Source organism: Micromonospora sp. AMSO1212t (assembly GCF_008868145.1).
Classification (GTDB): Bacteria; Actinomycetota; Actinomycetes; order Mycobacteriales; family Micromonosporaceae; genus Micromonospora; species Micromonospora tulbaghiae.
The window spans coordinates 1-56,651 of record NZ_WBKS01000007.1; the positions used below are offsets into that span (position 1 = coordinate 1).

Sequence of the window (56,651 nt, forward strand, 5' to 3'; positions counted from 1 at the left end):
GGGGTGAGAGTGGCGACGTGGGCGTTGCGGGTGGTCGGAGATCCTCGGGGTACGTGCGAGACTAGACAACCATGAGCGACCCACGGATCACCTCGTCGATCTTCACCCGCGGCGCGGTCGACCTCAGCGCGCTGCGCACCCCCGCACCGGCCGACACCTCCTCCGCCACACCGTCCCAGGGCGCCCCGCCCGCCGGGCTGCCGGGCAGCCCCGCCGGCTCCGCCGCCGTGATCGACGTGACCGAGGCGAACATCCAGTCCGAGGTGCTCGAACGCTCGCTCACCACACCGGTAGTGGTCTTCTTCGGCGCCGCCGGCTACCCGGAGAGCGACCAGTTCGCCCCGGTGCTCGAGCGGCTGGCCGCCGAGGGCGGCGGAGCGTGGCTGCTGGCCCGCGTCGACGTGCAGCAGCAGCCGCGGCTCGCGCAGATGTTCCAGCTCCAGACGCTGCCCACCACGTACGCCATCGTCGGCGGCCGCCCGGTCGACGCCTTCCCCGGCCCGGTGCCGGAGTCGCAGTTGCGACAGTGGCTCCAGGCGGTCCTCAAGGCCGGCGGCGTCACAGTCGCCGAGCCGGAGGACCCGCGCCTCGACGCCGCCGACGACGCGCTGATGAGCGGTGACCTCGACGCCGCCGAGGCGGCGTACCGGAAGATCCTGGCCGAGTCGCCCGCGGACGGGGCGGCGGAGGCGGGCCTGGCGCAGGTCGGGCTGGCCCGCCGGGTGGCCGGCGCGGACCCGCAGGCCGCGCTCGACGCCGCGGCCGCCGACCCCGACGACGTGGACGCCCAGCTGCTGGCCGCCGACATCGAGGTGCTCAGCGGCCTCGCCGACCAGGCGTACAAGCGGCTGGTCGGCCTGGTCCGGCGCACCGCCGGGGACGACCGGGACCGGGTACGCCAGCATCTGCTCGGCCTGTTCACCATCGCCGGTCCGGACGACCCCGCCGTGGCCTCCGCCCGACGCGCCCTGGCCAGCGCGCTGTTCTGAGTCAACCCGTGCGGGCCGGTGCACCGCCGGCCCGCCCGACCACCGAGGACGGGAGCCCATGATGCGCCGGATCGCCGTCCTCGACGCGCCGACGAACCTCGGACTGCGCCCGCCCACGGCCGGCTCCGTCCCCGGCTGCGGCAAGGCGCCGGGCGCGCTGCGCGACCACGGCCTGCTCGCCCGGCTGCGGGCCCGCGACGCCGGCTGCCTCACCCCGGCCCGGTACGACCCGGGAGACTGGCGCCCCGGCGACGGCGTCTGCCACGCCCCGGAGATCTCCGCGTACTCGATGGCGCTCGCCGACCGGATCGGCGCGATCATCGACCGGGGTGAGTTTCCGCTGGTGCTCGGCGGCGACTGCTCGGTGCTGCTCGGCTCGGCGCTGGCCATGCACCGCCTCGGTGAGGCGGTCGGCGGGCGGATCGGGCTGGTCTTCGTCGACGGCCACTCCGACTTCCGGCATCCCGGCAACGCCTCCTACGTCGGCGCGGCCGCCGGGGAGGACCTGGCCCTGGTCACCGGGCGTGGACAGCCCGACCTGGCCGCGATCGAGGGCCGCCGGCCGTACTTCCGGGACGTCGACGTGGTGGTGCTCGGCATCCGCGCGCAGGACGAGTACCGCCTCGACCTCCAGGCCGCCGGCATCACCACCCGGCCGGTGCCGGCGCTGCGCGCCGAGGGCGCGGCCCGTACCGCGCAGTGGGCGCACGAGCAGCTCGTCGACTGCGCCGGCTACTGGGTGCACATCGACGTGGACGTGCTCGACCCGGCGGTGATGCCCGCCGTGGACGCGCCCGACCCGGGCGGCATCGCCTTCGCCGAGCTGGAGATCCTGCTCGCCGGGCTGGTCGACACCCCGCACTGCCTCGGCGTCGAGCTGACGGTCTTCGACCCCGACTACGACCCGGACGGTGCGTACGCGGCCGAGATCGTCAACACCGTGGTGGCCGGGCTCGCCCCGGTGGTCGCGCCGGGCGCCGTGCCGCCCCGGCTGCTGCCGGCCGGGCCGGTCGCACCGGCGCCCCGCGCCGCCGACAGCCGGCCGGAGCCCGAGCCGCTCCCCGCCCCGGCTGCCGTACCGGCGCCGGCGGTCGCGGTGGAGCCGATCGGCCCCGACCAGACCGCCGCCGACGACGACCTCGGCGACGACCCGCTGCCCCCGGGGCTGCTGCGCCGCGCGCCCGCCGGAGACGAGCCGGACCCGGCCCGCTCCGGCATCGACATCGCCTGACCGGTACGCCTCAGCGCGCGGCCAGGCGGTGCGGGAACCGCTCAGCTCGCGGCGAGGCCGCGCAGGAACCGCTCGGCGATCGGTGCCGCGACCTTCGAGCCCGCCCCGCCCTGCTCGACGAAGACGGCGAAGGCCACGTCGCCCTGCCAGCCGACGAACCAGGCGTGCGTGTGCGCCGGGTTGTTGTCGTACTCCGCGGTGCCGGTCTTGCCGTGCACCGGCTCGCCCGGCACGTCCGCCAGCGCGCTGCCGCTGCCCGAGGTGACCACCCCGCGCATCATCGACTTCAGTGCCGCCACCGACTCCGGCTTGAGCGCCTCGCCGGCCGGCGCGGGCTTGGCCGGCGCCGGGTCGAGCAGCAGCTTGGGCTGCTCGAACTTGCCCCGGGCCACCGCCGCCGTGGCGCTCGCCATCGCCACCGGGCTCACCAGCGTGGTGCCCTGGCCGATCGCGGCGGCGGCCTGCTCGGTGGCCGGTCCGTTGGCGGAGATCTTGCCGGTGAACGCGTCGGTGCCGAGATCCCACGCGGCCTCCAGGCCGAGCGTACGGCCGGCCTGGGCCAGCCCGTCCGGGCCGAGCTTCGGCGCCAGCGCGGTGAAGGCGGTGTTGCACGACTTGGCGAAGTCGGTGGCGAACGGCACCGCGCCCAGCTCGAAGTTGTCCGAGTTCTTGAAGACCCGGCCCTCGACCGTCGACGTCTTCGGGCAGTCCACTGTCGTCTGCGGCGTCACCGCGTCCCGGTCGAGCAGGCCGAGTGCGCTGACCATCTTGAACGTCGAGCCGGGCGGCACCTGGGCGGTGAAGGCGAGGTTGTCGCCCGCCGCGCCCGGGCCGTTCGCGGCGGCCAGCACCGCGCCGTCGCTGATCCGCACGGCGACCAGGGCGGAACGGCGGGTCTGACCGCGCAACGCGGTGTCGGCCGCGTTCTGGGTGGCCGCGTCGATGGTGGTCTTCACCGGCTGGCCGGGCTTCGGGTCGCTGCGGTACAGCTCGGTGCCGGTCGGCTCCACCTTGCCGTCCGGGGTGGTCCGCTCGGTGATCACGGTGACGCCGGGGACGCCGCGCAGCCGCTCGTCGTACCGGCCCTGGAGACCGCCGTGGCCGACCAGGTCGCCGCGCGCGTACCGCTCGGGGTGGGCCTGGAGGTCGTCGGCGGTGGCCTGGTCGACCGAGCCGAGCAGCGCCCGGGCGAACTCGCGGGTCGGCGCCAGCATGAGCTGCTCGGAGACGAACCGGGTGCCGGGCAGGTCGTAGATGCGCGGCTTGATCTGCCGGTACGCCTCGTCGCGCAACGTCACCACCTCGACGAGCCCGTCCGGCTTCGCCGCCTTGAGCCGCTTGGGCAGGTCACCCAGGTCGACCGGCGGGGTGAGCGCGGGCCGGATCGCCTTGAACGCGGCGTCCAGCTTCTTGACCAGGCCGGGCACGTCGGTGACCTCGCCGGGGACGACCTGCACCCGGACCACCGGGCGCGGCGCGACGATCGGCTGACCGGCCGCGTCCAGCACACCGGCGCGCTGCGCCGGCTCCCGCCGCAGCGCGATCTTGTCGCCGCTCTCCAGCTTCTCGTGCACCACCGACGGCTCCCAGATCACCTGCCACTTGTCGTCGCCGCCGCGCTTGAGGCGTACCGGATTCTCGTAGGCCCAGTCGCCGCCGCCGGGCAGCGCCCAGCTCACCTTGATCCGGGCGGTGGCGACGTCGCCCTTGGTGGTGATGTCGCCGGTGCGTGCCAGCTCCGGCGGGTTGGCCGCGAGCGCGCCGGCGAGCGCCTGGATCTGCTTGGTCACCTCGGCGGCGGGCACCCGCCCGCCGGCCGGCTCGACGAAGCCGACCGCCTGGAGGTCGCCGGAGCGCCAGCCGCCGAGGAACGCCTCGACGGCCGTATCCGGGCCGTCGTCCCCGGAGCATCCGGTCAGCGCGCCGGCTGTGACCAGCACGGCTGCCAGCGTCGCGAGGACGCGGTGACGGGTGTGGCGAGGGTGGCGGACGGGGTACGACACGGGCATGAAGCGATCCCTCCGGTGCTCAACTGCCCTGCACGCTAGTACGGCCCGGCGCTCCCCACCGCCCCGCCACGGCCTCCGGCAGCGCGAGAAGCGGCGTGTGGCAGTGTGATGAACATCGCCAGCCGGGGTACTCCGCGAGCGGCCGACCACGGACCCGCAACGGGTGAAAGGACAGAGTCCCGATCCGGACGTCCGGCCAGTGGTCCGCCGCGGGAGGTACCGCGCGGTAGGGCCTAGGCTGGGCGGCAGAGTGACCCACAACGCGGTGGGTCGAGGGGAGTGGCACCGATGGACCGGCGTCCGGCGATCAAACCGGGACCCGACCTCCGGCAGGCTGACACCGGCCGGGACGACGACAGCTTCGATTCGGCGACCGACGGAGACGGTTTCAGCCGTCTCGACACAGGAGTGACCGGGATGACCGGTTCCAGCATCGACACCCTCTACGACCTGGGCCTGCCTGCGCAGGCACTGGCCGACGAGTCGGAGGACGCCGAGCTGGACGAGCCCGTTCCCAACGCGGAGCGGCTGGTCGCCCAGGCGGTCGCGCTGGCCGGCGACGACCACGACGCGGCCACACTGGTGGACCGCTTCTGGCGGTTCGCGCCGGACGAGGAGCTGATCGGCTTCACCGCCGAGGAGATGCTGGAGGCGGCCCGGGCCCACCGGGACCTGGCCCAGCAGCGGGTGCCGGGCGAGCTGAAGCTCCGCATCCACGAGCCGGACGCCGAGCAGCACCACACGGTCGTCGAGATCGTCACCGACGACATGCCGTTCCTGGTCGACTCGGTGACCGCCCTGCTGAACTCCCGTCACCTGGACGTGCACCTGCTGGTGCACCCGCTGGTCGTGGTGCGGCGCGAGCCGCTGGGCCGGCTCACCGAGGTCTCGGCGGACGTGGAACCGGACGACGCCATCGCCGGTGACCTGGTCGAGAGCTGGATGCGGATCGAGATCGACCCGGTCCGCGACCCGGCCGAGCGGGAGACGCTGCGCCGTGAGTTGCAGCGGGTGCTCACCGACGTGCGCGAGGCGGTCGAGGACTGGCCGAAGATGCGGCAGCGGGCCCTCGCGCTCGCCGACGAGCTGGCCGCCGCCCGGACGTCGGACAATCGCCCGCCGGTGCCGGAGAAGGACATCACCGACTCGGTGGAGCTGCTTCGCTGGCTGGCGCACGACCACTTCACGTTCCTCGGCTACCGGGAATACCGCCTGGTCCACACCGACGGCGCGCGCGGCGGGCAGGCCCTGGAGGCGGTGCTCGGCACCGGGTTGGGCATCCTGCGTTCCGACTCGCCCGAGGCCCGGTCGCTGAACTCGATGACGCACGAGGCACACGAGAAGGTGCTGGAGAAGCGCCTGCTCATCATCACCAAGGCCAACTCGCGCGCCACTGTGCACCGGTCGGCGTACCTCGACTACATCGGCTTCAAGATCTTCAACGAGGCCGGCGAGGTGGTCGGCGAGCGGCGCTTCCTGGGCCTGTTCTCCACCGCCGCGTACCGGACCAGCGTGCAGGAGCTGCCGGTGGTCCGGCGCAAGGTCGCCGAGGTGCTGGACCGCTCGGGCCTGAGCCTGCGCAGCCACTCCGGCAAGGACCTGTTGCAGATCCTGGAGACCTACCCGCGCGACGAGCTGTTCCAGATCAAGACCGACGACCTCTACCACGCGGTGATCGGCGTGCTGCGGATGGCGGGCCGCCGGCAACTGCGGGTGTTCCTGCGCCGCGACGCGTACGGGCGGTTCATCTCCTGCCTGATCTACCTGCCGCGGGACCGGTTCACCACGCAGAACCGGCTGCGCATGCAGGACATCCTGCTGCGCGAGCTGAACGGCGTCGGTGTCGACTACACCACGCGGGTGACCGAGTCCATGCTGGCCCGGGTGCACTTCATCGTGCGCACCGACCCGAACAACCCGCCCGGTGAGATCGACGCCGACCTGCTCGCCGAGGAACTGGCCGACGCGACCCGGCTCTGGGACGACGACTACCGGCTGGTGCTGGAACGCAAGCTCGGCGACGAGCAGGCCAAGCACCTGTTCGCCCGGTACGCCGACGCGTTCCCGGAGGGCTACAAGGACGGGCACACGCCGTACGAGGCGATGAAGGACCTGGCGAAGCTGGAGCTGCTGGAGGAGCCCGGCCAGCTGGAGATGCACCTGTTCCGCAAGCAGGCGCCGCCGCGTCCGTACGCGGCCCGCGCCGCCGACGCCGACGAGGCGATGGACGTGCGGTTCAAGGTCTACCGGTACGGCGAGCCGATGATGCTCTCCGCCGTGCTGCCGGTGCTGCACTCGCTCGGCGTGAAGGTGGTCGACGAGCACCCGTACGAGGTGGAGCGCGTCGACGGCCGGATCTGGCTCTACGACTTCGGTCTGGAGCTGCCCGAGCGGCACCAGGACCTGGCCGAGGTGCGCCCGCACGTGGAGAACGCCTTCGCCGCCGCCTGGCGGGGCGAGGCCGAGGTGGACGGCTTCAACGAGCTGGTGCTGCGGGCCGGGCTCACCTGGCGGCAGGTCGTCGTGCTGCGCGCGTACGCGAAGTACCTGCGGCAGGCCGGCACCGTGTTCTCCCAGGAGTACATGGAGCAGACGTTCATCGCGTACCCGCAGATCGCCGAACTGCTGGTGAAGCTGTTCGAGACCCGGTTCGCCCCGGGCGCGACCACGCTGGACGAGCGGCGGCAGCGCAGCGGCGAGCTGGTCGACGCGATCGGCGAGGCGCTCGACGAGGTGGCCAGCCTCGACCAGGACCGCATCCTGCGGGCCTACCTGACGTTGATCCAGGCCACGCTGCGGACCAGCTTCTACCAGAAGCCGGTGGGCGGCCGGCCCAAGGCGTACGTGGCGTTCAAGCTCGACCCGCAGGCCATCCCGGACCTGCCGGCGCCACGGCCCAAGTTCGAGATCTTCGTCTACTCGCCCCGGTTCGAGGGCGTGCACCTGCGGTACGGGCCGGTGGCCCGCGGCGGCCTGCGCTGGTCCGACCGGCGCGAGGACTTCCGGACCGAGGTGCTCGGCCTGGTCAAGGCGCAGATGGTGAAGAACGCGGTGATCGTGCCGGTCGGCGCCAAGGGCGGCTTCGTGCTCAAGCAGAAGCCGGGCGACCGGGACGAGGCGGTGATCTGCTACAAGGAGTTCATCTCCGCGCTGCTCGACGTCACCGACAACATCGTCAGCGGCGAGATCGTGCCGCCCGAGGACGTGGTCCGGCACGACGGCGACGACCCGTACATGGTGGTGGCCGCAGACAAGGGCACCGCGACGTTCTCCGACATCGCCAACGAGATCTCCGAGGCGCACAGCTTCTGGCTCGGCGACGCGTTCGCCTCCGGCGGCTCGGCCGGCTACGACCACAAGAAGATGGGCATCACCGCCCGGGGCGCCTGGGAGTCGGTGAAGCGGCACTTCCGGGAGCTGGGGCACGACACCCAGACGCAGGACTTCACAGTGGTCGGCGTCGGCGACATGTCCGGCGACGTGTTCGGCAACGGGATGCTGTTGTCCGAGCACATCCGGCTGGTGGCCGCGTTCGACCACCGGCACATCTTCCTCGACCCGGACCCGGAGTCGGCCCGCTCCTTCCAGGAACGCAAGCGGCTGTTCGACATGCCGCGCTCGTCGTGGGAGGACTACGACCGCGAGCTGATCTCCGAAGGCGGCGGCGTCTATCCGCGTACGGCGAAGTCGGTGCCGGTCTCGCCGCAGGTCCGCGCGGTGCTCGGCCTCGACGAGGACGTCACGCAGCTCAGCCCGCAGGAGCTGATGAAGGCGATCCTCACCGCGCCGGTCGACCTGTTCTGGAACGGCGGCATCGGCACCTACGTCAAGGCGTCCAGCCAGACCAACGCCGAGGTGGGGGACAAGTCCAACGACGCCATCCGGGTGGACGGCAAGGGCCTGCGCTGCCGGGTGGTCGGCGAGGGCGGCAACCTGGGCTTCACCCAGCAGGGGCGGATCGAGTACGCCTCGACCGGCGGCCGCATCTACACCGACTTCATCGACAACGCGGCCGGGGTGGACTGCTCCGACCACGAGGTGAACATCAAGATCCTGCTCAACACGGCTGTGGCCGACGGTGAGCTGGACCGGCCGGAGCGCGACGAGCTGCTGGCCCGGATGACCGACGAGGTCGCCGAGCTGGTGCTGCGGGACAACTACGACCAGGCACGGGCGCTCAACAACGCCCAGGCCCAGGCCGCCTCGTTGCTCCCGGTGCACCGGCGGATGATCAACGAGCTGGAGCGGTCCGGCGCGCTGAACCGTTCGCTGGAGGCGCTGCCGTCGGACGAGGAACTGGCGGTCCGCACCGAGAGCGGGCTGACCCCGCCGGAGTTCGCGGTGGTGCTCGCGTACGTCAAGATCGTGCTGGAGCGCGAGATCGTCGGCGAGGGCCTGGCGGACGAGGAGTGGACGACCGACGTCCTGGTCAACTACTTCCCGACGCCGCTGCGGCAGCGCTTCGCCGACCGGATGGGCCGGCACCGGCTGCGCCGGGACATCGTCACCACGGTCCTGGTCAACGAGGCGATCAACCGGGGCGGCATCTCGTTCGTCTTCCGGGTGGTCGAGGAGACGGCGGCGTCCGCGGCGGACGTGCTCCGCGCGTACGTGGTGGTCCGCGAGGTGTTCGGTCTGCGCGACCTGTGGGACGCGGTCGAGGCGCTGGACAACAAGGTCTCGCCCGAGTTGCAGACCGCCGTCTACCTGGACACCCGGCGGCTGCTCGACCGCGCGGTGCGGTGGCTGGTCACCAACCGGCGGTCGCCGATCGACGTGCCGGCGGAGATCGCCCGGCTGCGCGACGGTGTGGCCCGGCTCCTGCCGGACCTGGAGCACCGGTTCTGGGGCACCGAGCGGGAGGCCATCGCGGCGCACATCGAGTCGCTGGTCGACCGCGGGCTGCCGCGTGACCTGGCCGAGCAGGCGACCCGCCTGATGTACAGCTTCGGCCTGCTCGACATCGTCGAGACGGCGCAGGCGACCGGGCGGGACGTGGGCGAGGTGGCCTCGGTCTACTTCGTGCTCTCCGACCGGTTCCGGGTCGACGCGCTGCTGTCGAAGATCTCCCTGCTGCCACGCGAGGACCGGTGGCAGACCCTGGCCCGGATGGCGCTGCGCTACGACCTGTACGCCGCGCTCGCCGCGCTCACCGCGGAGGTGCTCGGGTCCACGTCGGAGGACGTGCCGCCGGTGGAGCGGGTGCAGGAGTGGGAGCAGGCGAACGCCACCTCGATCCACCGGGCGCACCGGGCGATGGGGGAGTTCGACGAGTCCCGCGCCGACCTGTCCGCGCTGTCGGTGCTGCTGCGCCAGATCCGTACCCTGGTCCGGACCTCGGCGGCGGCCTGACCGCTCTGACGCGCGTGGCCCGGTGGTCGGTTCCCCGACCACCGGGCCACTGCCGTTCCCGCCCTCAGCTCGTCATCGCGGCGTAGACGACGATGTTGTTCAGGTAGCTGCCGGCCGTCCGGTCGAACACCCCGCCGCAGGTCACCACGCGCAGGGCGGGGACGTCCGACGGACCGTAGACCTGCGCGGCGGGGAAGGCGGTCTTCGGGTACGACCCCACCTCCCGCACCGTGAACGTGGCGGCCGAACCGTCCTGCCGAGCGACCACGATCGTGTCTCCGGGCACCAGCGCGCCGAGGTTGAAGAACACCGCCGGGCCGAGCTGGGCGGAGTCGACGTGACCCACGATGACCGCGTTGCCGGCCTCGCCCGGGCTGGCGCCGGGGGAGTACCAGCCGGCCTGCATGGCCTGGTCCAGCGGGGGCACCTGGACCGTGCCGTCGGGATTCGTGCCGAGCGACATGATCGGGGCCTGCACCCCGATGCGGGGGATCGAGATGGTGACCGGCGCCGACCGGGGCAGCGGGGCCGGTGCGGGGCTGGTGGCGCCCGTCGCGCCCGGGGCACCTGGGGTGGCGGGCCCGGCCGGAAGGCCCGGCGTCGTCGGGCCGTTGCCGTCCCCGGCTGTCGGCCGGCCGGTGCTGCCGGGTGCGGGCTTCGCGTCGGCGTCCGGTACCGGCTGTCCCCCGGCGTCCGGATCGGCGTACGTGCCGCCCGGGTCGGCTTGCGGGCCGGTGGTGACCGGGCCCGCCTGCGAGATCGGCTGCGGCGGTGAGGGTTGCGGGACGGTCCGCACGGACGCGCCGATCAGACCGGCCCCGGCCATGGCGAGCAGGACGACGACGGCCGCGCCGGCGGCACGCCACGGACTTCCGTGACGGCCGCCGGCCCGGGTCGTCGTCCGGTCAGACCAGGCCACCGGCCCGCCGCCGACGCAGCAGCACCAGGCCGCCCAGCGCCGCAGCGCCGATCATGCCCGCGCCACCGGTGGCGAGGTCGCGGTCCACGCCGGTGGTCGTCATGCCACCGTCGCCGCCGTCGACCCCACCGCGCGGCAGGACCACCAGCTCGCCGTCACCGCAGGTGCCCCGCAGCTCGTACCGGCCCGGCCGGGCGTCGTGCGAGACGGTGGCCTCGCCGTAGTAGACGAAGTCCTTCCCGTGCTCCCAGCCGTCCTTGCCGTAGTCGCGCTCGGCGTCCTTGCCGTAGTCGCCCTTGTCGTCCTGCCAGGCGCCTCCGCTCGCCTGCCAGTCGTCCTTGCCGCCCTGCCAGTCGTCCTTGCCGTCCTGCCAGGACCCGTGCTCGTCCTTGCTGTCCTTGCCGTCCTTGGCGTCCTTGCCGTCCTGCCAGGACCCGTGCTCGTCCTTGGCGTCCTTGCCCTTGTCGTCCGGCCGGCCGCCGCGGTCGTCCTTGCCGTGCTCGTCCTTGGCGTCCTTGCCGTCCTGCCAGGACCCGTGCTCGTCCTTGGCGTCCTTGCCCTTGTCGTCCGGCCGGCCGCCGCGGTCGTCCTTGCCGTGCTCGTCCTTGGCGTCCTTGCCGTACCGGTCCTTGCCGTCGGGGCCGTGCGCGTCCTTGGTCCAGTCCGCCGCGCCCCGCTGCTCCTTCTCCCAGCCCGGCTCGGCGTCCTGACCGTACTCGTCGTGCCCCTGCCAGTCGCCCGGGTCGACGGCGGTGCCGGCGCCCGCGCCGCCCGGCTGCGGTTGTCCTTCCGGCTGGCCGGCCGGCGGCTGGGGCTGGTTCGCCGGAGGCTGCGGCATGCCGTCCCCGCCCGGCCCGTTCCCGCCCGGCCCGTTCCCGCCGGGTCCGTTGCCGTCCGGGCCGTGTCCGTCCCCGCCCGGCTCGCCGCGGCCGTCCGGCCCCTTGTCGTGCTCGTCCTTGCCGTCGGGGCCCTTGCCGTGGTCGTCCTTGCCCTCAGGGCCCTTGCCGTGCTCGTCCCCGCCGTGGTCGTCCTTGCCGTCCGGGCCCTTGTCGTCCCAGCCCCAGGCCTTGTCGTCACCCCAGTCGCCGCCGCGGTCACCCCAGTCGCCGCCGTGCTCGCCGTCCCGGGCCGGGTGCAGGTCGACCTTGCCGGTCACCTTCGACCAGACGGTGGCGTGCTTCTGCGGCTCGGAGCAGATCGCGAGCAGCTCGACGGTGTCCCCGGCCTTCACCACGTGCGGCTTGGCGATGACCTTGCCCTCGTCGTGCCCGCCCGCGTAGGCCATTCCCGGGGTGAACGCGAGAAGGCCCGCTCCGCCGAGAGCGGCGCCCGCGACCACCTTCCCGAGCATCTTCTTAGCCATGACCAGCGTCTCCATCCCTGTTCGTCCTGAGCCCGACGTCAGTCGCGCTAAGGCCGACGTTAGACCTTTTCGCGAGTTATTCGGGGAAAGATTCGCTTTTAGGGATTTGACGATTTTGAGGGGGTACGCGTCCTCCGCGCGACCGCGCGCCGATCGGGTGCCCTTCGGCATCGGTGGGTGGAACGTGGCGGCTGTCTTCGACCGTCTTGCCGCCAGTGGCGTTCACCCGGGCGGGCGTCGACGGGCGCGGCGGTAGGGTGGGCGGCAGGCGCATCGAGGCATTGCCATGGAAGCGCTCCCATGCAAGAATCGCTGCACGCGGTTCGGGGAGCCACACCGCGAGCTCAGACGTCGAGGGCAGCCGGCACCACCGGCCGACGTCCGGCTCCATCGGCCGGTCCTGCGGACCGGTCGGCACCACCACCCCCAGCGCCCGTCCGGGTCGGGCGTCCCCCGAAGAACCCCCTGGCGCGCACGGCCGTCCCCGTAGGACGACCGCCGCCGCCATTTGCGCCGGGCCGTACGCGGATCCGGTCTCGCCCAAGGAGATCAGTGGCATGAATCTGTGGAGAAGGCTGTCCGGCCGGAACCGGACGCTTGCGCTCACCAGCGCCGGCGTCCTGGTAGCCGGTGGACTGGTGACCCTCCCGGTCACCGCGGCGCAGGCCGCCACCCAGTGCAGCGTGACCTACACGACCAGCGACTGGCCCGGTGGATTCACCGGCAACGTCACCATCAAGAACATCGGTGACGCGCTCAGCTCGTGGACCCTCGGCTTCACCTTCCCGAACAGCTCGCAGCGGGTGGTGAACGGCTGGTCCGCGCGGTGGTCCCAGAGCGGCCAGAACGTCACCGCGCAGAACGAGTCGTACAACGGGTCGCTCGCCAGCGGCGCCAGCACCACCATCGGCTTCAACGGCTCCTGGAGCGGCAGCAACCCGAAGCCGACCCAGTTCACGCTCAACGGCACGGTCTGCAACGGCGGCACGCCGTCCACCAGCACGCCGCCGACGAGCACGCCGCCGACCAGCACGCCGCCCACGAGCACGCCGCCGACGTCGACGCCGCCGACCTCGACGCCGCCGACGACCACTCCGCCGCCCGGGCAGCGGGTCGACAACCCGTACGCGGGCGTGAAGGGGTACGTGAACCCCGAGTGGAAGGCCAAGGCCGAGTCGGTGTCCGGCGGCAGCCGGGTCTCCAACAACCCGACCGCGGTCTGGCTCGACCGGATCGCCGCCATCAACGGCACGCCGGACAGCAGCTCCAACGGCGCGATGGGTGTGCGTGACCACCTGGACGCCGCGCTCGCCCAGGGCGCCGGCTACATCCAGTTCGTCATCTACAACCTGCCCGGCCGGGACTGCTCCGCGCTCGCCTCGAACGGTGAGCTGGGCCCGGACGAGCTGCCCCGCTACAAGTCCGAGTACATCGACCCGATCGCCGCGATCCAGGGCGACTCGAAGTACCGGAACCTGCGCATCGTCAACATCATCGAGATCGACTCGCTGCCCAACCTGGTGACCAACACCTCGGGCAACGCGGGCGGCACCGTCATGTGTGACACGGTGAAGGCCAACGGCGCGTACGTGAACGGTGTCGGCTACGCCCTGGCGAAGCTGGGCGCGATCGGCAACGTCTACAACTACATCGACGCCGCCCACCACGGCTGGATCGGCTGGGACAGCAACTTCGGCCCGGTCGCCGACCAGCTCAAGGCCGCCGCCGTCGCGTCCGGCAGCACCGTCGCCAACGTGCAGGGCTTCATCGTCAACACGGCGAACTACTCCGCCCTGAAGGAGCCGTACGTCAAGGTCACCGACTCGGTGAACGGCCAGACCGTCCGGCAGTCCAAGTGGATCGACTGGAACCAGTACGTCGACGAGCTGTCGTTCGCCCAGGCGTTCCGGCAGAAGCTGGTCTCGGTCGGCTTCGACAGCAACATCGGCATGCTGATCGACACCTCCCGCAACGGTTGGGGCGGCTCCGCCCGGCCGACCGGCCCCGGCCCGTCGACCAGTGTGGACGCGTACGTCGACGGTGGCCGGGTCGACCGGCGCTTCCACACCGGCAACTGGTGCAACCAGGCCGGCGCGGGCCTCGGCGAGCGGCCGCGGGCCAACCCGGAGACCGGGATCGACGCCTACGTCTGGGTGAAGCCCCCGGGTGAGTCGGACGGCTCCAGCAAGGAGATCCCGAACAGCGAGGGCAAGGGCTTCGACCGGATGTGCGACCCGACGTACACCGGCAACGCCCGCAACGGCAACAACCTGTCCGGCGCCCTGCCGGACGCGCCGATCTCCGGCGCGTGGTTCGCCGCCCAGTTCCAGCAGCTCATGCAGAACGCGTACCCGCCGCTCTCCTGAGCCGCGGTGAGGACCACCCGCGGCGGCGGGAGTGAGGCACCGCCGCGCGGGTTCCCCGGGCCCCTGGTCGACGCCCACGTCGGCCAGGGGCCCTCGGCCGTTCCGGTGTCAGGGAACGGTGCGCTCGATCGCCGCCCGGCCCAGCTCGGCCAGATCACGCCGGGCCCGCTCCAGGTTCTCCGGCGTCACGTCCTGGCCCCGGGCCTGCACCAGGTCCTCCGGATCCCAGGGCTGTTCGGCGCCGGTACGGATGTCGTCCGGGGCGGCGCCGGTGCCGGTGCCGGTCGCACCCGTCCCGGCCGCGTACGGGTCACCGATGAGGTTCGGCGACCCGGTGTCGGGCACCGCGCCGTCGGGCTCGGTGAAGGTGGGGTTGTCCGGGTCGGTGCCGCTGTTGCGCAACTGGGGCACCGTGCTGTCGTCGTCCACCGCCGCGGCCACCTCGGGGGTCTCCTCCAGCGGCCGCTCGCCACCGCGGTCACGATCGGTCATGCTGCTGCCCTCCTGTCCCTTCGCGTGATCCCCGTGGCCTACCCGGTGCGGGCCGCGCCATGCGGGCGGAGGGGGTCAGGACTCGTCGCGCTGCGGCTCCGGCGCCTCGGTCGGGCGCAGCCGCTGCCACAGCAGCATCAGCAGGCCGAACACCAGCATCGCCGCCCCGGCCCACAGGTTGATCCGGAGGCCCTGCGCCTTGTCGATCTCGGCGGACGTGTCGAAGAGCCCCATCAGGCCGACGATCAGCCCGTACACCACGAACAGGCCGCCGATGACCCGGCGGATGTCGAACAGCCGGGCCGCGGCGGAGCGTTCCTCCCGGGCGTCCTCGGTCTCGTCGACCAGCGGGTCGTGCGCCTCGCCGCCCTGGTAGTGACGGTCCGCGTTGTCTGCCATGGCGTGCGTCCCCTCCTTAGAAGACCGGGATGTAGAACAGGGCGGCGAGGATCACCGCGACGACGCCGAGCAGCACCGGGGAGCGGTACCAGGCGGTGTCGCCGGCCAGCGAGTCGTCGGCGAGCGTCGTGTCGCTGAGGCCGTACACCAGCCCGGTCAGCTCCCGGTCGGTCTTCGGCCGGGTCAGCGGCGTGACGATCGCGGCCACCACCGCGACGGTGGCGAAGGCCAGGCCCGCGCCCCAGAAGCTCTCCTCCAGGTCCGAGTTGAAGCTGATCACGCCGCCCTTGTAGAGCAGGTACGTGGCGGTGGCCACGACGGTGCCGGACAGCAGCGACCAGAACCCGGCCAGCGGCGTCATCCGCCGCCAGAACATGCCGATGATGAACGTGCCGAACAGCGGCGCGTTGAAGACCGAGAAGAGCGCCTGGATGTAGTTCATGATGTTGCTGAACCCGGCCGCGATGAACGCGGTGCCGATGCCGATCACCACAGCGCCGACGGTGGCGATCCGGCCCACCTTCACGTAGTGCTCGTCCGGCTTGTCCCGCCGGAAGTACGCCTGCCAGATGTCGTACGTGAAGACGGTGTTGAACCCGCTGACGTTCGCCGCCATGCCGGCCATGAACGAGGCCACCAGGCCGGTGACCGCGATACCGAGCACGCCGTTGGGCAGCAGGTCGCGCATGAGCAGCGGGATCGCGTTGTTGTAGACCAGGTCGCCCTCGTCGGCGCCCAGCCCTTTGACGGTGACCAGGGCGATCAGGCCGGGGATCACGGTGACCGCCGGGATGAGCAGCTTCGGGTACGCGGCGATGATCGGCGTACGCCGGGCGGCGCTCATGTTCCGCGCGGACAGCGCGCGCTGCACCTCGGCGAAGTTGGTGGTCCAGTAGCCGAAGGAGAGCACGAAGCCGAGGCCGAACACGATGCCCAGCCAGTGCGCGCCGAGCGGGTTGTCGGTGCTGCCGGTGCCCTCCCAGGCGTGCAGTCCGGCCTCGCCGAGCTTGGAGTCGCGGACCGCGTCCATCAGGCCGCTCACGCCGCCGACCTTGACCAGGCCGATCACCGTGATCGGTACCAGACCGGCGATGATCACGAAGAACTGGAGCACCTCGTTGTAGATCGCGCCGGAGAGCCCGCCGATGGTGATGTACGCCAGCACGATCACCGCGCCGACGATGATCGCGAACCAGAGCGGCCAGCCGAGCAGCGCCTGCATGATCAGGGCCAGCGCGTAGAGGTTCACGCCCGCGATGAGCACCTGCGCGACCGCGAAGCTGATCGCGTTGAGCAGGTGGGTGGGGCGGTTGAAGCGCAGCCGCAGGTATTCGGGGACGCTGCGGACCTTGGAGCCGTAGTAGAACGGCATCATCACGATGCCGAGGAAGACCATCGCCGGTACGGCGCCGATCCAGTAGTAGTGCACGGTCATGATGCCGTACTGGGCGCCGTTGGCGGCCATGCCGATGATCTCCAGTGCGCCCAGGTTCGCCGAGACGAACGCCAGGCCGGTGACCCAGGCGGGCAGCGAGCGGCCGGAGAGGAAGAAGTCCACGCTGGTACGGATCGCGCGCCGGGCGGCGAAACCGACGCCGAGCACCGTGACGAAATAGAGCGCCAGGATCAGATAGTCCAGGGCGTTCATATCCAACCGCAGGCCGCCACCGCCCATGCCCGTGCTCCCCTCGTGTGCACCGCTGCCCGCACGTACCCCGATTGCGAAGTTTCATACCTGCTGTTCGGTCCGGGCACGGGGAAGCCCCGGCCGGTGACCGGCCGGGGCTTCGTCGCGGTCTCAGCGTCCGAGCACGCGGTCCAGGAAGTCGCGGTAGCCGCGCACGGCCACCCGGAGCTGCTCGGTGTCGGTCGAGCCGGACTCCTGCCAGGTGCCGAGCCGGGTGCGCTGCTCGCGCAGGGCGGTGGAGAGCGCCTCGATCGCCTCCTCGACCAGCGACTCCGCCTCGCCGACGGCCGCGCGCGGGTCGTCCACGAAGCGCAGCTGCACGTCGCGCCAGCGGTCCCGGAAGCCCTGGGCGGCCTCCGGCGCGAACAGCGTCGCCGCGTCGGCCGGTACCGCGCCGGGCGTGGGCCGCTCCGCGCCGGCCAGGCCCGTGCCGGCGGCTGCCGCGCCCGCCGCCGCGCCGGCGGTGGCCGTGTCCACCCGGTCGGCGTCGTCGGTGGTGGGGACGGGCTCGGCGTCCGGGTCGACCAGGCCCGGCTCGGCGCTGCCGTACCCGACCGCGCCGTCGGCCGCCACGTCGTCCACCTTGCGGTCGTCCCGGGCTACGTCGTCCACCGTGCGGTCGTCCCGGCCGTCACCGTCGACGTCCTGGCCGGCGGTGCCGGAGTGCTCGGCGTCCCAGCGGTCCCGGTCGTGCAGGCGGTCCCCGGCGGTCGGGTCGGCCCGCTCGTCGTCCAGCGGGTCGGTGCGTCCCGGCGCGCCGTCGCCCGGCACCGCGGTGTCCTCGTCGCGCGCGTCGCGCTCGTCCTGCGGACGGCCGCCCGCCAGGGCCGAGGCGGCGACCGCGTCGCCCACCGTGGCCGCCCCGAACGCCGTCGGCAGCGGCGCCGGCTCGTGGTACGGGGGCTGCCCGTCGTCGTCGGTCCGGTCGGCCGCGTCGCGCAGCTCCCCGTCTTCGTAGGCACGGGTCTCGTCGACCTCGGCGTCGCGCCGCTGGTCGTCGACCGCCGGGTCGTCGAAGGTGCCCCGGTCGTCCAGCGCGTCCTCGGGCACGTCGGCCCGGTCGGCGTCGCGCCGGTCGGCGTCGGTGTGCTCGCCCGGCTGCGGCACCGGTACCGGTGCGGACCGGACGGCCTCGGGGTGGTCCTGCGTGACCTGCTGTTCCTCCTGGCGCATGGCGGCGGCCTCCTCAGCGGCTCGGGACGTCGTGGTCGTGGTCGTGATCGGGGTGGCGCTGCTCCGGCTGCTGCGGGGCGACCGGGTCCTCGCCGAGCAGGTCGGCGAAGAGGGCCCGGTAGTGCACGAGCGCCTGCCGGAGGTCCTCGGTGCCGGCCTCACCGCGCTCGTTGCGCTGCCGGATCTCGTGGGCGTCGCGGTAGTGGGTGAGCGTGCGGGCGTGCTCGACGGAGAGGTGGGCGATCTGGTCCGAGAAGTCCCCGGTGGGGTATCCGCGCTCGGCGATCAGACGGCTGACCAGCTCGTCGGCCTCACCGACGGTCTCCGCGGGGGAGTCGACGAAGCGCACCTGGAGTTCCTCCCAGGCGGCGGCGTAGCGGGCCCGGGACTCCGGGTCCAGCGGGGTCAGCTCCAGTTCGGCGTGCCGGCGTTCGCGTTCCCGCAGCTCACGCTCGGCGGCGCCGCGGCTGTCCTGCTCGGCGACGACCCGGTCGTACTCGGGGCCGAAGCGTTCCCGCAGCGCCCGGCGGCGGCTGGCGACCACGGCGACCGCGACGAGCGCGGCGATGACGGCGACGACGATGACTATGACGACTACCTGGGTGGACGACATGGCTCCTCCTTCGCACGTTGGTATTCCCTCGTGCGGGTGATCGCCAATCCCGTTGTGCGGCACTTTCCGCCCCGGCCGGGAAAAGGCGCGGTGCCGCGACCGCCGTCCGGTGCCGGAGCGGTGTCCGACTGAGCCCGTCGTGCCCGTCTCGGACCGTAGTGAGAGCCGAGACGGCCGGTAGTGCATCCGCCCCGGATTACGTATCCTGCCCAAGGCGTCCGGGCCGGGGCCCGGCGTCGTGGCCGGCGAACGTGACGGCCGCTGCCGGCGCCACCGAGCGACACCTTCCCGGGCGAGGTCTGATTGAACACCCGTGACTGGCCGATCCGCGCCAAGCTGACCGCGCTGGTCATCGGCCCGGTGACCGGGCTGCTGGCGTTGTGGATCTTCGCCACCACGCTCACCTTCGGGCCCGCGCTCGACCTGCTCTCCGCGCGTACCCTCCTCTACGACCTGGGCCGTCCGGGCGAGACCGTGGTGGCGGAGCTGCAACGGGAGCGGCGGCTGTCGGTGGTCCAGCTCGCCGGTGACCGCGCCCTCCCCGAGCTGACCGAGCAGCGGGTACGCACCGACGACGCGATCGTCGAGCTGCGCCGCAAGGTCGACGGCGGTGACCTGCGCGACGTCGCCGACGCCCAGCTCGACAACCGGCTCGACCAGCTGGTCTCGGCGCTCGACGCGCTGCCCGCCGGGCGCGCCTTCATCGACGGCCGGAAGGTGGACCGGGCCGGTGCCGTCGGCCTCTACAGCGGGATGATCGGCTCGGCCTTCCAGGCGTTCGGCGCCATGGCCGCGCTGCCCGACGCGCAGCTCAACCGGGAGGCCACAGCGCTCACCGCGCTGGGCCGCTCCCGGGAGCTGCTCGGTCAGGCCGACGCGCTGCTGGCCGGCGCCGTCACCGCGGGCCGGTACGCCGAGGGCGAGCACGAACAACTGGTACGCACAGTCGAGAACCAGCGGTTCCTGGCCGAGATCGCGGTCGCCGACCTGCCGTCCGAGGAGCGGACCGCGTACCAGCGGATGACCGAGGGCACCGGGTTCCTCCAGCTGCGCGCGCTCCAGGACAGCCTGATCCGCTCGCCCGCGCTGCCCGCCCGGTTCGACATGCGGGCGTGGGAGACCGGTCACGCCGAGGTGTGGCAGAGCCTGCGTGACTTCGAGCTGCGCGGCGCGGACGCCCTCGCCGAGCGGTCGGTGCCGATGGCCACCCGGATCCTCGTCCAGCTCGCCGCCGCCGGTGTGCTGGGCCTGATCGCGATCGTGGTGTGCGTACTGGTGGCGCTGCGGGTCGGCCGGTCGCTGGCGCGGCGGCTGACCGGCGTACGCGCCGCCGCGACCGAGGTGGCCGAACGCCGACTGCCCGACGTGGTCGCTCGGCTGCGCCGGGGCGAGGAGGTCGACGTCGCCCGGGAGGCGCCCGAGCTGGACCACGGCGGCGACGAGATCGGCCAGGTGGCACGCGCCTTCAACGAGGTGCGCCGGACCGCGGTCCGTGCCGCCGTCGACGAGGTGACGCTGCGCCGGGGCTTCAACGAGGTGATCCTCAATCTCGCCCGGCGCAGCCAGGGGCTGGTGCACCGGCAGCTGGCGCTGCTGGACCGGCTGGAACGGCGTACCGAGGACCCGGACGAGCTGGCCGGGCTGTTCCAGGTCGACCACCTGGCGACGCGGCTGCGGCGGCACGCCGAGGACCTGGTCATCCTGGCCGGGGCAGCGCCCGGACGGGGCTGGCGGCGGCCGGTCGCCGCGGTCGACGTGATGCGCGGCGCGATCTCCGAGGTCGAGGCGTACGACCGGGTCGACGTGGGCGAGGTGGCGCCGGCCGGGGTGCTGGGCCGGGCCGTCGGCGACGTGATCCACCTGCTCGCCGAGCTGATCGAGAACGCGACCACGTTCTCCCCGCCCGGCACCCGGGTGGACGTCACCGGCCGGAGCGTCCCGGGCGGCTACACCATCGAGATCACCGACCGAGGGCTCGGCATGTCCGCGCCGGCCCTGGCCGAGGCCAACCGCAAGCTGGCCGAGCCGCCGGAGTTCGACCCGGCCGGCAGCGCCCGGCTGGGGCTGTTCGTGGTGGCGCGCCTGGCCGCCCGGCACGGCGTACGGGTCGAGCTGCGGCCGTCCCGCCCGGCCGGCATCGTCGCCGCGGTGTTCGTACCGTCGGAACTGATCACCGACGAGCCGCCAGTGGGCGCGGACGCCTCCGCCGGGCCGGAACGCAGGCGCCTGGCCAAGGTGACCCGGCTGACCACGGTGCCCCGGCCGGGGCGGCCGACCCGGCCGGGCCGCGACCGGTCGGAGAGCACCGTCGTCCCGTTGCAGTCGGCGCGCGCCTCGACTGTGGAACCACCCGCCGACGGCGACGGCCTGCCCCGCCGGATCCGGCGCCGCGGCGCGACCGCGCGTCCTCGCGCGGCGGTCGCCGACACCCCGGCCCACCGCACCCCGGAGGAGGCCCGCCGGGCCATGTCGGCGTTGCAGGCCGGCACCGCGCGCGGACGCCGCGACGGATCGCGCGCCGCCGGAACCGACCCGGCCACCCCCACCACCGAACCGCGCGACACCGGTACGCCGTCCACCCCCGTGGGGCCGGCCGTGGAGCCCGCCCCGGCGGCGCCGGACCAACGAACCGCGACTGAGAGGGACGCCTAGTGGTGCACACGACGCGGCAGAACGCCGATCTCGACTGGCTGCTCGACGACCTGGTGGAGCGTGTTCCCGCCGCCCGCCAGGCGGTGGTGCTCTCGGCGGACGGGCTCCTGCTCGGCGCCTCCACCGACCAGGACCGCACCGACGCGGAACACCTCTGCGCGCTGGCGTCCGGATTCTCCGGGCTGGCCAAGGGCGCCACCCGGCACCTGGGCGGCGGCGCGGTCCGTCAGACCGTGGTGGAGATGGAGTCGGCCTACCTGTTCGTGACCGCCGCCGGGCAGGGCGCCTGCCTGGCGGTGGCCAGCGACGCCGACGCCGACATCGGCCTGGTGGCGTACGAGATGGCGATGCTCGTCATCCGGGTCGGGGAGAACCTGGCCGCGCCGAGCCGGGTGGCGGGGGAGCGGACCGATGCGCGCTGAGTCGCCGGGGCCGCAGCACGAGTGGCTGGACGCCGACGCCGGGCCGGTGGTGCGTCCGTACACGCTCACCGGCGGCCGGGTGCGCCCACCCGTCGACGGCTTCGACCTGCTGGCGTTCGTGCTCGCCGCCCCCGGCGCGGACCCGGCCGGCACGCCCGGTCTCCAGCCGGAGCACCGCCGCCTGATCGAGCTGGCCCGGCGGCCGAAGGCCGTGGCCGACCTCGCCGCCGACCTGGACCTCGCCGTGGGTGTGGTCCGGGTGCTGCTCGGCGACCTTCTCGCCCATGGGCTCGTCGCGGTGCACCGGCCACCGGCGACCGCGTACCTGCCCGACGACAACATCCTCAAGGCGGTGGTCAGTGGACTCCGTGCGCTATGACCGGGAGCCGGGGGCGCCGCGGGTGCCGCTGGCTTTGAAGATCCTCATCGCCGGTGGCTTCGGCGCCGGAAAGACGACGCTGGTCAGCGCGTTGAGCGAGGTCCGGCCGTTGCAGACCGAAGAGGTGCTGACCGGGGCCGGGCTCGGCACCGACGACGTCTCCGGGGTCGAGCAGAAGTCGACCACGACGGTGGCGATGGACTTCGGCCGGATCACCATCAACGACGACCTCCAGGTCTACCTGTTCGGCACCCCGGGCCAGGACCGGTTCTGGTTCCTCTGGGACGAGCTGGCGTTCGGTGCGCTCGGCGCGGTGGTGCTCGCCGACACCCGGCGGCTGGCCGACTGCTTCCCTTCGATCGACTACTTCGAGCAGCGGGGCATCCCGTTCGTGGTGGGCGTCAACTGCTTCGAGGGTTCCCGCCGGTTCGGCCTGGAGGCGGTCCGCGACGCCCTGGACCTGGACCCGGACGTGCCGCTCGTGCTCTGCGACGCCCGTGACCGGCAGTCCGGCAAGCTGGTGCTGATCTCGCTCGTCGAGCACGTGGCGCGGCAGCGCGGCGAGCCGGTGCCGGTGGGCTGAGCGCCCCGTGCCCGATCCGTCGGGCCCGGTGGGACTGACCGGGCGCGTCACCGGGAAGCCTCTGGTTGGATCGCAGGCAGGACCGACGAGAGGTGGGAGCGGTGACCGGGCAGGACGAGATCGTCCACATCGGCGGCTACACGGCGGAGACGGGCGGGCGGGCCGAGGGTGTCGTGGCGGCCCGGCGGGACCGGGCGACCGGGGAACTGACCCCGCTGGGCGTCGTGGCCGTGACCCCGTCGCCGTCGTTCCTGGTGCGGCATCCGGCGCTGCCGGTGCTGTACGGGTGCAACGAGCTGCCCGACGGGCTGGTGAGCGCGTTCCGGGTGGCCCCGGACGGCGACCTCACGCCGCTGGGGGTCCGGGAGACCGGTGGCGCGGAGCCGTGCCACCTGGCGGTCGCCCCGGACGGGCGGCACCTGTTCGTGGCCAACTACGGCGGCGGCAGCGTGGCGGTGTTCGGCCTGGACGCCGACGGCGTGCCGGGGGAGCGCACCGACCTGGTCCGGCACGAGGGGCACGGTGCGGACCCGCAGCGGCAGGAGCACGCGCACTGCCACATGGTCTCGCCCGGCCCGGCCGGGAGCGGGCTGCTCGCTGTCGACCTGGGCACCGACTCCGTCTACCGGTACGACGTCGACGCGTCCAGCGGCCGGCTGGCCGAGCGGGAGCCGCGGCTGCGGACAGCGCCCGGCACCGGACCCCGGCACCTGGCCCGGCACCCGGACGGGCGGCGCTGCTGGCTGGTCGGTGAGCTGGACGCCACAGTCACCGGGTACGAGCTGACGCCGGACGGGCCGCGGCAGTCGACCCGTGTCGACGCCAGTGGCCGGACCGGGCACGTCCAGCCCTCCGAGGTGGCCGTCGGGCCGGGCGGGCGTTTCCTCTACGTGGGCAACCGCGGCGTGGGCACGATCGCTGTCTTCGCGCTCGACGGCGCCGCGCCGGAGCTGGTGGCGGAGGTCGACACCGGCGGCGAGTGGCCCCGGCACTTCGCGTTCGCCGGGGAGCACCTGTACGTGGCCGACGAACGAGCCGACATGATCAGGATCTTCCGGGTCGATCCGGACGGCGGGGTGCCCGAGCCGGTGGGGGAGCCGGTGCCGGTGGCGAGCCCGACGTGTGTCCTGCCGTGACCGAACGGTCACCAAATGGCAGTCCGAAGTGGATTGACTTCACCATAAATGACTGACTGGTAACTTAGCGTATGGGTTAGGTGATCAACTGTTTCTGCTGCGTAACTTTCGTCCGAACGGTTGTGGTGGTAACCCCACGAGGTACGCAAGATGGTCACCGTGTCTGGCCGCCATCGCATGCGTTCTCACCTCCGCGGAGCAGGTGCCGCCGCCGTGGCGGCCACCCTGGTCGCCGTCGTAGCCGGCTCCTGGTTCGGCTACCAGCAGTTGGCCGGCCCGAACTGTTCGGGCCGGATCGAGCTGTCGGTGGCGACCGCCCCGGAGATCGCCCCCGCGGTGCGCGCCGCCGCCGACCAGTGGGTCTCCGACGGTGCGGCGGCGAGCGGAACCTGTATCGCGGTCAACGTCTCCTCGGCCGAGTCGGTCGAGGTGGCCGCCGCGGTGGCGAGCAAGCACGGCGCCACGCTCGCCGGCGTCGGGCAGGCCAGCGGCACCGCCGTCACCCCCGACGTCTGGGTGCCGGACTCCTCGACCTGGCTGGTCCGGCTCAAGAGCGGCGGGGCCAGCGCGTTCGCGCCGACGAACGGCGCATCGATCGCGCGCAGCCCGGTCGTGGTGGCGCTGCCCGAGCCGGTGGCCTCGCGCATAGGGTGGCCGGACAAGGATCTCCGCTGGTCCGACCTGCTGACCCAGGTCACCGCCAGTAAGCCGCTGCGCGCCGGGATCGTCGAGCCGACCCAGGACGCGGCCGGCCTGTCCGGCCTGCTGTCGCTGACCGCCGCGGCCAGCTCCACCGGCGACTCCGGCTCGCCGAAGGCGCAGGAGGCGATGGTCGGCGCGCTGCGTGCCCTCGCCACCAACCGTTCCTCGCTGCGGCAGGACCTCCTCGCACGGTTCCCGCGCTCGTCGGACCCGACGGCGATCGCCAACGGGCTCGGGGCGGCGGCACTGTCCGAGGAAGACGTGATCGCCTACAACAGCACCAAGCCGCCGATCCGGCTCGCCGCGCTCTACCTGGAGCCGGCGCCGATTCCGCTGGACTACCCGTTCGCGGTGCTGCCCGGCATCGAGCCGACCAAGGCGTCCGCCGCCCGGGTGCTCTTCGAGGTGCTGCGTACGCCGGGCTTCAAGGACCGCCTCGCCGCGCAGGCGCTGCGCGCGCCGGACGGCAACTGGGGGCGGGGTTTCCAGGCCCCGACCGGCGCGCCGAGCCCGGCCAACGGCGGCGCGAGTCAGGTGCCGCCGTCGGGCCAGGGCGGCGCGGCCGACCTCGACCCCGGCGCCATCTCGACCGCTACCACGACCTGGTCGGTGGCCACCCAGTCGGGCCGGATGCTCTGCGTCATCGACGTCTCCGGCTCGATGAAGAAGCCGGTCGCGACCGCCAACGGCGCCAGCCGCGAGCAGGTCACTGTCGCCGCCGCGAGCCAGGGCCTCGGGCTGTTCGACGACTCCTGGTCGATCGGCCTCTGGACCTTCTCCACCAACCTCCAGGGCTCGCAGGACTGGAGCGAGCTGGTCGGAATAAAGCCTCTGTCCAGCAACCGGGGCGCACTCCAGCGCGGCCTGGCCTCGATCAAGCCCTCCAGCGGCAACACCGGCCTGTACGACACGACGCTCGCGGCGTACAAGAAGGTGCAGCAGGACTGGGAGCCGGGCAAGGTCAACTCGATCGTGCTGTTCACCGACGGCAAGAACGAGGACGACGACGGCATCTCGCAGAAGGCGCTGCTGGAGCAGCTGAACAAGCTGAAGGACGACGAGCAGCCGGTCCAGGTCATCATCATCGGCATCGGCACCGAGGTGAACCGGGCCGAGCTGGAGTCGATCACCAAGGTCACCGGCGGCGGCGCCTTCGTCACCACCGACCCCAGCAAGATCGGCGAGATCTTCCTCCGGGCGATCGCGCTGCGTCCGCCCGCCCCCCGCTGACCTGAAGCTCAGCGCTAGTCTTCCGCCGTACCGGGAAATCCGGTACGGCGGAAGGCTTCCCGGCTCAAGGCGTGGGATGGGAACTGACGGTAATGCGTCCGAATCAATCGGTAACCATAATTGTCCAGGCATGATGACGGGGTGCCTCGACCGCGGGCTCCACACCGGAGCCGGGCGGGGACGGGGCGGTCCTGAGCGAAGTGGGGAGGGCCGGTGACCTCGGCGACGCTGTTGACCCCTGCCACGTCGTCGCGACCCGGTGGTGAACGCCCGGGCAAGACGACGCGAGCTGCGGAGCGGGCCTACATCCGGGTCCTGGTGGTGCTCGACACCGCCGTGCTCGCCGTGGCCATCCTGGTCGGTTACCTGGCCCGGTTCGGCGACGAGGAACCGACCGGGTCCGAGATCCCGTACGTGGTGGTCGCCCCGGTGCTCCTGCTGGTCTGGCTCGTCTCGCTCAAGGCGATGCGGTGCTACGACGACCAGGTGCTCGGCTACGGTGCCGACGAGTACCGCCGGGTCAGCGCGGCCAGCATGCGACTCGCCGGCGGCATCGCCATCGCCGGGTACATCGCCGACGTCGGCGTCTCCCGGGGCTTCCTGGCCATCTCCTTCGCGGTCGGCACGATCGGCCTGGAGGTGGCGCGGTTCGCGGCCCGCAAGCGGCTGCACCGGGCCCGCGACCGGGGTGCCGGCTGGTCCCGCAAGGTGCTCGTGGTGGGCGACACCGCGCACGTGCTGGAGCTGGTGCACACGCTGCGCCGGGAACCGTATGCCGGCTACCAGGTGGTCGGCGCGTGCATCCCGGACGCGCTGCTCGCCCCGGTGCCGCAGCGGCTCGGCGACGTGCCGGTGGTGGGCAGCTTCCGGGGCATCCCGGAGGCGGCCACCGCGATCGGCGCCGACACGGTGGCGGTCACCGCCTCCGGCGAGCTGACCGCGACCCGGCTGCGCCGCCTCGGCTGGCAGTTGGAGGGCACCGGCGTCGACCTGGTGGTGGCACCGGCGCTCACCGACGTGGCCGGCCCTCGTATCCACACCCGTCCGGTCGCCGGCCTGCCGCTGATCCACGTCGAGGCGCCCGAGTTCCGCGGTGCCCGCAAGCTGGTCAAGGGTTTCGTCGACCGGTCGATCTCGTCGATCGCCCTGCTCGTGCTGGCGCCGCTGCTGATCGTGATCGCGCTGGCCATCAAGATCGACAGTCGCGGCCCGGTGCTGTTCCGGCAGACCCGGGTCGGCCAGGGCGGCGAGGAGTTCGGCGTCTTCAAGTTCCGCACCATGGTGGTCAACGCCGACGCCCTGCTCGCCGAGCTGGCCGCGCGCAACGAGACCGACGGCCTGATGTTCAAGATGCGCGACGACCCGCGCGTCACCCGGGTCGGCCGGCTGCTGCGCAAGTGGTCGCTGGACGAGCTGCCCCAGCTCGCCAACGTGCTGCTCGGCCAGATGAGCCTGGTCGGCCCGCGCCCGCCACTGCCGTCCGAGGTGGCCCGTTACGACGGCGACGTGGCACGCCGGCTGCTGGTCAAGCCCGGCATGACCGGCCTCTGGCAGGTCAGCGGCCGGTCGGACCTGAGCTGGGAGGACGGCATCCGGCTGGACCTGTACTACGTGGAGAACTGGTCGTTGGCCGCCGACCTGACCATCCTCTGGAAGACGTTCGGCGCGGTGCTCAACAGCCGCGGCGCGTACTGAGGGGGCAGGTCAGGGCTGCGGCCCCAGCCAGTCCAGGCAGACCACCACCGCGTCGTCCACCAGGTCACCGGAGACGAAGGCCCGCAGGTCGCCGAGCAGCGACCGGACCGCGTCCAGCGGCTCCATCGGCCCGGTCCGGCGCAGGAACCGGTCCAGCGCCACCTCGCCGTAGCGCGCCTGCTCGGTGGTGGCCTCGATCACGCCGTCGCTGACCACGAAGAGCCGGTCCTCGCGCTCCAGCCGGAACCGCTGCGGGCGGTAGTCGGTGCCCTCGAACATGCCGAGCGGGAACTGGTTGTCCAGCTCCTGCTCGGTCACCTCGCCGGCCCGCAGCCGCAGCAGCCGGGGCGAACCGGCGTCGACCACAGTCAGCTCGCCGGTGGCCAGGTCCAGCTCCATCAGGAGCACGGAGACGTGCTGTCCGCCCCGGTGCTGGGCGTAGATCGCCTGGTCGGCCAGCGCGGCCTGGTCGGCCAGGTCGAGCCCGGCCCGGCGCGCGTTGCGCAGCGCGTACGTGGCCAGCGAGGCGAGCAGCGCCGCGGCCACCCCTTCGCCGTAGCCGTTCAGCACCGCCAGCCAGAGCCGGTGACCGTCGTCGGACCAGTCGAAGCTGTCCCCGCGCACCGCGTACGCCGGCTCCAACTGCCCGGCCAGGCTGAACGACGGCCGGATCCGGCTGCGCCCGGGCAGCAGCTCCCACTGCATCTCGGCGGCCAGCGTGAGCCGCCGGCTGCGCCGGGCGGTCCGGTAGATGTCGCTGGTGGCCATGACCGCGCTCAACTCGTGCCCGAGCACCGTGGCGATGGTGTCCAGCTCCCTGCGGGCGTGCGGGTCGGCGGGCACCGGCGAGACCTGGAGCACGCCCCGGCGTTCGCCGCGCATGCCCACCGGGAACCAGCCGACGCCGTCGGCGATCACCGGCTCCTGGTGGTCGAAGGCGCGCCAGGCCGGATGGCCGGGGCCGGTGACCGGCGGGCCGTCACCCAGCGGCAGCAGCTCGGCGAGCCGGTAGTCGACCTGGTAGAGCTCGGTGCGGGTGACGCCGTACGTGCGCGCCAGCTCGGCGGCGAGCCGGTCCACGATGAGATCCGTCGGCGCCTCGGTCAGGACCCGGCGCGCGCGCCCCTCCGCTCCGCTCATCTTTGCTCCTTTGCACAGGTCGCCGGGCAGATCCGGGGAGTAGTCTCGGGCCCACCATGACCGAAGAGCGCGGTCCCCGGGGACCTGAAACGAGTACGTCCGCCGCCCTGGACGAGGCGGCAGGCACCTTGCTCGCCGTCTGGGAGGCCGCCCGGGAGCGCACCACCAGCCGGCTGTCGAGTGCCCAGCTACGCGCGATCATGGTCGTCGAGCAGTATGACGGCATCAACCTCCGCCGCCTCGCCACCCTCACCGACATGTTGCTCTCCTCCGCCAGCCGGTTGTGCGACCGGCTGGTCGCGGCCGGGATGCTGGAACGCGAGCCGGGCCGCTACGACCGGCGGGAGATCTCGCTGCACCTCACGCCCGCCGCCATCCGGCTCCTCGCCGAGCTGCGTGCCGACCGGCGGCACCGGCTGGAGCGGATCCTGGCCGGGATGAGCCCGGAGGGCCGGGCCGCGCTGGTACGCGGCATGCGCGAGTTCGACGAGGTGGGCCGGCGCGGCGAGGCCACTGTGGCGGAGGGCTGGCCGATGCTGCAACCCTCCGGGGAACGGATCGGCGACCCCGCCCGGCCGTCCGGCGAGCCCCCGGTGGCCCGTACCGCCTGACTCAGCCGGCGCCGCCGGGATCGGCCGGCGCGCCTTCGCGAGCGGCCCGCAACCGGGTCACCACCCGGGGATGCTCGGTGAGCGCCCGCTCCAGCGTGCCGAGCACCTCGTCCAGCACCGCCCGGCCGCCCCGGGACGTCAGTGCCTCCTTCTGCCACCCGACGAAGTCGCGCAGCAGCCGGTCGTCGTCCACCCGCACGGCCGCGATCAGCGCGTCCACCAGGTGCGCGATGCCGGCGGCGACGTCCTCGGCGTGATCCGGCGGCGGGTCCACCGCGGCGAGCGCGAGCCGGACCAGCTCACGCCGCCGGTGCAGCACCGCCACGTACGCGTCGTCGGGCGGGGGCGGCGGCGCGCCGGTGTGCTCGGCCGACAGCGGCCGTTCCAGCAGCGCGACCGCGTCCCGGGCGCTGGCGCCCCAGCCCGCCGCGCCGATCGCGGTGGCCCACCGGCCGTCCGGGCCGAAGCCGGGACCACCGGCCAGGACCGGCACCCCGGCCGCGCGGCTGGCCTCCACCATCCGCGCCGCCCGGACCAGCCGGTTCGGCTGCACGCAGCTCAGCAGCACCGCGTCCGGGCCGGTCTGGTGCAGGTAGGAGACCAGATGCCGGGCCGGCACGCTGGCGCCGAGGAACGTCACCCGCCAGCCCGCCGCGCGGACCACCTCGGTGACGATGCGGGCGGCCAGCGCGTGCCACTCGCCCTCCACGCAGGCCATCACCACGTGCCCGCGCCGCGGCGGGCCGGTCGTCGCGCCCAGCGCGTCCACCACCTGCTCGCTGACGTGGGTGGCGGCGTGCTCCTGGGCGACGCTCCACGAGCCGGTGAGCCAGCGCCGGCCGACCTCCCGCTGCGCAGCCGCGACCAGATCGACCAGGACGTCCGCGACCGAGAATCCGTCGGCCACCAGGCCGCGCGCCAGCGCGACCGCGCCGGTCCGGTCGGCGGCGTCCAGGTGGTCGAGGTACGCGGCGAGCGTCTCCGGTCCGATCCGGCGCTCGGGCGTGGGGGTGGGGCGGTCAGGCGGCGGTGTCACCCGGCCGCCACGGCGAGCATGGCGATGTCGTCGTGGGGCTGCCCGTCCAGCCACTCGTCGACGAGCTGGAGCACCCGGTCGACCAGCGCGGCGGGCGGAAGCCCGGCGCCGGTGGCGAGCGCCTGACGCAACCGGGCGTCGCCGAACATGGCCGGCTCGGTCGGGCCGCCCCGGGCCTCGGTCACCCCGTCGGTGTACGCCAGCAGCAGGTCACCGGGCGCCAGCCGTACCTCGGCGTCGGCGAACCGGGCGTCGGTGAGCGCGCCCACCGGCATGCCGCCGACCCGGACCGTCTCGACGCCACCGCCGGCGCGGACGACGAGCGGCGCGGGGTGCCCGCCACCTGCCACCCGGATCATCAGTCCGCCGTCCGGCTCGCGGCGCAGCGCGCCGAGCAGGAGCGTGGTGAACTGGGCCCGGCGGGCCGCGTCGGGAGCGTCCAGCAGCGCCCGGTTGAGCAGCTCCAGCAACTCCCGGGGGCGCTGCTCGACCAGGCGCAGGGTCTGCAGCGACTGGCGGACCCGGCCGGTCAGCACGGCCGCGCCGACGCCCTTGCCGCAGACGTCGCCGAGCGCGAACAGGCCGCCGTCGCCGGTGGGGAACAGGTCGTAGAAGTCGCCGCCGATGCGCAGGCTGTCCCCGGCGGCGCGATAACCGCCGGCGAGCGTCATCCCGGGCAGGCGGGGCAGCTCCGGCGGGAGCAGGCTGTTCTGGAGCACCCGGGCCAGGTGTGCCTGCTCGCCGTACAGCTCGGCCGCGGCCAGCGCGGCGCCGGCCCGGCGGGCGAACTCCCGCGCCAGGCCGATCTCCCGCTTGTCGAAACCGGGCCGATCACGGCGGCGGGCCAGCACCAGCGCGCCGGCCGGACCGCCCGCGCTGGGCATCGGGCTGATCAACACGGTGCCCGGGCGGCCGAACCCGGCGGGCAGCACCTCGGCGAGGTCGGCCAGCTCGGCGTCCAACCAGGGACTCGGTTCGGTGAGGTCGCCTTCGAGCGCCTCGACCAGACCGGGGACGGACTCCACAGTGGGCCAGCCGGCCAGGCCGGTGACCGGGCCGGGGTCACCGATGGCGTACCGGAGCCAGTGCGGCTGGTCCTCGGCGGGCGGAGGCGGGCGGTGCACCACGACTGCCGCGTCGGCCAGGTAGGGCACCGGGAGCGTCACGGCGGTACGCAGCGTCTGCTCCCGGTGCAGGGACAGCCCGAGCCGGCTGCCCGCCTCGGCGAGGAACGCGGTGCGCGACCGTTCGGCGAGCAGCGCGTCGGTGCGCGCGTGCTCCTCGGTGACGTCCCGGACGTACCAGGCGCTGCGGTCGTCGGCCAGGGGGCGCCGCACGCCGCGCAGCCGCCGGCCGTGGTGGTCGGTCTCGAACGCGTCGGATCCGGCGGCGGCCGCCTCGGCCAGCGCCGGCACCGGGCACGCGGCCAGGTCGACGCCGGGCGCCACCTCGGGGAGCAGGTCGGCGGCCATCGCGTTGACGAGCGTCACCACCCCGGCCCGGTCGATCGTCACGACCGCCTCGGCGAGCCCGTCCAGCAGCTCCCGGGCCAGGTGGTCGTCAGCCGGCAGCGCGGCCTCGGCAACCCGCCGGGGCCGTCTCCGCGAAGCGTGTCCACCGCCGCTGACCGGCCCTGCGACACCGCCCCGGCGCGCGGCGGTCACCTCCGGTGGCCGGGCGCTTCGGTCGGTCGACCCCTGCGCATGCTGTCGGTGCACCCCTCACTCGGCGGACATGTTGCCTGGCGGCAAGCGTACCGAGCGCAGGCACGGAATGCCCGTCCCGGATCATCCCGGGTCAGGTGGTCCGAGCCAGCCAGCCCACCGGCCGGTCGACGATCCGGCGGACCACCGAGCCGGCCCCGCCGACCGCCGCGGACTGCGCCCCGAGCACGGCCGGGCGCACCGTCACCGGCGCCCAGGCGGCGGTGAGCACCCGCCGGGAGACCTCGGCCTCCACCGTCGGCCGCAGCCAGGGCGCGAGCCGGGCGTATCCGCCGCCGAGCACCACGGTGTCCAGATCCAGCAGGTTCACCACGCCCGCCACCGCGACCCCGAGGGCGGTGCCGGCGTCGGTCAGGGCGGTCAGTGTGGCCGGGTCACCGGCCTCGGCCAGGTCGGCGAGCCGGGTGGCGGCGGTGTCCGCCGGCAGTTCCGCGCCGGGCAGCCCGGCGGCGGCCAGGATCGCCTCCTGGCCCGCGTACCGCTCCAGGCAGCCCTGGCCGCCGCAGCGGCACGGCCGCCCCTGCGGCTGGACCGGGAAGTGACCGATCTCTCCGCTCCAGCCGCGCGCGCCCCGGTAGAGCGCGCCGTCGAGCACGATCCCGGCGCCGATGCCGATCTCGCCGGTGACGTGCAGGAAGCTGCGCGGGCCGGCCGGACCGGCGTACAGCTCGCCGAGGGCGGCCAGGTTGGCCTCGTTGTCGACCACCAGCGGCGGGATTCCGTCGACCGGCTCGGCCAGCGGGTGCCCGGCGAGCAGCGCCGGCACGTCCACGTCCCGCCAGCCGAGGTTCGGCGCGAGCCGGACCAGACCGCCGTCGCCCACCAGGCCGGGCACTGCGAGCGCCGCGCCGGCCAGGGTCAGCCCGTCGCGTACGGCGGCGGCGCGCGCCTCGGCGGCCAGCGCGGCGAGCCGGGCGAGCGCGTCGGCGGGGGAGGCCGGGCGCAGGTCGGCGCGGCGGACCAGGTGGTGCCGGACCGCGCCGGTGAGGTCGACGACGCAGGCGGCCAGGTAGTCGACGTTCACCTCCAGGCCGAGCCCGGCCGGGCCGTCGGAGGCGAGCACCAGGCCCCGGGCCGGGCGGCCCGCCCCGGTACGCGGTTCCGGTTCCGCCTCGGCGACCAGCCGGCCGGCGATCAGGTCGTCCACGACGGCGGAGACGGTCGCCCGGGTGAGGCCGGTGTCGGCGGCGATCCCGGCGCGCGAGGGCGGCCGGTCGGCGGCGGCGATCCGCCGGAGCACCACCGCGAGGTTCAACTCGCGCAGGCTGCCCTGCCGGACCGCCCCGGCGGTGCTGGCGCTTGTCACCTCTTGACACTGCCACATCGCCGCCATTTAATTCAACCGCTGAACAAATCGCGGACGACACCACCACCTGGAGGTCTGCCATGGCATCCCGCCCCACCCCCGCGGACAAGTTCTCCTTCGGCCTCTGGACGGTGGGCTGGCCGGCCCGTGACCCGTTCGGTGACGCCACCCGGCCCGAGCTGGACGCCGTCGAGGCGGTGCACCGGCTCGCCGAGCTGGGCGCGTACGGCATCACCTTCCACGACGACGACCTGGTTCCGTTCGGCGCGGACGCGGCCACCCGCGACGCCCGGCTGAGCCGCTTCCGCAAGGCCCTCGACGAGACCGGCCTCGTCGTGCCGATGGTCACCACCAACCTGTTCAACCACCCGGTGTTCAAGGACGGCGGCTTCACCAGCAACGACCGCGACGTGCGCCGGTACGCGCTGCGCAAGGTGCTGCGTAACATCGACCTCGCCGCCGAGATGGGCGCGAAGACGTTCGTCATGTGGGGCGGCCGGGAGGGCGCCGAGTACGACGTCGCCAAGGACGTCCAGGCCGCGCTGGACCGCTACCGCGAGGCCGTCGACCTGCTCTGCGAGTACGTCGTCGACAACGGCTACGACCTGCGCTTCGCGCTGGAGCCCAAGCCGAACGAGCCTCGGGGCGACATCCTGCTGCCCACGGTCGGGCACGCGCTCGGCTTCATCTCCACGCTGGCCCGCCCGGAGATGGTCGGGCTCAACCCGGAGGTCGGGCACGAGCAGATGGCCGGGCTGAACTTCGCCCACGGCATCGCCCAGGCACTCTGGCAGGGCAAGCTGTTCCACATCGACCTCAACGGTCAGCGCGGCATCAAGTACGACCAGGACCTGGTCTTCGGCCACGGCGACCTGCTCAACGCGTTCGCCCTGGTCGACCTGCTGGAGCACGGCGGCCCGAACGGCGGCCAGGCCTACGACGGCCCGCGCCACTTCGACTACAAGCCGTCCCGCACCGAGGACATGACCGGCGTGTGGGCCTCCGCCGAGGCGAACATGCGGACGTACCTGCTGCTCAAGGAGCGGGCCGCGGCGTTCCGCGCGGACCCGGAGGTGGTCGAGGCGCTCGCCGCCGCCCGGGTGGCCGAGCTGGCCACCCCGACGCTCAACCCCGGTGAGGGCTACCGCGAGCTGCTGGCCGACCGGACCGCGTTCGAGGAGTTCGACCCGGAGGCCGCCGGGGCGAAGGGCTTCGGCTTCGTCCGGCTCAACCAGCTCGCCGTCGAGCACGTGCTCGGCGCGCGCTGAGGCGGGCCGCCATGCCGCTCGTCGCGGGGGTCGACTCGTCGACCCAGTCCTGCAAGGTGGTCGTCCGGGACGCGGAGACCGGCGCGCTGGTCCGGCAGGGCCGCGCGCCGCACCCGCCCGGCACCGAGGTCGACCCGCACGCCTGGTGGGAGGCCCTGCGGGCGGCGGTTGCCGAGGCCGGCGGCCTGGCCGACGTGGCAGCCGTCTCGGTCGGCGGCCAGCAGCACGGCATGGTCTGTCTGGACGCCTCCGGTGAGGTGGTCCGCCCGGCGCTGCTGTGGAACGACACCCGTTCCGCCGACGCGGCCCGGGAACTGGTCGAGGAGGCCGGCGGCGGGGAGACCGGCCGTCGGTTCTGGGCCGAGGCGACCGGCGCGGTGCCGGTGGCCAGCTTCACCGCGACGAAGCTGCGGTGGCTGGCCCGGCACGAGCCGGACAACGCCGGCCGCGTGGCGGCGGTCTGCCTGCCGCACGACTGGCTCACCTGGCGGCTGGCGGGCGCTCCCGGCCTGGACGCGCTGCGTACCGACCGGGGCGACGCCAGCGGCACCGGCTACTGGTCGCCGCGCACCGGCGAGTACCGGCTGGACCTGCTGGAACGGGCCTTCGGCCGGCGCCCGAAGGTGCCGGTCGTGCTCGGCCCGGCCGAGGCGGCCGGGCACCTCGACCCGGCGGTGTTCGGCGACGGCGCGGCGGCCGGCCCGGTGCTTCTCGGGCCGGGCACCGGCGACAACGCCGCCGCGGCGCTCGGCGCCGGGGCCGGTCCGGGCGACGTGGTCGTCTCGATCGGCACCTCCGGCACCGTGTTCGCGGTGGCGGACACGCCGGCCGCCGACCCCAGCGGCGCGGTGGCCGGATTCGCCGACGCGACGGGCCGGTTCCTGCCGCTCGTGTGCACGCTCAACGCGGCCCGGGTGCTGGACGCCGCCGCGACGCTGCTCGGCGTCGACCTCGACAGGCTCGGCGAGCTGGCCCTGTCCGCCCCGCCCGGGGCGGACGGGCTGGTGCTGGTGCCGTACCTGGAAGGGGAGCGGACGCCGGACCGGCCGCACGCCACCGGCACCCTGCACGGCCTCACGCTCGGCACCTCGACCCCGGCGCACCTGGCCCGGGCCACTGTGGAGGGCATGCTCTGCGGGCTGGCCGACGGCCTCGACGAGCTGATCGCGCAGGGCGCCCGCGCCGACCGGATCATCCTGGTCGGCGGCGGCGCCCGGTCCGCGGCCGTACGGCGGATCGCGCCGCAGGTCTTCGGCCGCCCGGTGGTGGTGCCGCCGCCGGGTGAGTACGTGGCCGACGGCGCCGCCCGGCAGGCCGCCTGGGTGGCGCTCGGTGGCGACACCCCGCCGGCCTGGTCCGTCGGCGACACCGAGGAGTACGGGGACGAGGCCGTGCCCGCCATCCGCGAGCGCTACGCCAGAGCCCGGGAGCAGGTGCTCGACCGGGCGGCGTAAAACCGGGTGCCGGGCGGCTCCGTGCCGAGGATCATCGGGCCGTGTTTCCGACCCTCCCCGCGGACGGCGCCGCCCGGCGTACCCCGCTGCCCGTGTTCCAGTACGACGACGTGGACAGTCCGGGCGACGTCATCGACACCCTGCTGCTCACCGACTTCGTCACCGGCCGTCAGCCGTGGGCCCGGACGGTCCGCCTGGCCAAGGTCCGCCGGGGGGTGGTGTTGGTGCCGGAGCGGGCGACGGTCACCCGGACCGCGGTCGAACGCAACCGCGCCGCCCGCCTCGCCACCGGGGACGGGTGGACGTTGCGTGTGGTCACCTGGCGAGGGCGGGGTGCCGAGGTCACCGTCACCGCCGTCGACGAGGCGACCGGGACGGCCGTGCTGGACGAGATCGTCACGGCCGGCGCCGAGCCGGTCCGGCCGGGCACCGCGCCGATCGGATTCTGGCACCAGGACCCGCGGCGGGGCGCCCAACGGGACAACCGGCGGATCGACACGCCGGTCTGGTCGGCGATCCGGCCGAACTACCCGGCCGAGGCAGCGGCCGCGCTCGACGCGCTGATGACCACCACTCCCGAGACGATCACCGGCCGCCTGCTGCTGATGCACGGTCCGCCCGGTACCGGGAAGACCACCGCGTTGCGCGCCCTGGCCCACGAGTGGCGCCGGTGGTGCCAGGTGGACTGCGTGCTCGACCCGGAGACGTTGTTCGGCGACCCCGCCTACCTCGCCGAGGTGGCAGTGGGGGAGGACGACGACGGGGAGGAGGGCGAGGAGCGGACGCGCTGGCGGCTGCTGATCCTGGAGGACTGCGACGAGCTGATCCGGGGCGACGCCCGTGAGAGGGCCGGGCAGGCGCTGTCCCGCCTGCTCAACCTCACCGACGGGTTGCTGGGTCAGGGGCGCCGGGTGCTGGTGGCGGTGACCACGAACGAGGACCTGTCCCGGTTGCACCCCGCCGTCACCCGTCCCGGACGCTGCCTGGCCCGGATCGAGGTCGGGCCGCTGTCGCACACCGAGGCGGTGGACTGGCTCGGCGTCCCGGCGGGTGTCCCCGCCCAGGGCGCCACCCTCGCCGAGTTGTACGCGTTGCGGGCCGGCACCGCCACGGCCGGCGCGGTGCCGGTCGAGATCGGCGGCTACCTCTGATCGGCGGGTCCGTGTTCGCGACGTGACCTCCACCTGATTTGCTGCCCGGCATGAGCGGCACCAGGATCTCCCGGCGCGGGAACGCGGCACACCGGCTCTACAGCGTCGTGGTCTTCGTGGTGCTCGCCTCGCTGGACAATGTGGCGATCGGCCTGGTGCCGCCGCTGTACGGGCCGATCTCCGCCGCGCTCGACGTGCCGCAGCGCATGCTCGGCCTGGTCACCGCCGTCAGCTTCCTGGTCAGCGCGGTGGCGGCGGTGGGCTGGGCGTACGTGGGGGACCGCACCAACCGCAAGCCGCTGCTCATGGTGGGCACGCTGCTCTGGGCCGCCGGCACCGGGGGCAGCGCGCTCGCCGGGGGGTACGCGACGTTCCTGACCGCGCAGTTCGTCGGCGCGGTCGGGCTCGGCGCGGTGGGGTCGGTCGGTTTCTCGGTGGTCACCGACCTGATCTCACCGCGCCGTCGCGGCCTGGTGATGAGCTTCTGGGGGCTGTCCCAGGGCGTCGGCACGCTGGCCGGGACGCTGCTCGGCGGCGTGCTCGGCTCGACCGACTGGCGGCGGCCGTTCCTGCTGCTGACCGGCGTGGGCCTGGCCGCCACGGTGGCGTACCTGTTCACCTACGACATCCGGCGCGGGCAGAGCGAACCGGAGCTGGCCGGTGCGATCGACGCCGGGAACGAGTACGACTACCGGATCAGCCGCGCCGACCTGCCCCGGATCCTGGCCCGCCGCACCAACCGCTGGCTGATCCTGCAGGGGCTCACCGCCCAGGCCGCGTTCGGCTCGCTGGTCTGGCTGCCGGTGCTGTTCAGCCAGCGGGCCGAGGCGCAGGGCTACTCGCCCGCCACGGCCGTGGTGGTGGGCAGCGTCTTCGCCACGCTGTTCCAGCTCGGCGGCGTGCTGTCCATCGTGGGCGGACTGGTGGGAGACGCGCTGCAACGGCGTACGCCGAGCGGCCGGGCCATGGTCGCGGCCGTCGGCATCCTCGCGGCGCTGCCGTTCTATCTGGTCCTGTTCTTCGTGCCGATCCGCATCGACGTGCCCGACGGGGCCGGCTCCGGAGCGGTGGTGACTGCGGTGCTGTCCAGCGTGTTCACCGAGCCGTCGGTGGGGCTGAGCCTGCTCACCGCAGTGGTGGCACTGGCGCTGACGTCGGCGAACTCGCCGAACTGGTTCGCCCTGATCGCCGACGTCAACCCGCCCGAGCACCGGGGCACCGTCTACAGCCTGGGCAACCTGGTCAACGGCGTGGGCCGGGCGGCCGGCAACGGGCTGGTCGGAGTGGCGTTCGCCGGGCTGCGGGCGGCCTTCCCGCCGCCGCTGAACTACGCGGTCGGGCTGGCCGCGTTCCAGCTCTTCTTCATTCCGACCGGGATCATGTACTGGCTGGCGGCCCGCACCTCGCCCCGGGACATCGCGCAGGTGCACGACCTGCTGCACGCCCGCGCGGGCCGGCTGGAGAGCGAGGGCCGGCTGGAGAGCGAGGGCCCCGCCGAACGGTGACCGTCCGGCGGGGCCGCTGGATCAGCTCCGGAACCAGGCCGTCACGTCGGTCGGCACCGCGTCGCCGTCGAGCGGCGCGCTCGACACCAGCACCTGGGCGCCGGCCGGCAGCGGCGCCGGCTCGGCGCCGAAGTTGGTCAGCACGGTGAGGTCGCCGTTGGTGAACGTGAGCACCTCGTCGCCGGAGGTCAGGAACCGCAGCGGGCCCCGGGCCAGCGCGTGCTCGCGGCGCAGCCGCAGCGCGGTCCGGTACAGCTCGTACGTCGAGCCGGGCACGCCGCGCTGCCGGTCCAGCGCGTACTCGGCCCACGTCGACGGCTGGGGCAGCCAGCTCGCGTCGGTCGGCCCGAAGCCGTACGACGGGGCGTCGGCCTCCCACGGGATCGGCACCCGGCAGCCGTCCCGGCCGCGCTCGGTGTTTCCGCTGCGCTTCCAGGTCGGGTCCTGCCGGGCCTCGTCTGGCAGCGTGGTGTGCTCCGGCAGCCCGAGTTCCTCGCCCTGGTAGAGGTAGGCGGAGCCGGGCAGCGCGAGCATCAGCAGGCTGGCCGCCCGGGCCCGGCGCAGCCCCAGCGCGGCGTCCGGCTGCGGGTCGTCCACGCCGACGCCGTTGGCCCGGCCGCCGGCGGTGCCGAGCCCGAGCCGGGAGGCGTGCCGGACCACGTCGTGGTTGGACAGCACCCAGGTGGTCGGGGCGCCCACCGAGTCGGTGGCCTCCAGCGAGCGGGTGATCACCGCGTACTGGGCCGGGGCGGTCCAGGCGGCGAGCAGGTACTCGAAGTTGAACGCCTGGTGCATCTCGTCCGGGCGCACGTACCGGGCCAGCCGCTCGGCCGGCTCCACCCACGCCTCGGCGACGAGGATCCGCTCACCGGGGTACGAGTCGAGCACCCGCCGCCACTCCCGGTAGATCTCGTGCACGCCGTCCTGGTCCCACATCGGCGGGCGCGGCTTGTCCACCTCGCTGCCGGAGAGGATCTCCTGCGGCTCCTGCCAGTCGGCGAGGTCCGCCTGCTTGATCAGGCCGTGCGCCACGTCCACCCGGAAGCCGTCCACGCCCCGGTCCAGCCAGAAGCGCAGGACGTCGAGGAACTCCTCGCGTACCTCCGGGTTGTCCCAGTTGAGGTCGGGCTGGCCGGAGTCGAACAGGTGCAGGTACCACTGACCGTCGGGCAGCCGGGTCCAGGCGGGGCCACCGAACACGCTCACCCAGTCGTTCGGCGGCTCGGCGCCGTCCGGTCCCTTGCCGTCGCGGATGACGTAGCGCTGCCGCTCCGGGCTGCCCGGCGCGGCGGCGACCGCCGCGTCGAACCAGCGGTGCGCCGACGAGGTGTGGTTGGGCACCAGGTCGACGATCACCCGCAGCCCGCGGGCCTTCGCCTCGGCGATCAGCTTGTCGGCGTCGGCGAGCGTGCCGAACAGCGGGTCGACGTCGCGGTAGTCGGACACGTCGTACCCGGCGTCGGCCTGCGGGGACGGGTAGAACGGGGACAGCCAGACCGCGTCGACTCCCAGCTCGGCGAGGTGGTCGAGGCGGGACGTGATGCCCGGCAGGTCGCCGATACCGTCGCCGTCGGAGTCGGCGAACGAGCGCGGGTAGACCTGGTAGATGACCGCCTCGGTCCACCAGCCGGTGCCCGGGGCCTGCTGCGTCGCGTCGGTGTTCAGCGCCTTACTCCTGTCTGGGTGGTGCGGTGACGAGCGAGTTCGTTCAGTGTGCCCGGGGCGGCGCGGTCGATTCGCGCACCACCAGGCGAGTGGGCAGGATCACCGGGTGTGGTGTCCCGTCGTCGGTGCCGGCGCCGCGCGGCGCGGGCACCAGGCCGGGGTACGGCTCGCCGGCCCGTACGCCGAGCGGGTCGAGCAGGATCCGGGCGGCGAGCAGTCCCTGCTCGGCGGCGGGCTGGGCGATGGTGCTCAGGCCGAGCACGCCGGCCAGGTCGTGGTCGTCGATGCCGACCACGCTCACGTCCTGCGGCACCCGCAGCCCGGCGTCGCGCAGCGCCATGACCGCGCCCATCGCCATTTCGTCGCAGGCGGCGAAGATGGCTGTCGGCGGCTCGCCCCGGGCCAGCAACTCGGCCGTGGCCCGGGTGCCGCCGTCGATGGTGAACCGGGACTCGACGTCGAGGCTCGGGTCGGGCGTGACGCCCGCGGTCCGCAACGCCTCCTGGTAGCCGCGCCGCCGGTCCAGGTGGGTGGTAAAGGCCAGCTCGTCGTCCGGGTCACCGGAGATGTGCGCGATCCGGGTGTGGCCGAGGTCGAGCAGGTGGCGGGTGGCGGTCCGGGCGGCGGCCACGTCGTCGATCCGGACGCAGGGCCACCCGGGGACCCCGCTGCCGGAGCTGATCGTCACGCCCGGCAGGTCCAGCTCCGTCAGCTCGTGCACGTCGGCGGCGCGCAGCGGGGTGGCGACCAGGATGATCGCGTCCACGCGCTTGTGCAGGCTCGCGGTGCGCAGCACCCGCTGGCGGGTCTGCTCCCGGCCGCCGAGGTTGTAGAGCAGCAGGTCGTAGCCGCTCTGCTGGAGGAACTCCTCGACCGCCTCGACCACTGTGCCGAAGAACCACCTGGTGATCCGGGGCACCACCACCGCGACCGTCCCGGTCCGTCCGCCGGCCAGCCGGCTGGCGCTCGGCGACACCGCGTACTGGAGTTGTTCGGCGGCGGCGAGCACCCGGCGGCGGGTCGCGGCCGAGACCGTCGGCAGGCCCCGCAGCGCCCGGGAGACGGTGGCCGTGGAGACCCCGGCCAGACGGGCGACGTCGTCAATCCTGGTCATCGTGAGCTCCCCGCTGTGACCCGGGTCCCGCCGCCGGCCGTGCCGGCGGCGGGGCGCCGGATCAACCCTTGACGCTGCCGGCGAGCAGACCTCGCACGAAGAAGCGCTGGAGGGACAGGAACACGACCAGCGGTACGACGATCGACACGAACGCGCCGGCCGTCAGCCGCTGCCACTCGTTGCCCCGGGTGCCGGCCAGCTCCGCGAGCCGGACGGTCATCGGGGCGGTCTCGTCGCCGCCACCGGCGAAGATCAGCGCGACCAGCAGGTCGTTCCAGACCCAGAGGAACTGGAAGATGCCGAACGCCGCCAGCGCGGGCGTGATCAGCGGCAGCACGATGGTGCGGAAGATCTTCGGGTGGGTGGCCCCGTCGACCCGGGCCGCCTCCATCAGGTCGCCGGGGAGCTGCGAGATGAAGTTGTGCAGCAGGAACACGGCGAACGGAAGCGCGAAGCAGGTGTGCGCGAACCACACCTGGGCGAACTTCTGCTCGTCGACCAGGTCCCACGCGGGCATGATCTGCACGCCGGCGACCGTGACGCCGGTGGAGAAGAACCGCAGCAGCGGCACCAGGGCCATCTGCAACGGCACGATCTGGAGCGCGAAGATCCCGATGTAGACCCAGTCCCGCCCCTTGAAGTTCATCCACGCCAGCGCGTACGCGGCGAGCGACGCGAAGGCCAGCGGGAAGAGCACCGAGGGGATGGTGATCGCCAGCGAGTTGATGAAGTAGCTGGCCAGCTGCCCGGATGAGCCCCGGCTGAACAGCACCTCCTGGTAGTTCTCCAGCGTGATCTGCGGGTTGCTGAAGAACGTCCACCACCCGGTGGTCTTGATCTCGTTCTCCGGCCGGATCGAGGAGATGAACAGGCCGAAGGTCGGGATCGTCCAGAGCACCGCGATCACGATTGATACGAGCGTGGCGGTACGGCTGTTCAGGCGCTTGCGCACCCGGGCGCCCCGGGTGGTCGGCTCGGTGGCCTGGGCGCCGACTCCGACGGTGGGCGTGGCGGTGGTCATCTCAGCCCTCCCGCTGCTTGCGCAGGTTGCGGATCTGGTAGATCACGATCGGGATCACCAGGATGAACAGGAACACCGCCAGTGCCGAGCCCTGACCGTTCTCCTGGTAGCGGAACGCCTGGTTGTACATCTCGGTCGCGATCACGTTCGTGTCGTAGTTGCCGTTCGTGGCGGTCCGGACGATGTCGAAGACCTTGAGCGTCGCGATGGACAGCGTCACCACCACGACGATCAGCGCCGGCCGGATGCTCGGCATGGTGATCCGCCAGAACATCTGCCACGGGGTGGTGCCGTCCAGCCGGGCCGCCTCGACGATGTCGGCCGGGATGGCCTTGATCGCGGCGGAGAGCACCACCATCGCGAAACCGGCCTGGATCCACACCATGATCACGATGAGCAGGAACGTGTTGAGTGGCGAGTCCAGCAGCCACTGCTTCGGCTCGCCGCCCAGGCTCACCACGATCTGGTTGAGCAGGCCGATCTGGTCGCCCTCGCCCCGGTAGGCGTAGACGAACTTCCAGATGATGGAGGCACCGACGAACGAGATCGCCATCGGCAGGAAGATCAGGGACTTGGCCACCGCTTCGAACCGGGCCTTGTCCACCAGGACCGCGTAGATCAGGCCGAACCCGGTTGCCACCAGCGGCACCAGGAGCACCCAGATCAGCGTGTTGATCAGGACCCGGACGATCGAGTCCTCGGCGAACATCCAGCGGTAGTTGTCCAGGCCCACCCAGTCATTGCTGCCGGAGTCCATGAAGGAGAGCAGCGTGGTGCGGATGGCGGGGACCACCAGCCCGATGGCGAGCAGCAGCAGCGTCGGCAACAGGAAGAAGAACGCGAACGCGCCTTCGCCCTGCTTGCGCCGGCGGGGCAGCGGCGCGCCGCTGGCCGAGGCCGCGACCAGCTGTGCCTCCCGGCGCCGGGCGAAGAACGACGGCACCACGTCGAGGAGCAGGAGCAGCCCGCCCACCACCGCGACGAAGGCGATCAGCCCGTACATCAGCATGAGGAACTTCGGCTGCTCCGCCGCGAAGTCGAACTCCATCGACCCTCCCTCAAGGGTTCGGCTAGCAGAGGTGGCCCGGTCCGGGGGAACCGGACCGGGCCACCTGCTAGATCACTTCCAGCTGCCCTCGATGTCGTTCAGGACGGCGGTGGTGTCCTTGCCGTTGATCCAGGCCACCATGCCCTTCCAGAAGGTGCCGGCGCCGACCGCGGCCGGCATCAGGTCCGAGCCGTCGAAGCGGAAGACCGTCTTCTCGTCCTGGAGGATGCCCACGGAGAGCTTGTCCACCGGGTTCGGGACGTTGTTCAGGTCCAGCTTCTTGTTCGCGGAGACCCAGTCACCGATCTTGGCGCGGCTGTTGGCGTACTCGCCGGAGGCCAGGTAGGTCTGCACCGCCTGGACCTCGGGACGGTCGGCGAACGCGCCGACGAACTCGCCGCCGCCGAGCACCGGCTTGCCCTTCGACGGGTCGATGGCCGGGAAGTAGAACGCGAAGACGTCGCCGTCCTCGGCCACCTTGGTGCCCTGCGGCCACTGGTTGGCGTAGAAGGACGCCTGGCGGTGCAGCGCGCACTTGCCGGCGGTGATGGGCGTGCCGCCCTCCTGGAACGAGGTGGTGGCGATGCTCTTCACGCCGCCGAAGCCGCCGTTGACGTACTTCTCGTTCTTCAGGATGGTGCCGGCCCGGTTGAGCGCGTCGGCCACCTGCGGGTCGTTGAACGGGATCTCGTGGGTGGTCCACTTGTCGTAGACGTCCGGGCCGCCGGTACGCAGCAGCACGTCCTCGATCCAGTCGGTGGCCGGCCAGCCGGTGGCGTCACCGGACTCGATGCCGGCGCACCACGGCTTGGTGCCGCTGGCCGCGATCTGGTCGGAGAGCTTGATCATGTCGTCCCACGTGGTGGGGACCGTCCAGCCCTTCTCCTTGAAGGTCTTCGGCGAGTACCACACGAAGGACTTCACGTTCGAGCCGAGCGGGGCGCCGTAGAGCTGGCCGTTGACGGTGCTGTACTTCAGCCAGTCGGCGGAGTAGTTCTGCTCGGCCATCGCCTTGGTGTCGGCGCCGACCGGCTTGAGCTTGCCCGCGTCGACGAACCGCTTCAGCAGACCCGGCTGCGGAATGAAGGCGAGGTCGGGGGCGTTGCCGCCGTCCACCCGCACGGGCAGCTGGGCCTCGAACTCGCCGGAGCCCTCGTGGTCGATCTCGATTCCGGTGCAGTCCTCGAACTCCTTCCAGGACTGCTGGAGGCGCTCGTCCTCGATGTCACGGATCGAGGAGTAGATGGTCACCTTCTTGCCGTCGTGACCCTCGTACTTCTCATATGCGCCGCACTCGGCCGAGCCCGCGTTGCCGCTCTTCTTGTCGTTGCCGGTGCCGCAGGCGGCGACGCCGAGCGCCAGCCCCAGGACGCCGGCGACCGCGAGCGCCTGGCGCGATCTGGCAAACGCCATGCCGATCTCCTTCCTTGCCGGCGCGTGGGGGGATCGAACCCGCGCCGGTCCGATGGTCGTCCTCACATGTAAGCGCTTGCATCGTGTCGGGTCCACCCCTGGCCGGACACGGGCCGGTAACAATCCCGAAACCCTGACCAGCGGCGGTGGGTGCGCTCCCACGAATCTTCCCGGGAACGGAACTTTCTGTCAGGATGTCCGCATCACATTGAAGACTTTCAACATCGGAGGTAGTGGATGCGTAAGCGATGGCTCGCCCTCGGGGCGACCGCGGCGGTCCTGGCGGCGACCCTCGTGCCGGCCGCGCCGGCGATGGCCGCGCCGACCTTCAAGGTCCCGTTCCCGTGCAACCAGTCCTGGTCCGGTCAGACCCGGACCAACCACAGCCCGGCCAACGCGATCGACTTCAACCGCACCGACGACCTGGGCGACCCGGTGGTGGCCAGCGCGCCCGGCACCGTGGACGTGGTCACCAACCTCGGCGACACCAGCTACGGCAAGTACGTCCGGATCAATCACGGCGGCGGTCACACCACGTACTACGCCCACCTGAACGCCTTCAACGTCTCCGTCGGGCAGACCGTCGGCTACGGCCGGGTGATCGGCTACGTCGGCACGACCGGCGGCTCCACCGGCCCGCACCTGCACTACGAGCAGCGCATCGACGGCAGCTCCGTGAAGATCAAGTTCAACGGGGTTCAGGCGCTCTACTGGGGCACCAAGAACTACACCAGCGACAACGGCTGCGGCGGGACGAACACCGGCGAGGGCACCGTCAACACGGCCGGCTCCCCGCTGACGGTCCGCTCCGGCCCCGGCACCGGCTACAGCTCGGTCGGCACGGTGGCCGACGGGGCGAAGGTGACCATCCAGTGCCAGACCAGCGGCACCAGCGTCAGCGGCACGTACGGCACCAGCTCGATCTGGGACCGGATCGGCTCCGGCCGGTTCATCTCCGACGCCTACGTCTACACCGGGTACGACGGATACATCCCCGGCGTACCCCGCTGCTGAGCCCGGCGGGCGCGGGGGCGAGCGGCCCTCGCGCCCGTACCGGTCAGGAGTTCAGCCGCCACACGGCGAAGTTCAGCGCGGACGCGAACGTCACCCAGGCCCAGTACGGCAGCATGAGCAGCGTGGCCGGCCGGGAGACGCGCCGGAACAGGGCCACTGTCACAGCGATCGCCAGCCACATCAGCACGATCTCGGCGAACGCCAGCCCGTAGGCCCCGGCGCCGAAGAACAGCGGGGTCCAGATCGCGTTCAGCACGAGCTGGACGACCCAGGCCCAGAGCGCGGGACCGAACCCGGCACGGCGCCAGACCAGCCAGCCGGCGATCGCGATGAGCACGTAGAGCACGGTCCAGACCGGGCCGAACAGCCACGACGGCGGCGCCCAGTCGGGCTGCTCCAGGCCCTGGTACTCGGCGGAGGTGCCCTGGACGCCCAGCCCGCCGATGGCTGCGGCGGCGAAGGTGGCGGCGCCGAAGCCGAGCAGCGCCCACCACTTGCGGGCACCGGCCGTACGCCGGGTGACACTCTGCGACATCTCCATGGTCGAGATGTTTCCGCTCGACCGGCCCGGCAAACGCCGTCACGCCCCCGGACCCGGACGCGGAGAAGCCGGGGTCACCCGGCCCGGACGCTCCGGTCGGCAGGACGGAACGCCCGGGCCCCGGTGACCCCGGCGGATACGGAATCGCTGTTACGTGTTGAAGATGCTGACGCCACCCGGGCCGACCAGCAGGCCGACGACGATGAGGACGATGCCCCAGAGGATCTGCCGGCGGAACAGGGCGAGAATTCCGGCGACCACCAGTACGACTGCGAGAATCCAGAGAATCAGCTCCATGTCGGCTGAATACCCGTGCGCCCGATACCGGAAACCTCCCCCTCAGTCGAGCTGATCACCGCCCAGGTGGAAGACGCTGTACGCCTGTTTGATCACCGGGTGGGCCACGTTGCGGACCCGTACCCCGCCCGGTGTGGTGCCGCGCTCGGTCCCGTGGTGGGCGTGCCCGTGCAGCGCCAGCGCGGTGGGTGCGGAGTCGATCGCCTGGCCGAGCTGGTAGCAGCCGAGGAACGGGTAGATCTCCAGCGGCTCGCCGGCCAGCGTGTCCGGCACGGGGGAGTAGTGGGTGAGCGCGACGAGCGCGTCGCACTCCAGCGAGAGCAGCGCGTCGGCGAGCGCGTCGGCGCTCTCCCGGGTGGTCCGCACGAACGCCTTCATCTCCGGCTCGCCGAAGTCGCTGGCGCACCGTCCGGCGAACCCGCCGCCGAACCCCTTCACGCCGGCCACGCCGAGCCGCCCGCCGGGCGTGTCCACCACGACGCCCGTGCCCTCCAGCACCGTGATCCCGGCGTCCTCCAGCACCTTCACCACCTGCGGCACCTCGTCGCACTGGTGGTCGTGGTTGCCGAGCACGGTGATCACCGGTACGCCGAGGTCGCCGAACTCCCGGGCCACGCACCGCGCCTCGGCCTCGGTGCCGTGCCGCGTCAGGTCACCGGCGAGCAGCAGCACGTCGGCGCAGCCGGGCAGCTCCTCCAGCGCCGGGCGGAACCGGCCCACCACGTCCTCGTCCAGATGCACGTCGCCCACGGCGGCGATCCGGATCACCATCGAACCTCCCTCACGGCAACTCCTCGACCTGGGTGGGCGCCTGCGTACGGATCACCCCGATGTCGCTCGTCACGGGCGTGTCCGGGAAGCGCTCGGCCACCCGCCGCAGGATCTCCTCCCGCCGGTGCGGGCTCTCCACCTCGCCGTAGAGCACCAGCCCGTTCTCCCGCCGCACCACGGTGATGCCCTGCTCGGCCACGGTCGGGTCCTCGGCCAGCATGCTCTGGATCTCCGCCTCGACGTACTCGTCGGGGGGAACGTCGCCGGACAGGCCGGTCACAGGGTCTCCCTTCCGCCGGGCGCGCCGCCGGGCAGCACGTCCAGCCGGTCGAGCAGCACCAGGAACGCCTCCGCGTACGGCGAGTGCTGCGTCTCCTTCCGTACCCGTTCCCAGTCGATCTGTTCCCGCAGCGAACGGGCCAGCGGCAGGGCGCGGGCGAAGTCGCAGTAGTGCTGGGAGAAGCTGAGCAGCTTGTGCACCATGAGCTGGCTGGCCGAGAGCACCGGCATGTGGATCGCGTCGACCGGGCGCACGATCGTGTCGGCGAACGTCTCCGCGGTGACCGGTGTCTCCACCGGCCGGTGGATCAGGTCCACCATCCGGTCCTCGTCGTAGACCTTGACCAGCCAGTCCTCCGGCGGGCGCTCGGCCGTGAAGCCGGCCTCGACCAGCGCCTCCAGCGCCCGGTCGACGTCCGCCTCGCGGAGCAGGAAGTCCACGTCGTGATCGCTGGAGTGGCCGCCGTGCGCGTACACCGCGAAGCTGCCACCGAGCGCGAACGGGATCTCGGACTGCTTGAGCACGGCGGCGACCTTCTTCAACGTGTGCACCAGGGTCTCGTCCCCGCGCTCGGCCATCTGCGGCTCCCTCGTCGTCATATGTGCGGTGGGACCACGATGCGTACCCGGCGGACGCTCCGGTCACACCTGTTGTGGCGCGATCGGCCCGTCAGGGCAGGAAGGCGACATACGGGCTCGTGTGAGCATCGGTCGGATAACCTCGGGAGGGTGGCCAGCTCACTGCGGACGCGGCGGGGCAGGGCCCGACTGCGCACCGTCGCCCTGATCGGCATCGACGGCTCAGGTAAGACCACCCAGGCCCACCGGCTCGCCCAGGCGCTCACCGCCGCCGGCCGTCCCGCCACGTACCACCGCAACGCCGGTGGCCGCCGCTGGCTCGGCCGCGTCGCCCAGCGGGTCGGCCGTCCGGACGCGCAGCGGCTCGTCGGGCGCGACGGCCTGCTCGTGGTCGAGTCGGTGCTGCGGTGGCTGGCCATCGCGCTCGCGCTGCTCAGCTGCCTGGTGACCGGCCGGACGGCGGTGATGGACAGGTGGTCCGCCTGCCAGTACGCCAGCATCCGGGCGCACGGCGGGCAGCGGTGGGAGCGGCTGGCCCGGGCCGGGTACCGGATCTTCCCGGCGCCCCGGGTGACGTTCCTGCTCACCGTCGACCCCGCCGAGGCGTACCGCCGGATCGAGCGGCGCGGCACCGACCACGAGACGATGGAGTGGCTGACCGCCGCGGCCGCCGCCTACCGAGGGCTGCCGGAGTACGCCGGCTTCGTGGTGGTGGACGGCAACGGCCCGCCGGAGGAGGTGGCCCGCCGGATCCGGGCGCACCTGAGCGAGTGGCTGCCCGACGACCCGTCCGCCGGTCCCGGCCCGGCTCCGGCCGGCCCGCGACGCCCGGCCGGTGGCGCCGGGCGGGACGGGCCGGTGCCGGTTCAGGCCCGCCCGTAGACCGGGATGCTCGCGCCGCTGGTGGGCGCGGACTCGGGGGAGGCCAGAAAGCGGATCACCTCGGCGATCTCGGCCGGCGGCACCCAGCGCCCGTGGTCGGCGTCGGGCTGCGCGGCGCGGTTGGCCGGGGTGTCGATGACGCTCGGCAGCACCGTGTTGCACCGCACTCCGCGCTGCCGGTACTCGACCGCCACCGTTTCGGCGAACGCCCGCACCGCGGCCTTGGCGGTGGCGTAGCCGGAGGCGCCGGGGAACGGCGAGACCGCCGCCCGGGCCGAGACGCAGACCACCGCGCCGTCGCCGGACGCCATGAGGTGCGGCAGCGCCGCGTGGGTGACCAGGTACGTCGGGCGCAGGTTGAGCCGCAGCATCTGCTCGAAGTCGTCGACCGGGGTCTCGTGCACCAGACCGCCGGCCGCGTACCCGCCGACGAGGTTGACCACCGCGCGCAGCGGCGCGGCCGGCTCGGCGGTCGCCGCCTCGACCGCCCGCGCGGCCCCCTCGGCCGTCAGCAGGTCGGCCACGACCCGGACCGGGCCGTCGTCCGTCCCGGCCTCCCGCCGGGGTACGACCACCCGCCAGCCGGCGTCGAGGAAGGCGGCGGTGACCGCGCCGCCGAGCCCACCCGTGCCTCCGGTCACCAGCACCGTGCGTTCCGTCATGGACACACGCTAGCCAACCGCCCCGCCGGCGGGGCGGTGGGCCGTCCGGCCCGTCGGGTCGAGGCCGACCAGGCAGGCCCCGCCGCGCGACGGTGGACCGGCACGTCGGGCGGCAGGAGTGACTCGACCGGAGCGGATGAGGCGGTAGGGCTGCGACAATGGGATCCTTGGCTCGGGCGGGCCCGGAAGACAGTAAATTTCCCGATACGCGGTGTCATGGTTGACGCTCACGCCTCGTGAAAGTAAGTTTCATCCGTGGCGAAGAGTCCGAAGATTTCTGCGAGTCACGAGCACGGTGGACTGATCGTCCACATCAGCGGCCTGCTGCCCTCGCTGTCCCCGGCCGAACAGCGGGTGGCCCGGCTGGTCGTCGCCGATCCGGCGGACGCGGCCCGGCGTACGATCACCGACCTCGCCACCGCCGCCGAGACGTCCGAGGCGACAGTGATCCGCTTCTGCCGCTCGGTCGGCATGGACGGCTACCCCCAGCTGCGGATCCGGCTCGCCGCCGAGGCCGCCCGCCGGGTCGAGCCGCCGGACGCGCGCGTGGTCGGCGGCGACATCCCGCCGGGCGCCGACCTCGCCCAGATCATCGCCACGATCGCGTTCAACGACGCCCGGGCCGTGGAGGAGACCGCCGAGCAGCTCGACCCGGCGGTCTGCGAGCAGGTGGTCGAGGCGATCGGCGCGGCCGGCCGGATCGACGTCTACGGCGCGGGCGCCAGCGGCTTCGTCGCCTCCGACTTCCAGCAGAAGCTGCACCGCATCGGCCGCATCGCGTTCTACTTCCCGGACGTGCACACCGCGCTCACCTCCGCCGCCCTTCTGGGCCGCGGTGACGTGGCGGTCGGCATCTCGCACACCGGCACCACGTCCGACGTCATCGAGGTGCTGGAGCAGGCGCGGGCGCGCGGCGCCACCACCGTGGCACTGACCAACTTCCCGCGCTCGCCGATCACCGAGGTCGCGGACCACGTGCTCACCACGGCCGCCCGGGAGACGACATACCGCTCCGGCGCGACGGCCAGCCGGCTCGCCCAGCTCACAGTGGTCGACTGCCTCTTCGTCGGGGTGGCCGCCCGCAGCCGGGCCCGGACCAAGAAGGCCCTGGAGGCCACCGCCCAGGCGGTCCAGTCGCACCGGGTCGGTCCCGGGCGGAGGCGGGGATGACGGCGGGCCGGGCGGAGCGCGACGGCGTGGCGGCGGTACGACCGGTGGTGCGCGTCGGCGCGCCCACCGAGCGGCGCAACCCGCACAGCCTCGACCTCGACCTGATGTCCACCCGGGACGTGCTCACCGTGATCAACGAAGCGGACCGGCGGGTGCCGGCCGCGGTCGCCGCGGTGCTGGACGAGATCGCCGAGACAGTCGACCTGGCCGTGGCCGCGCTGCGCGACGGGCACCGCGTGCACTACTTCGGCGCCGGCACCTCCGGTCGCCTCGGCGTGCTCGACGCGGCCGAGCTGGCGCCCACGTTCAACTCGCCCCGGCACTGGTTCTGCTCGCACCTCGCAGGCGGCCCGGACGCCATGTGGCGCGCCGTCGAGGACGCCGAGGACGACGAGCGCGCCGGCGCCGCCGAGGCCGCCGAGTGTGTACGCCCCGGCGACCTCGTGGTGGGCCTGGCGGCCAGCGGGCGCACCCCGTACGTCCTCGGGGCGCTCGCCGCGTCCCGGGCGCAGGGTGCCGGTACCGTGCTGCTCTGCGCGAATCCGGAGGCCGAGGCCGCCGCGTCGGTGGACGTCTTCATCGGGGTGGACACCGGACCGGAGGTGGTCACCGGGTCGACCCGGATGAAGGCCGGCACGGCGCAGAAGCTGGTGCTCAACACGTTCTCCACGGCCGTGATGGTGCGTCTGGGACGGGTCTACTCGAATCTGATGATCGACATGGTGGCCACCAACGCCAAACTGCGCGGCCGCATGATCTCGATCCTGATGGAGGCCACCGGCTGCGCCGAGGAGGTGTGCCGGGTCGCCCTGCGGGAGGCCGACGGCGACCTCAAGACCGCGCTCGTCGCGCTGGTCTCCGGCGCCGAGGTGCCGGCCGCCAGGGCCGCGCTGGCCCGCTCCGCCCATCAGGTACGCGGCGCGCTCGAACTGCTCGCCTCCTGAGGGTTCCGGCCCTCCGTCCCGCCCGATCCACCCGCCCGGCGCATCCGCCCGGCGGGTGCGACGCGTATCACGTGCAGGGAGGGGACGACTCCTCCCGCCCGGATTGTTCAACGAGGCGGAGGGTAATCCTTGAGCATGGCTGAACCGACCGGTCCGCAGACGCGTATCTCGCAGTGACCAGGATCGCAACGACTCGGTGACGCGGCTCGCTGTGTTCATGGAACAGGCAATGGTGCCATTCCATGGGCGAACGGCGATTTCGCAGCTCCGGTGTGCGCCGAGAACGGTGCCCGCGAGCCGCCCGAACCGGGCCGGTAACAGGAAACATGGACCGGGCTCTCAGCTACTACTCAGGCATTCGTGACAGTTTCGACTCACGACATGGAATCCCCGACGCGTCACATCTGTTGTGTAGGTGTCAGCACCTACGGGCACAGCGGAGGTTACGGGGAGGGCTGATGAACGTGGGGATGGCAAGGAACCGGGCAACCGGCGCGAGCGAGGGGACCGTGGCAATCGTGGACAAGAACATCGGCATGCGTACCGACGAGGTCGCCGAGGAGCGGGACCTGGTCGGCGTCTACCTGCACGAGATCTCCCGGACGCCGCTGCTCGACGCCGCCCGGGAGGTCGACCTCTCCAAGGCGATCGAGGCGGGCCTCTACGCCGAGCACCTGCTCGACGAGGATCGGATCCCCGACGGCGTCGACCGGGAGGACCTGGAGCGGCTGGTCGTCGAGGGTGAGCGCGCGAAGGACCTGTTCATCCGCGCGAACCTGCGACTGGTCGTGTCGATCGCCCGGCGCTACGTGCGCTCCGGCATGCCCATGCTGGACCTGATCCAGGAGGGCAACACCGGCCTGGTCCGGGCGGTCGAGAAGTTCGACTACGAGCGGGGCTTCAAGTTCTCCACCTACGCGACCTGGTGGATCCGCCAGGCCATCAGCCGGGCGATCGCCCAGCAGGAGCGGACCGTACGGCTGCCCGTGCACCTGGTCGAGGACGTCAACCGGATGCGCAACGTGGCCCGGCAGCTCACCCGTGAGCTGGGCGGCGACCCGGAGCCGGAGCAGATCGCGACCGCGCTCGGCGTGACCGTCGAGCGGGTCAACGAGCTGGTCCGCTGGTCGCAGGACACCGTCTCGCTGGACACCCCGGTGGGCGACGACGGCGACACCAACCTCGGTGACCTGGTCGCCGACAGTGACGCGCCCTCGCCGGAGGAGATCGTGCTCACCGGTCTGGAGCGGCAGCGGATCGAGGGTCTGCTCAACCACCTCGACGACCGTTCCGCCGGCATCATGCGGGCCCGGTACGGCCTGGAGGACGGGCGTGAGCACTCGCTGACCGAGGTCGCGTCGCGGTTCTCGCTGTCCCGCGAGCGCATCCGCCAGCTGGAGATCCAGGCCCTCGGGCGGCTGCGTGAGCTGGCTCGCGCGGAAGGGCTCCAGGCGGCCTGACCTGGTAACAATGAACGGCGAACGGCCGGCGTCCGACAGGGGGACGCCGGCCGTTCGCCGTCTTCGCCGTGCTCAGACCCGGCCGTAGCCGGCGATCGACATGATGTTCATGCCGCGCTTGCTGACGTTGCGTCCGGCGCTGGGCGCGTCGATGATCTGGCCGTTGCCGACGTAGAGCGCCACGTGCCCGAGCCCGGAGTAGAACACCAGGTCACCCGGCTGCAGCTCGCTGCGGCTGATCCGCGTGGTGGCGTGCCACTGCCGTGCCGCGCTGTGCGGCAGCGACTTCCCGGCCGCCCGCCACGCGGCGAGCGTCAGACCGGAGCAGTCGTAGCTGCCGGGACCGTCCTGGGCGTAGCCGTAGGGCTTGCCGACCGCGCCGTAGGCGTACCGCACCGCCACTCCGGCGTCGCCGGAGACGGCCGGGGGCTTGCCCGCCGAACTGGGGTTGCCGGGCGCCTCGTTGGCCCGCCCGTACGCCTTGCGCCGCATCTCGTAGAGGTCGGACAGGTCCGCCTCGATCCGCGTCTTCGCGGACTTGAGCTGCTTGGCCTGTGCCGCCTCCCGGGCGAGCGTGACGTCCAGCGCGGTCTTCTGGTCGATCAGCCGCTGCTGGTCGGCCGTGAAGCTGTTGATGGTGCGCTGCCGCTGGCGGGTGAGCTGGTCGAGCGTGCCCAGCCGCTCCGGCAGCGTGGCCTGGCCGCCCGGGTCCAGCAGGGCCGCCGCGGTGCGCATGCCACCGGTCTTGTACGCCGTCGCGGCCAGCACGCCCACGTCGGCGCGGCTGCGTTCGGCCTGTTCCTGAAGCGGCCCGATCCGGGCCTCCAACTTGGCCGCGGTGGCCTTGTTGGCCTTGATGTCCTCGTTGAGCTTGTTGTAGGACTCGACGATTCGCTCCAGCTCAGTCGAGGACTTCTCGATCTGCTTCGTCAGCTCGGCGGGGGTGGGCTCGGCCCGGGCCACCTGCGCCGGGACGAGCAGCGCGGCCGAGAGGCCGGCCACCGCCAGCGAGCGGAGCAGCATCCGTAAGGACGACAAGAGCGGAAAGCTCCTCTCCCACCGGTCGCCGGGCGCGTTCGCGACCCGGCGACACCGGCCCGGGGCCGTCCGAGTGGACGGCTGTCGACCGGGCCGACCTGGACAACCTAACCCGTGATCGCAGTAGCCGGGAGTTCAAGCAGGGGCGAAAGTTGGCAAAGTGGCGGAAAGTGACGAGGGGGAGCCGGTGGGTGGATGAGGTGACTCGCCCGATTCGTCGTTCTGGGCGGATGTCGCCAGGCAACGCCAGGCAAAGTCATGACAAAGGCGGAAATCGTTCTCTGTTTCCGGCGGGCACGGCCGGGCCGTCGACCCCCGCGACCCCCGAAACCCCGAGGTCAGGTGGCGCGAGGCAAACACAATGGAGCCCGGACGGGAAATCCCACCACGGGATCCCTGCTCCCGGGAGGCCGCCGTGCAGACCGACCGCTCCGCCACCCAGCCGCCCCGCTCGCCGCGACCGGCCGCACCCAGGCTGCTCTACGCCCGGCCCGGCATCGTCGTCACCGCCGAGAGCTTCACCGTCGGCCGCAACAGCTGGCCGGTCGCCGAGATCACCCAGCTCCGGACCGACCGTGGGCCGCACGACCGGCTCGCGATCCGGGCCGTCGCCGTGTCCGCCGCGATGATCGCCGCGGTCGGCCTGCTGATCGGCTTCACCGGCGGCCTGCACCGGCTCACCGCCGGGGCGTACCTCATGCTCGGCGCGGTCGGGCTGGTGCCGCTGCTGCTCGTGCTGATCGGCGACCGCGTGCGGCCCCCGGCGCACGAACTGTGGGGGCGGGTGCGGGGCACCGAGGTGCTGCTGTTCAGCAGCGACGACGAGCGGCAGTTCGGCCAGGTCGCCCGCGCCCTGGCGCGGGCCCGGGAGGCGGCGCGCCTGGGCGGCTGGGCCGACCCGCCGGCGGCCGAGCCGTGGCGGCCGGCCCGGTGAGCGGCGGTCAGCCGGCGACCGGCTCGGGCGTACGCGGACGGCTCTCGGCGGCCACCCAGTGGCTCACCCGCCGCTCGGCGTAGAACGAGACGAACGGCACGGTGCCGGCGAGCATCACCAGCAGCATCCGCTTCAGCGGCCAGTTCGCCCGGCGGGACAGGTCGAACGTGAGCGCCAGATAGAGCATGTACAGCCAGCCGTGCGCCACGCCGACCACGGCCACCACGCTCGGGTTGTCGAAGCCGTACTTCAGCGGCATGCCGATCAGGACCAGCACCACGAGCGCCACGCCCACGATCCAGGCGATCACGCGGTACCGGGTAAAGGCTCCGCCCACCGTCGTCCGTCCTTCCGCACCGGCCTCAGCCGGGATAGTCGCCGGGCCGGGCGCCCGGATTGGCGTTCAACCAGGATAGGTAGCTGTTGTACGCGGCCAGCTCGGCGTCGTCCGCCCCGTCGGCCGGTGCGGCCGGCACCCGCACGACGCGCACCGGACGGCGTACCGCCGGGGTGGCGGGGACGGTCACCGACGGCGCGGCACCGGCCGACGGCGCGGTGTCCTCCGCCGCGGCCGGGTCGGCGGCGCGCAGCGTCTGACGGACCTCACGCCACCAGACGAAGATCACGAAACCGGCGAACACCGGCCACTCGATCGCGTAACCGAAGCTGATCGCGTTCCCCCCGGCGGCGCGGGTGACCTGCCACCAGCCCATGCCGAGGCAACCCGCCACCAGCACGACCATGGCCACGTGGCGGACGATCCACGCCGGTGTCCAGAGCCGATTCATGCCAACGAGAGTACCGGGGCCGCCGGGCGTCTCCGACGCGGCGTCGTAGTCCGGGCGGGGTTTGGTGGCACGCCCACGGGGCATCCGGACAGGTGCCAGCCCGAACGAGACGAGGGGGCGACGATGACCGAATCGGTACGCCGGGACGCGAGCCCGGAACAGCGGGTCGCGGAGTGGGACGGCGACCACGCCCGAACCGTCGACGCCGACGGCGAGCAGCTCGGGGTGGACCCCGCGGAGCTGGGTGACGAGGACCTGGTCCGGGAGATGCAGAGCCTGCACCGCACCCGGCTGGACACGCTGCGCCACGCCACCGACTCGGCGCTCGCCAACCACCTGCGGCGCACCGCCGAACTGGAGACGGAGTACCTGGCCCGGCACCCCGGCCGGGAGGTCGACCCGAGCCGGCTGCGGGACGCCTGATGGCCAGCCACGCCGAGCGCG

Annotated in this window: 49 protein-coding genes and 1 pseudogene (1 of these 50 running past the window's edge); 24 read left to right on the forward strand and 26 right to left on the reverse strand. The window is 72.9% G+C overall.

Annotation, left to right across the window (positions count from 1 at the left end; all coding sequences use genetic code 11):
• Nucleotides 1-71 precede the first annotated feature (71 nt).
• The gene (locus F8279_RS03395) at nt 72-989 is read left to right on the forward strand and encodes a tetratricopeptide repeat protein (protein ID WP_151499046.1); all 918 of its coding nucleotides are present in this window, start codon (nt 72-74) and stop codon (nt 987-989) included.
• A 58-nt stretch (nt 990-1,047) separates the two neighbouring features.
• Nucleotides 1,048-2,220, forward strand: coding sequence for an arginase family protein (locus F8279_RS03400; RefSeq protein ID WP_151499047.1), 1,173 nt, complete (start codon nt 1,048-1,050; stop codon nt 2,218-2,220).
• A gap of 41 nt (nt 2,221-2,261) precedes the next feature.
• Here F8279_RS03400 and F8279_RS03405 read toward each other — a convergent pair whose 3' ends face one another.
• Complete coding sequence (locus tag F8279_RS03405; protein ID WP_151499048.1) at nt 2,262-4,229, reverse strand: penicillin-binding transpeptidase domain-containing protein; 1,968 nt, start codon at nt 4,227-4,229, stop codon at nt 2,262-2,264.
• A gap of 288 nt (nt 4,230-4,517) precedes the next feature.
• On the opposite strand from F8279_RS03405, the gene F8279_RS03410 reads away from it, so the two are divergent.
• A complete protein-coding gene (locus tag F8279_RS03410) occupies nt 4,518-9,581 on the forward strand; it encodes an NAD-glutamate dehydrogenase (protein WP_151499049.1) in 5,064 nt (1,687 codons plus the stop codon).
• Nucleotides 9,582-9,645: 64 nt separating this feature from the next.
• Here the strand turns inward: F8279_RS03410 and F8279_RS03415 are convergent, their stop codons facing one another.
• Nucleotides 9,646-10,407, reverse strand: coding sequence for a class F sortase (locus F8279_RS03415; RefSeq protein ID WP_151499086.1), 762 nt, complete (start codon nt 10,405-10,407; stop codon nt 9,646-9,648).
• A gap of 79 nt (nt 10,408-10,486) precedes the next feature.
• Nucleotides 10,487-11,878, reverse strand: coding sequence for a hypothetical protein (locus F8279_RS03420; protein WP_151499050.1), 1,392 nt, complete (start codon nt 11,876-11,878; stop codon nt 10,487-10,489).
• A gap of 542 nt (nt 11,879-12,420) precedes the next feature.
• On the opposite strand from F8279_RS03420, the gene F8279_RS03425 reads away from it, so the two are divergent.
• Nucleotides 12,421-14,229 carry a glycoside hydrolase family 6 protein gene (locus tag F8279_RS03425; RefSeq protein ID WP_151499051.1) on the forward strand — a complete coding sequence of 603 codons (1,809 nt, stop codon included), beginning with the start codon at nt 12,421-12,423 and terminating at the stop codon, nt 14,227-14,229.
• 108 nt (nt 14,230-14,337) lie between these two features.
• Here F8279_RS03425 and F8279_RS03430 read toward each other — a convergent pair whose 3' ends face one another.
• The 5 genes from F8279_RS03430 to F8279_RS03450 form a co-directional block, all read right to left on the reverse strand.
• Nucleotides 14,338-14,721: a hypothetical protein gene (locus F8279_RS03430; protein WP_091422838.1), complete on the reverse strand. Its 384-nt coding sequence runs from the start codon at nt 14,719-14,721 to the stop codon at nt 14,338-14,340.
• Between the two features lie 75 nt (nt 14,722-14,796).
• Nucleotides 14,797-15,120 carry a hypothetical protein gene (locus F8279_RS03435; protein ID WP_151499052.1) on the reverse strand — a complete coding sequence of 108 codons (324 nt, stop codon included), beginning with the start codon at nt 15,118-15,120 and terminating at the stop codon, nt 14,797-14,799.
• A 16-nt stretch (nt 15,121-15,136) separates the two neighbouring features.
• Complete coding sequence (locus F8279_RS03440; RefSeq protein ID WP_151499053.1) at nt 15,137-16,795, reverse strand: sodium:solute symporter family protein; 1,659 nt, start codon at nt 16,793-16,795, stop codon at nt 15,137-15,139.
• 123 nt (nt 16,796-16,918) lie between these two features.
• Nucleotides 16,919-17,980, reverse strand: a complete 1,062-nt coding sequence (locus F8279_RS03445; RefSeq protein ID WP_151499054.1) for a hypothetical protein — start codon at nt 17,978-17,980, stop codon at nt 16,919-16,921.
• Between the two features lie 13 nt (nt 17,981-17,993).
• The gene (locus F8279_RS03450) at nt 17,994-18,593 is read right to left on the reverse strand and encodes a hypothetical protein (RefSeq protein ID WP_151499055.1); all 600 of its coding nucleotides are present in this window, start codon (nt 18,591-18,593) and stop codon (nt 17,994-17,996) included.
• A gap of 303 nt (nt 18,594-18,896) precedes the next feature.
• On the opposite strand from F8279_RS03450, the gene F8279_RS03455 reads away from it, so the two are divergent.
• From F8279_RS03455 to F8279_RS03485, 7 genes are all read left to right on the forward strand, one after another.
• The gene (locus tag F8279_RS03455; RefSeq protein ID WP_151499056.1) at nt 18,897-21,245 is read left to right on the forward strand and encodes a nitrate- and nitrite sensing domain-containing protein; all 2,349 of its coding nucleotides are present in this window, start codon (nt 18,897-18,899) and stop codon (nt 21,243-21,245) included.
• Nucleotides 21,245-21,667, forward strand: coding sequence for a roadblock/LC7 domain-containing protein (locus F8279_RS03460; protein ID WP_013288181.1), 423 nt, complete (start codon nt 21,245-21,247; stop codon nt 21,665-21,667). Before F8279_RS03455 ends, F8279_RS03460 begins: the two co-directional genes overlap by 1 nt.
• Nucleotides 21,657-22,046 carry a DUF742 domain-containing protein gene (locus F8279_RS03465; RefSeq protein ID WP_091422853.1) on the forward strand — a complete coding sequence of 130 codons (390 nt, stop codon included), beginning with the start codon at nt 21,657-21,659 and terminating at the stop codon, nt 22,044-22,046. The genes F8279_RS03460 and F8279_RS03465 overlap by 11 nt, the downstream gene beginning before the upstream one ends.
• Nucleotides 22,027-22,629, forward strand: coding sequence for an ATP/GTP-binding protein (locus F8279_RS03470; RefSeq protein WP_013288179.1), 603 nt, complete (start codon nt 22,027-22,029; stop codon nt 22,627-22,629). Before F8279_RS03465 ends, F8279_RS03470 begins: the two co-directional genes overlap by 20 nt.
• 101 nt (nt 22,630-22,730) lie before the next feature.
• On the forward strand, nt 22,731-23,765 hold the full coding sequence (locus tag F8279_RS03475; protein WP_192580612.1) for a lactonase family protein: 1,035 nt from the start codon (nt 22,731-22,733) through the stop codon (nt 23,763-23,765).
• A gap of 177 nt (nt 23,766-23,942) precedes the next feature.
• Entirely contained in the window at nt 23,943-25,697 is a 1,755-nt protein-coding gene (locus F8279_RS03480; protein ID WP_192580613.1) for a substrate-binding domain-containing protein, read from the forward strand.
• 213 nt (nt 25,698-25,910) lie between these two features.
• Complete coding sequence (locus F8279_RS03485) at nt 25,911-27,392, forward strand: sugar transferase (RefSeq protein ID WP_091422861.1); 1,482 nt, start codon at nt 25,911-25,913, stop codon at nt 27,390-27,392.
• 9 nt (nt 27,393-27,401) lie between these two features.
• Here F8279_RS03485 and F8279_RS03490 read toward each other — a convergent pair whose 3' ends face one another.
• The gene (locus F8279_RS03490; RefSeq protein WP_091422864.1) at nt 27,402-28,532 is read right to left on the reverse strand and encodes a PP2C family protein-serine/threonine phosphatase; all 1,131 of its coding nucleotides are present in this window, start codon (nt 28,530-28,532) and stop codon (nt 27,402-27,404) included.
• Nucleotides 28,533-28,588: 56 nt separating this feature from the next.
• Here F8279_RS03490 and F8279_RS03495 point away from each other — a divergent pair, with 56 nt between their 5' ends.
• Nucleotides 28,589-29,143 carry a MarR family winged helix-turn-helix transcriptional regulator gene (locus tag F8279_RS03495; protein ID WP_091422867.1) on the forward strand — a complete coding sequence of 185 codons (555 nt, stop codon included), beginning with the start codon at nt 28,589-28,591 and terminating at the stop codon, nt 29,141-29,143.
• A 1-nt stretch (nt 29,144) separates the two neighbouring features.
• Here the strand turns inward: F8279_RS03495 and F8279_RS03500 are convergent, their stop codons facing one another.
• The 3 genes from F8279_RS03500 to F8279_RS03510 form a co-directional block, all read right to left on the reverse strand.
• A complete protein-coding gene (locus tag F8279_RS03500) occupies nt 29,145-30,179 on the reverse strand; it encodes a B12-binding domain-containing protein (protein WP_151499059.1) in 1,035 nt (344 codons plus the stop codon).
• Nucleotides 30,176-31,843 (reverse strand): PP2C family protein-serine/threonine phosphatase, encoded by a 1,668-nt coding sequence (locus F8279_RS03505; protein ID WP_225853107.1) that lies wholly within the window; start codon nt 31,841-31,843, stop codon nt 30,176-30,178. Before F8279_RS03505 ends, F8279_RS03500 begins: the two co-directional genes overlap by 4 nt.
• Before the next feature lie 133 nt (nt 31,844-31,976).
• Nucleotides 31,977-33,236, reverse strand: a complete 1,260-nt coding sequence (locus F8279_RS03510) for an ROK family protein (protein ID WP_151499060.1) — start codon at nt 33,234-33,236, stop codon at nt 31,977-31,979.
• Between the two features lie 53 nt (nt 33,237-33,289).
• Here F8279_RS03510 and xylA point away from each other — a divergent pair, with 53 nt between their 5' ends.
• The 4 genes from xylA to F8279_RS03530 are packed head-to-tail and all read left to right on the forward strand — an operon-like array spanning nt 33,290 to nt 38,587.
• Nucleotides 33,290-34,477, forward strand: coding sequence for a xylose isomerase (xylA, locus tag F8279_RS03515; protein WP_091422876.1), 1,188 nt, complete (start codon nt 33,290-33,292; stop codon nt 34,475-34,477).
• Between the two features lie 11 nt (nt 34,478-34,488).
• A complete protein-coding gene (gene xylB, locus F8279_RS03520) occupies nt 34,489-35,931 on the forward strand; it encodes a xylulokinase (protein ID WP_151499061.1) in 1,443 nt (480 codons plus the stop codon).
• A 41-nt stretch (nt 35,932-35,972) separates the two neighbouring features.
• Nucleotides 35,973-37,082, forward strand: coding sequence for a DUF5925 domain-containing protein (locus F8279_RS03525; protein ID WP_208576589.1), 1,110 nt, complete (start codon nt 35,973-35,975; stop codon nt 37,080-37,082).
• Nucleotides 37,083-37,132: 50 nt separating this feature from the next.
• Entirely contained in the window at nt 37,133-38,587 is a 1,455-nt protein-coding gene (locus F8279_RS03530; RefSeq protein WP_091422883.1) for an MFS transporter, read from the forward strand.
• A gap of 21 nt (nt 38,588-38,608) precedes the next feature.
• On the opposite strand, the gene F8279_RS03535 is transcribed toward F8279_RS03530, so the two are convergent.
• The 5 genes from F8279_RS03535 to F8279_RS03555 all read right to left on the reverse strand — a co-directional run bounded on the left by F8279_RS03535 (nt 38,609) and on the right by F8279_RS03555 (nt 44,848).
• Nucleotides 38,609-40,252: an alpha-amylase family glycosyl hydrolase gene (locus F8279_RS03535; RefSeq protein ID WP_151499062.1), complete on the reverse strand. Its 1,644-nt coding sequence runs from the start codon at nt 40,250-40,252 to the stop codon at nt 38,609-38,611.
• Between the two features lie 43 nt (nt 40,253-40,295).
• Complete coding sequence (locus tag F8279_RS03540; RefSeq protein ID WP_091422890.1) at nt 40,296-41,366, reverse strand: LacI family DNA-binding transcriptional regulator; 1,071 nt, start codon at nt 41,364-41,366, stop codon at nt 40,296-40,298.
• Nucleotides 41,367-41,427: 61 nt separating this feature from the next.
• Nucleotides 41,428-42,387 carry a carbohydrate ABC transporter permease gene (locus F8279_RS03545; RefSeq protein ID WP_091422894.1) on the reverse strand — a complete coding sequence of 320 codons (960 nt, stop codon included), beginning with the start codon at nt 42,385-42,387 and terminating at the stop codon, nt 41,428-41,430.
• Nucleotide 42,388: 1 nt separating this feature from the next.
• Nucleotides 42,389-43,435 carry a carbohydrate ABC transporter permease gene (locus F8279_RS03550; RefSeq protein WP_091422897.1) on the reverse strand — a complete coding sequence of 349 codons (1,047 nt, stop codon included), beginning with the start codon at nt 43,433-43,435 and terminating at the stop codon, nt 42,389-42,391.
• A 72-nt stretch (nt 43,436-43,507) separates the two neighbouring features.
• On the reverse strand, nt 43,508-44,848 hold the full coding sequence (locus tag F8279_RS03555) for an ABC transporter substrate-binding protein (RefSeq protein ID WP_091422902.1): 1,341 nt from the start codon (nt 44,846-44,848) through the stop codon (nt 43,508-43,510).
• A 237-nt stretch (nt 44,849-45,085) separates the two neighbouring features.
• On the opposite strand from F8279_RS03555, the gene F8279_RS03560 reads away from it, so the two are divergent.
• Nucleotides 45,086-45,862 carry a M23 family metallopeptidase gene (locus F8279_RS03560; RefSeq protein ID WP_091422905.1) on the forward strand — a complete coding sequence of 259 codons (777 nt, stop codon included), beginning with the start codon at nt 45,086-45,088 and terminating at the stop codon, nt 45,860-45,862.
• Nucleotides 45,863-45,905: 43 nt separating this feature from the next.
• Here the strand turns inward: F8279_RS03560 and F8279_RS03565 are convergent, their stop codons facing one another.
• The 5 genes and pseudogenes from F8279_RS03565 to F8279_RS03580 all read right to left on the reverse strand — a co-directional run bounded on the left by F8279_RS03565 (nt 45,906) and on the right by F8279_RS03580 (nt 48,329).
• Complete coding sequence (locus F8279_RS03565) at nt 45,906-46,403, reverse strand: TspO/MBR family protein (protein ID WP_091422908.1); 498 nt, start codon at nt 46,401-46,403, stop codon at nt 45,906-45,908.
• Nucleotides 46,404-46,553: 150 nt separating this feature from the next.
• Nucleotides 46,554-46,700 carry a GPGG-motif small membrane protein gene (locus tag F8279_RS30165; RefSeq protein ID WP_013288160.1) on the reverse strand — a complete coding sequence of 49 codons (147 nt, stop codon included), beginning with the start codon at nt 46,698-46,700 and terminating at the stop codon, nt 46,554-46,556.
• Nucleotides 46,691-47,471: pseudogene (locus tag F8279_RS03570) on the reverse strand (metallophosphoesterase). Before F8279_RS03570 ends, F8279_RS30165 begins: the two are co-directional and overlap by 10 nt.
• A 10-nt stretch (nt 47,472-47,481) precedes the next feature.
• Complete coding sequence (locus F8279_RS03575; protein ID WP_225853111.1) at nt 47,482-47,691, reverse strand: hypothetical protein; 210 nt, start codon at nt 47,689-47,691, stop codon at nt 47,482-47,484.
• Between the two features lie 56 nt (nt 47,692-47,747).
• The gene (locus F8279_RS03580; protein WP_091422918.1) at nt 47,748-48,329 is read right to left on the reverse strand and encodes a nucleotidyltransferase; all 582 of its coding nucleotides are present in this window, start codon (nt 48,327-48,329) and stop codon (nt 47,748-47,750) included.
• 150 nt (nt 48,330-48,479) lie between these two features.
• Between F8279_RS03580 and F8279_RS03585 the strand changes: the two genes are divergently transcribed.
• Complete coding sequence (locus F8279_RS03585) at nt 48,480-49,211, forward strand: dTMP kinase (RefSeq protein ID WP_151499063.1); 732 nt, start codon at nt 48,480-48,482, stop codon at nt 49,209-49,211.
• Here F8279_RS03585 and F8279_RS03590 read toward each other — a convergent pair.
• Nucleotides 49,196-49,873: an SDR family NAD(P)-dependent oxidoreductase gene (locus tag F8279_RS03590; RefSeq protein WP_151499064.1), complete on the reverse strand. Its 678-nt coding sequence runs from the start codon at nt 49,871-49,873 to the stop codon at nt 49,196-49,198. The genes F8279_RS03585 and F8279_RS03590 overlap by 16 nt on opposite strands.
• 255 nt (nt 49,874-50,128) lie before the next feature.
• Here F8279_RS03590 and F8279_RS03595 point away from each other — a divergent pair, with 255 nt between their 5' ends.
• The 3 genes from F8279_RS03595 to F8279_RS03605 all read left to right on the forward strand — a co-directional run bounded on the left by F8279_RS03595 (nt 50,129) and on the right by F8279_RS03605 (nt 53,447).
• Complete coding sequence (locus F8279_RS03595; RefSeq protein ID WP_091422927.1) at nt 50,129-51,043, forward strand: MurR/RpiR family transcriptional regulator; 915 nt, start codon at nt 50,129-50,131, stop codon at nt 51,041-51,043.
• Nucleotides 51,040-51,987, forward strand: a complete 948-nt coding sequence (gene murQ / locus F8279_RS03600; RefSeq protein WP_091422931.1) for an N-acetylmuramic acid 6-phosphate etherase — start codon at nt 51,040-51,042, stop codon at nt 51,985-51,987. The genes F8279_RS03595 and murQ overlap by 4 nt, the downstream gene beginning before the upstream one ends.
• A 470-nt stretch (nt 51,988-52,457) precedes the next feature.
• Nucleotides 52,458-53,447 (forward strand): RNA polymerase sigma factor RpoD/SigA, encoded by a 990-nt coding sequence (locus tag F8279_RS03605; protein ID WP_030271317.1) that lies wholly within the window; start codon nt 52,458-52,460, stop codon nt 53,445-53,447.
• A gap of 72 nt (nt 53,448-53,519) precedes the next feature.
• Here the strand turns inward: F8279_RS03605 and F8279_RS03610 are convergent, their stop codons facing one another.
• The gene (locus tag F8279_RS03610; RefSeq protein ID WP_151499065.1) at nt 53,520-54,485 is read right to left on the reverse strand and encodes a C40 family peptidase; all 966 of its coding nucleotides are present in this window, start codon (nt 54,483-54,485) and stop codon (nt 53,520-53,522) included.
• 415 nt (nt 54,486-54,900) lie between these two features.
• On the opposite strand from F8279_RS03610, the gene F8279_RS03615 reads away from it, so the two are divergent.
• The gene (locus F8279_RS03615) at nt 54,901-55,419 is read left to right on the forward strand and encodes a DUF6232 family protein (RefSeq protein ID WP_151499066.1); all 519 of its coding nucleotides are present in this window, start codon (nt 54,901-54,903) and stop codon (nt 55,417-55,419) included.
• Between the two features lie 7 nt (nt 55,420-55,426).
• Here the strand turns inward: F8279_RS03615 and F8279_RS03620 are convergent, their stop codons facing one another.
• Nucleotides 55,427-55,756 carry a DUF3817 domain-containing protein gene (locus F8279_RS03620; protein ID WP_091422941.1) on the reverse strand — a complete coding sequence of 110 codons (330 nt, stop codon included), beginning with the start codon at nt 55,754-55,756 and terminating at the stop codon, nt 55,427-55,429.
• 25 nt (nt 55,757-55,781) lie between these two features.
• A complete protein-coding gene (locus tag F8279_RS03625; protein WP_175438776.1) occupies nt 55,782-56,207 on the reverse strand; it encodes a hypothetical protein in 426 nt (141 codons plus the stop codon).
• A 123-nt stretch (nt 56,208-56,330) separates the two neighbouring features.
• Here F8279_RS03625 and F8279_RS03630 point away from each other — a divergent pair, with 123 nt between their 5' ends.
• Both F8279_RS03630 and F8279_RS03635 read left to right on the forward strand, forming a co-directional pair.
• The gene (locus tag F8279_RS03630) at nt 56,331-56,630 is read left to right on the forward strand and encodes a DUF6158 family protein (protein WP_091422947.1); all 300 of its coding nucleotides are present in this window, start codon (nt 56,331-56,333) and stop codon (nt 56,628-56,630) included.
• Nucleotides 56,630-56,651, forward strand: the 5' portion of a protein-coding gene (locus F8279_RS03635) for an SRPBCC family protein (protein WP_030502250.1). Its footprint extends 296 nt past the window's final position; the window shows 22 of its 318 coding nt (coding positions 1-22); it begins with the start codon at nt 56,630-56,632; its stop codon lies off the right edge, out of view. The genes F8279_RS03630 and F8279_RS03635 overlap by 1 nt, the downstream gene beginning before the upstream one ends.

Excerpts from the sequence above, each read along its gene's own strand:
- F8279_RS03395 (WP_151499046.1), top strand. The coding sequence starts at position 72 with ATGAGCGACCCACGGATCACCTCGTCGATCTTCACCCGCGGCGCGGTC.
- F8279_RS03400 (WP_151499047.1), top strand. The coding sequence starts at position 1,048 with ATGATGCGCCGGATCGCCGTCCTCGACGCGCCGACGAACCTCGGACTG.
- F8279_RS03405 (WP_151499048.1), bottom strand. The coding sequence starts at position 4,229 with ATGCCCGTGTCGTACCCCGTCCGCCACCCTCGCCACACCCGTCACCGC.
- F8279_RS03410 (WP_151499049.1), top strand. The coding sequence starts at position 4,518 with ATGGACCGGCGTCCGGCGATCAAACCGGGACCCGACCTCCGGCAGGCT.
- F8279_RS03415 (WP_151499086.1), bottom strand. The coding sequence starts at position 10,407 with ATGGCCGGGGCCGGTCTGATCGGCGCGTCCGTGCGGACCGTCCCGCAA.
- F8279_RS03420 (WP_151499050.1), bottom strand. The coding sequence starts at position 11,878 with ATGGAGACGCTGGTCATGGCTAAGAAGATGCTCGGGAAGGTGGTCGCG.
- F8279_RS03425 (WP_151499051.1), top strand. The coding sequence starts at position 12,421 with ATGAATCTGTGGAGAAGGCTGTCCGGCCGGAACCGGACGCTTGCGCTC.
- F8279_RS03430 (WP_091422838.1), bottom strand. The coding sequence starts at position 14,721 with ATGACCGATCGTGACCGCGGTGGCGAGCGGCCGCTGGAGGAGACCCCC.
- F8279_RS03435 (WP_151499052.1), bottom strand. The coding sequence starts at position 15,120 with ATGGCAGACAACGCGGACCGTCACTACCAGGGCGGCGAGGCGCACGAC.
- F8279_RS03440 (WP_151499053.1), bottom strand. The coding sequence starts at position 16,795 with ATGGGCGGTGGCGGCCTGCGGTTGGATATGAACGCCCTGGACTATCTG.
- F8279_RS03445 (WP_151499054.1), bottom strand. The coding sequence starts at position 17,980 with ATGCGCCAGGAGGAACAGCAGGTCACGCAGGACCACCCCGAGGCCGTC.
- F8279_RS03450 (WP_151499055.1), bottom strand. The coding sequence starts at position 18,593 with ATGTCGTCCACCCAGGTAGTCGTCATAGTCATCGTCGTCGCCGTCATC.
- F8279_RS03465 (WP_091422853.1), top strand. The coding sequence starts at position 21,657 with ATGCGCGCTGAGTCGCCGGGGCCGCAGCACGAGTGGCTGGACGCCGAC.
- F8279_RS03480 (WP_192580613.1), top strand. The coding sequence starts at position 23,943 with ATGCGTTCTCACCTCCGCGGAGCAGGTGCCGCCGCCGTGGCGGCCACC.
- F8279_RS03490 (WP_091422864.1), bottom strand. The coding sequence starts at position 28,532 with ATGAGCGGAGCGGAGGGGCGCGCGCGCCGGGTCCTGACCGAGGCGCCG.
- F8279_RS03495 (WP_091422867.1), top strand. The coding sequence starts at position 28,589 with ATGACCGAAGAGCGCGGTCCCCGGGGACCTGAAACGAGTACGTCCGCC.
- F8279_RS03510 (WP_151499060.1), bottom strand. The coding sequence starts at position 33,236 with ATGGCGGCGATGTGGCAGTGTCAAGAGGTGACAAGCGCCAGCACCGCC.
- xylA (WP_091422876.1), top strand. The coding sequence starts at position 33,290 with ATGGCATCCCGCCCCACCCCCGCGGACAAGTTCTCCTTCGGCCTCTGG.
- xylB (WP_151499061.1), top strand. The coding sequence starts at position 34,489 with ATGCCGCTCGTCGCGGGGGTCGACTCGTCGACCCAGTCCTGCAAGGTG.
- F8279_RS03530 (WP_091422883.1), top strand. The coding sequence starts at position 37,133 with ATGAGCGGCACCAGGATCTCCCGGCGCGGGAACGCGGCACACCGGCTC.
- F8279_RS03540 (WP_091422890.1), bottom strand. The coding sequence starts at position 41,366 with ATGACCAGGATTGACGACGTCGCCCGTCTGGCCGGGGTCTCCACGGCC.
- F8279_RS03545 (WP_091422894.1), bottom strand. The coding sequence starts at position 42,387 with ATGACCACCGCCACGCCCACCGTCGGAGTCGGCGCCCAGGCCACCGAG.
- F8279_RS03550 (WP_091422897.1), bottom strand. The coding sequence starts at position 43,435 with ATGGAGTTCGACTTCGCGGCGGAGCAGCCGAAGTTCCTCATGCTGATG.
- F8279_RS03555 (WP_091422902.1), bottom strand. The coding sequence starts at position 44,848 with ATGGCGTTTGCCAGATCGCGCCAGGCGCTCGCGGTCGCCGGCGTCCTG.
- F8279_RS03560 (WP_091422905.1), top strand. The coding sequence starts at position 45,086 with ATGCGTAAGCGATGGCTCGCCCTCGGGGCGACCGCGGCGGTCCTGGCG.
- F8279_RS03565 (WP_091422908.1), bottom strand. The coding sequence starts at position 46,403 with ATGGAGATGTCGCAGAGTGTCACCCGGCGTACGGCCGGTGCCCGCAAG.
- F8279_RS30165 (WP_013288160.1), bottom strand. The coding sequence starts at position 46,700 with ATGGAGCTGATTCTCTGGATTCTCGCAGTCGTACTGGTGGTCGCCGGA.
- F8279_RS03575 (WP_225853111.1), bottom strand. The coding sequence starts at position 47,691 with ATGCTGGCCGAGGACCCGACCGTGGCCGAGCAGGGCATCACCGTGGTG.
- F8279_RS03580 (WP_091422918.1), bottom strand. The coding sequence starts at position 48,329 with ATGGCCGAGCGCGGGGACGAGACCCTGGTGCACACGTTGAAGAAGGTC.
- F8279_RS03590 (WP_151499064.1), bottom strand. The coding sequence starts at position 49,873 with ATGACGGAACGCACGGTGCTGGTGACCGGAGGCACGGGTGGGCTCGGC.
- murQ (WP_091422931.1), top strand. The coding sequence starts at position 51,040 with ATGACGGCGGGCCGGGCGGAGCGCGACGGCGTGGCGGCGGTACGACCG.
- F8279_RS03605 (WP_030271317.1), top strand. The coding sequence starts at position 52,458 with ATGGCAAGGAACCGGGCAACCGGCGCGAGCGAGGGGACCGTGGCAATC.
- F8279_RS03625 (WP_175438776.1), bottom strand. The coding sequence starts at position 56,207 with ATGAATCGGCTCTGGACACCGGCGTGGATCGTCCGCCACGTGGCCATG.
- F8279_RS03630 (WP_091422947.1), top strand. The coding sequence starts at position 56,331 with ATGACCGAATCGGTACGCCGGGACGCGAGCCCGGAACAGCGGGTCGCG.